The following is a 57,258-nucleotide window of genomic DNA, read 5'->3' on the forward strand; positions in this document are numbered from 1 at the left end:
TCACCTACGGGATGGCCGCCCTCAGCTTCGTCGTCCAGGGCCCGCTGGGACCGGTCATGGTCCTCGCCCCCGAGTTCGGCGTCCACCCCATGGACGTCCTCCACATCAGCCTCGACGTCCTCGGCCTCGTCCCCGGCTTCGGCGAGTTCGCGGACCTGGCGAACTGCGGCCTGTACGCGATCGAGGGCACCATCGAGCACTTCGCGCCCAGCGGCCGCGAGGGCATGTGGGTCGACGCGGCCCTCTCCTGCGCCTCCGCGATCCCGGTCCTCGGCTGGGGCGCCGCCCCGATCAAGGCCGCCCGGTGGGCCGAGAAGTACGGCCCGAAGGCCAAGGACCTCTTCGACAAGCTGGCGGACCTGTGGAAGAAGGCGCCCGCCTGCGGACGCAAGAACAGCTTCCCCGCCGGCACCGCCGTCCTGATGGGCGACGGCACCACCAGGCCCATCGAGCAGATCGAGGTGGGCGACCTCGTCACGGCGACCGACCCGCTCACCGGGACCACCGGCCCGCGCGTCGTCAAAGCCACCATCTACACGCCCGACGACCGCGAGTTCACCGACATCGAGCTGCGGGGCGCGTCGGCCGCCCCGCTGACCTCGACCGACCACCACCCGTACTGGGTGCAGAACCGCAAGCGCTGGACCGACGCCGCGGACCTCCGCGTCGGCGACGCCCTCCGCACCCCGGTCGGCACCACCGTCCAGGTCGGCAAGGTCACCCACTGGAAGGGCCTCGCGCCCGCCTACAACCTCACGGTCAACGACCTCCACACGTACTACGTCCTCGCCGGCCCGACCCCGGTCCTCGTCCACAACACCAACCCGCTGTGCCTCGAGGGGCAGCGCGAATACCCCATCTATGATCCTCAGACCGGAAACCTGATCACTGACATCGATCACGTGGACGGTGGAGTCCTGTGGGAGCTCAAGAGTGCGACGTACGCCGACGACGCTTGGCTCACGAAGCACATCAACGGAAAGCTCGAGAAGTACCTCAAGGCCCGCCGTCAGATGGACGGCTACGAGGAAGCTCCGATCGGGTTCCGGTTCGAGCAGCCGGTCGACCCGAGGTTCCGTGCCGCTCTCGAGGCCCGCATCGAGGAACTGAGGCGGGCACATCCCGATCTGGACCTCAGGCTGGAGATTCCCGAGTGAGCTACTACTTCGAGAGCGCGGGCGACACGCTCTGGAACCCGTCACTGCGGATCGGCAAGCTCTACGTTTCCATGGCCGAGGCCGTCGGCGAGATGCTGGGCGTGCCCACCGGGCTCTCACCGCGTGACGACGACAGTTGCCAAGTGGAGCGAGTGGTGTTCACAGCCTTCGCCGGCGCACTCCACGCCCACTACCTGTCCGCACGGCACCCGGTGCAACGAGAGCTGATCAAGGGGGTCCTCCTCACTTCACTCGTGCTGCAGGAGCGCCTGGGGGCTCCCCTCGATCAGGACTCGGCCGAGAACCGGGCGCTCAGGGAAGCCGCGAGCGCCCTCGCCCGCTCCATGTAAGGGCTGCGGACGCTTGCGGTCGGACGAACGGGCCGGTCGCGGGCGGCGAAAAACAGGGCCCGCTGGACATCGTCCAGCGGGCCCTGTTCGCGTCGGGCGAGCCTCCCCGTCGGCTCGGCGGCACCAGGACACACGAAAGGCCGTTCTCTCGATACGAGAGAACGGCCTCCGACCTGCGTTTCCGCATGGTCGGGACGACAGGATTTGAACCTGCGACCCCTTGACCCCCAGTCAAGTGCGCTACCAAGCTGCGCCACGTCCCGGTGCTCGCTGACCTGGGGTTTCCCCCTGGTGTGGCGTGCAGGAAGAACATTACCGCACGTCGGGGGGTGCGCCAGCACCGGTTTGCCGGGCGGGGCAGGATGGGGGTGTGGAGCGGAGCGACGGGCGGGACCGGGACGGCGAGGGGCGGGCGCGGAGCGCGCGGCCGCGTGACGGGCTGGGCAGGCCGCTGCCGTACGGGGCGGAGGGGGTGCCGCGGCAGCCCGAGGGGGTGGTGCGGGCCCCGGAGGAGACGGTGCGGGAGGCGCAGCGGCTGCTGGACGCCGGGATGCCGTTCCACGCCCACGAGGTGTTCGAGGACGCCTGGAAGACCGGGCCGGCGGAGGAGGCCGGGCTGTGGCGGGCGCTGGCGCAGCTCGCGGTGGGGCTCACCCATGCCGCCCGGGGCAACGCCACCGGCGGGGCCCGGCTGCTGCTGCGCGGTGCCGCGGGGCTGGCGGAAGCGGCTGAGGTGGCGGGGGCCGCCGAGGCGACGGGGGACGCTGAGGTGCCGGGGGGCCGGCGGCCGTACGGGCTGGATCTGGACGGGCTCGTCGGGTGGGCGCGGGAGTTGGCGACTCGGGTGGCCCCGGGCGTCGGGGTGGTGGATGCGGTGGCCGAGGCTCCGCGGTTGCGGGGCGGCGGGGGGCCGCCCCGGGGGCGCGGGCGTTAGTTCGTGGGCTGGAGCAGGTCCCAGCGGTTGCCGTAGAGGTCCTCGAAGACGACCACGGAGCCGTAGGGCTCGTGCCGCGGCTCCTCCAGGAAGTGGACGCCGGCGGCGGTCATCCGGGCGTGGTCGGTCGCGAAGTCGTCGGTGTGCAGGAAGAAGCCGACCCGGCCGCCGGTCTGGTCGCCGACGCGGGCGCGCTGCTCGTCGTTCTTGGCGCGGGCCAGCAGGAGGGCGGCCTCGGTGGCGCCACGCGGGCGGACCACCACCCAGCGGGAGCCGTCGGGGCGCGGGGTGTCCTCGACCAGCTCGAAGTTCAGCGCGCGGGTGTAGAAGTCGATGGCCTCGTCGTAGTCGAGGACGACGAGGGCCGTCAGGGCGATATGTGCGGACATGGGGTCAGTCTGTCGCAAGCAGGACGACTTCCAGGGTCCGGGGGCCGTGTACGCCCTCCACTCGGTCCAGTTCGATGTCACTCGTGGCGGATGGTCCGGAGATCCAGGTGAGCGGCCGGGTGGGGTCGAGGCGTTCCAGGGCCTGCGGGACGGAGTCGACGACCTGGGCGGGTGCCCGGACCACGCAGACGTGGTGGTCGGGGACGAGGGTCGACCGGCGGCGGCCCTGGCCGGGTCCGCCGTCGAGGACGATCGTGCCGGTCTCGGCGACCGCGAGGGCGCAGCCGGTGACGACGGTGTCGATCCGGTCGAGGTCGTGCAGGGTGGGCGCGGGGCGTTCGGGGACGCGGGTCGCGTCGGCGGCCGCCAGCCAGTGGGCCGGGAGGCCGTGCGGTACGAGCACCCGTGCCGTGCCGTGGGCCGCGAGCAGTCGCGCCAGCAGGGGTGCCAGGCCGGGTTCGTCGGTGCGGTGGACGAGGGCACGGTAGTCGGCGAGGTTCCGGGCGAGCAGGTCCGCGGTCCCGGCGGGGGTGCGGGTGCCGTGGACGCGGAGGTAGTCGCGGGGGACGTCGGCGGCGTAGGCGGGGCCGGGCGGGCCGGTCTCGCCCTGGGCGCGGCGGATGCGGGCGAGGATGCGTTCCCGGGTGCTCATGCGTCCCCTCCCCCGTGGTCGCGCCGGCGCCACCAGTCGCGGAAGGGTTCGGGCGGGATTTCCGGGAGCTCGCGGGTGTCGGTCCAGGCGCGGCCGGGGCCGGGCAGGCGGCGGGGGTGGAACCGGCGGGTGCGGGCCAGCAGGCGTTCCCCGGCGCGGAGGGCACCGGGGTGGTCGAGGGTCCAGCGGGCGGCGCGCAGGGCGGCGCGTTCGGCGGCGTGGCCGCGGGCAGGGCGGATGCGTACCCGTACACCGTCACGTGTGACATTGCCGCCCTGGACCACGCGCTCGCGCAGGTGCACCAGGACCTCGGGGATGTCGATGGCGACCGGGCAGACCTCGTAGCAGGCCCCGCACAGGGTGGAGGCGTAGGGCAGCGAGGCGTCGATCTCGCTTCCGGTGCCGCGGAGTTGGGGGCTGAGGATCGCGCCGATGGGGCCGGGGTAGACGGAGCCGTACGCGTGGCCGCCGGCCCGCTCGTACACGGGGCAGACGTTGAGGCAGGCCGAGCAGCGGATGCAGCGCAGCGCCTGGCGGCCCACGGGGTCGGCGAGGGTGTCGGTGCGGCCGTTGTCGAGCAGGACCAGGTGGAAGGCGCGGGGGCCGTCGTCGTCCGTGGTGCCGGTCCACATGGTGGTGTACGGGTTCATCCGCTCGGCGGTGGAGGAGCGGGGCAGGGTCTGGAGGAAGATCTCCAGGTCGCGGAAGGTGGGGACCACCTTCTCGATGCCGACCACCGAGATGAGGGTCTCGGGGAGGGTGAGGCACATCCGGCCGTTGCCCTCGGACTCGAAGACCACGAGGGTGCCGGTCTCGGCGACCATGAAGTTGGCGCCGGAGACGCCCACCTTGGCGCGGAGGAACTTCTCGCGCAGGTGCAGCCGTGCGGCCTCGGCGAGTTCGGCGGGGGCGTCGCCGAGGTCTTCGGGGGCCGGCCGGCCCCAACGGCCCATCTCCGCGCGGAAGACGTCCCGGATCTCGGCGCGGTTGCGGTGGATGGCGGGGACCAGGATGTGGGAGGGGCGGTCGTGGCCGAGCTGCACGATGAGTTCGGCGAGGTCGGTCTCGTAGGCGGCGATGCCGGCGGCCTCCAGGGCCTCGTTGAGGCCGGTCTCCTGGGTGGCCATCGACTTGACCTTCACGACTTCGCGTTCGCCGGTGGCGAGGACGAGGCCGGTGACGATGCGGTTGGCCTCGTCGGCGTCGGCAGCCCAGTGGACGGTGCCGCCGGCCGCGGTCACCGCCTCCTCCAGCTGGAGGAGGTAGTGGTCGAGGTGGCGGAGGGTGTGGTCCTTGACGGCCTTGCCGGCGGCGCGCAGCCGGTCCCAGTCGGCGAGTTCGGCGACGGCCCGGGCGCGTTTGTCGCGGATGGTGTGGGTGGCGTGCCGGAGGGTGGCGCGCAGGGTGGTGTTCCGGACCGCCTCGCGGGCGGCGTCGGGGAAGGCCGGCATGCCGAGGTACGTGGCGCCGCTCATCGGTGGTCCTCCCGGGTGCTCGCCAGGATCTCGGCCAGGTGCAGGGTGCGCAGCGGGGCGCCCTGGCGGCGCAGGGTGCCGCCGAGGTGGGCGAGGCAGGAGTTGTCCGCGCCGCAGAGGACGTCGGCGCCGGTGGAGAGGGCCGCGCGCACCTTGTCGGCGGCCATGGCGGCGGAGACGTCGGGGTTCTTGACGGCGAACGTGCCGCCGAAGCCGCAGCATTCCGCGGCGCCGGGCAGTTCCCGCAGGTCCAGGCCCTCCACCGCGGCGAGCAGCCGGCGGGGCCGGTCTCCGAGGCCGAGGCTCCGGAGGCCGTGGCAGGACGGGTGGTAGGTGACGGTGTACGGGTAGTACGCGCCGACGTCGACCGTGCCGAGTACGTCGACCAGGAACTCGGTCAGCTCGTACGTGCGGGGCGCCAGGTCCGCGGCCAGGCCGGCCAGTTCGGTGCCGCGGCCCTCCTCGGCGGCCCGGCGGCCGATCCGGGGGTAGTGCTCGCGGAGCATGGCGGCGCAGGATCCGGAGGGGGTGACGACGTGGTCGTAGCCGGCGAAGGCGTGCGCGGTGCGGCGGAGCAGGGGTTCGGTCTCGTGGCGGTAGCCGGTGTTGTACTGGGGCTGTCCGCAGCAGCTCTGCGCGGCCGGGAAGTCGACGTCGACGCCGAGCCGCTCCAGGAGCCGGACGACGGCGGTGCCGGTGCCGGGGTGGAGCGCGTCGTTGACGCAGGTGACGAAGAGGGCGACGCGCATGGGCCGGAGCATAGCGAGCGGGCGGGCGGCGGGCCGGGGTGTCCACGGGCCGGATGCGGGGGTGTCCGCGAGCGGAGGCCGCGCGGGGCCCGGCGGCAATCCGGTGAAGGCCGCGCGGGGCCCTGCGGGGATCCGGCGGCGGCCGCCCCGGGTGTCCGGGGCCGGGGGTGCATGGGGCAGACTCGGCCGGGTGAAGAAGTTCTCTGTGATTGGCATCGGGGCGGGCGACCCGGACCACCTGACCCTCCAGGCGGTCAAGGCGATCGGGGCGGCGGACGCGTTCCTCATCCTGGAGAAGGGTGAGGAGAAGGCGGACCTCACGGACCTGCGGCGGGAGATGCTCGCCGCGCACGCCCGGCCGGGGCACCGGCTGGTGGAGGGTCGGGACCCGGACCGGGACCGTACGCCGGCCGAGTACGCGCCGACCGTGGACGGCTGGCGCAGCGCGCGGGCCGGGATCTTCGAGCGGTTCATCGCGGAGGACCTCGCAGACGGCGAGACGGGGGCGTTCCTGGTGTGGGGCGACCCCTCGCTGTACGACTCCACGCTGGCGATCCTCGACGAGGTGCACGGGCACGGCCGGGTGGAGTTCGAGCACGAGGTGGTGCCCGGCATCAGCAGCGTGTCCGCGCTGCTGGCCCGGCACCGGACCAACCTGAACCGGGTGGGCCGGCCGGTGCAGATCACCACGGGGCGGCGGCTCGCGGAGGGCTGGCCCGAGGACGTGGACGACGTGGTGGTGATGCTGGACGCCCGGCACGCCTTCACGAAGTACCTCGACCAGGACCTGTTCATCTACTGGGGTGCGTACGTCGGGACGCCGGACGAGATCCTGGTGTCCGGGCCGCTCGCGGAGGTGTCCGGGCGGATCGAGGAGCTGCGGACCGAGGCGCGGGCACGCAAGGGCTGGATCATGGACACGTACCTGCTGCGCCGTCCCTGACGGCCCTTCTGACGTGTGACACTGCACGGTGACATTGCACAGGGCCCCCGAGGGCGCCACGGCGCGGGGGCCCTGTGCCGTTCCTCCCGCGCGTCAGCGGCCCAGGAACTCGCCGAGTCCGTCGGCGAGGCGCTCGTACTCCTCCGGGCGGTTGTAGATCTGGCCGCACAGCCGGATCCCGCCGCCGCCCTCGCGGGGCCAGATCAGCACGCGGATGCGCAGCCGGGCCGCGATCTCCTCCCGCAGGGCGCGGGCCTCCTCCACGGTCCCCGCGGTGCCGGCCGGGAGCAGCAGCGAGCGCATGGCCAGTCCCTCGGTGTACGGCAGCGGCCGCAGCCCGAGGCGTTCGGCGAGCAGGGCGCTGCCGTGGGCGGCCAGGGCCGTGTTGTGTGCCCGCACCTTGGCCGCGTCGAGGCGTTCGAGCAGGTCCAGGCCCTCGGGGGCGGCCAGCCAGGAGGTGTACTCGTCGGTGGCGCGCCACTCCACGGAGCGGGGGAAGCCGTGGTGGTCCTCCCAGGAGGGCACGAGCGGCCGGACGGCGGCACGGTGCTCGGGGGCGACGGCGAGGACGGCGCTGCCGGGCGGGGCGTAGGCCCACTTGTGGAGGTTGCCGAACCAGAAGTCGGCGCCGCCGGCGAGGGGGTCGGCGAGCATGCCGGGGGCGTGGGCGCCGTCGACGACGGTGGTCACGCCGCGTTCGGCCAGTTCCGCCAGCAGCCGGGGTCCGGCGACCAGGCGGGCGGTGGGCGAGCTGATGTGGTCCAGCACGGCGACCCGGGTGCGCGGGGTGAGCGCGGCCAGGACGGTCTCGCGGACGGCGTCCTCGTCGGGCAGCAGCGGGTCCAGGGCCACGGTCCGCAGCGGGGCGCGGCGGGCGGCCGCGGCGCTGACGGTGCCGTAGCCGTGGTCGGTGACCAGGATCTCGTCGCCCTCGGCGAGGTCGAGGGAGTTCATGACGATGTTGGCGCCCTCGGTGGCGTTGGCGACGAAGGCCAGGCCCTCGGGGTCCGCGCCGAGGTGGGCGGCGACGCGGGCGCGGGCGGCGGCGACGCGTTCGGGGGCGTTGATGAAGAAGGCGTCGGGGTCGGCGTCCTGCTCGGCGCGGAAGGCGGTCTGCGCCTCCTGCACGGGCAGCGGCACGGCTCCGAAGGAGCCGTGGTTGAGGTGGGACACCTCGGTCGAGAGCCGGAAGAGGGCGCGTCCTCCGGGGAATTCGGACGGGGACTGCGGCTCGGGCACGGGGCCTCCTGGGGTCGTCGCGGGGTGCGGTCCCCGCGCTCCCGTGATCATGCACGGCGGGCGGGCGGGGACGGAAGACCGTCCCCGCCCGCCCGTGCGCGCTGCCGCCCGGTTCTGCCGGGGCGGTGCCGCTCGTCGGGGCGGGCCCGTCGGCGGCGGCCGGCCGGGGCGGCGCCCGTCAGCGCCGCCCGCTCGTGGCCGCGTAGTACTGGAGGTCCTGCACCTGGACCACGTGCCTCGCCTCGTACGGCAGGGTCACGGAGGCCACGGTCTTCCCGCCGCGCGTGGCGGTGGCCGTGCTGGTGCCGGCCCGGAGCGGGAACAGCTCGGCGTGCCGGACGGCCGGGGCCCCGTAGCTCTTCGTCACGCCTCCGACGGTGGTGCGCACGGTGGCCGGTGCGGTGAGGAAGCTGACCACCTCGACCGTGTCGCGGGGCGGGGCGGTGCCCCGGCGCGGCGCCATCAGCAGCACCTGCTTGCCCGTGGGGTCGGCGCCCGCGAACTGCACCCGCGAGGTGAGGTACAGCGTGTCGCGGACGATCCGCGGCCAGGCGCCGGTCTTGAAGCGGACCAGGTAGTAGGAGGACAGGTCGAGGTAGGCGTGGCCGTTGTGCAGGGAGGGGGCGAACTGGCTGCCCTCGCTGTAGTCGTTCCACGTGGTGAGCTGGACCCAGTCGGCGCCGTCGGCGATGGCGTGGTTCCAGGTGGACCGGAGGGTGGCGGTGTTGCCCGCCTCGTCGTAGACGCCCTGGTTGGGGCGGGCGTCCTGGACGGAGACCGGCTGCATCCAGATCTTGCCCAGGCCGTGGGCGCGCTTCACGTCGCGGGTGGCGCTCTCCTGGCCGACGTAGCTGCGGCTGCCCCACTCGGAGAAGCCGTAGCTGATGGGCGCGAACTCCCCGGAGTGGGCGCCGTAGTCGAGGAAGAGCGGGACCAGGGCGGTCCTGATGCCGTGCCGGGAGCTCAGGGTGTCGATGACCTGCTTCCACCAGGCGGGGGTCTTGGCCTCGGCCTTGAAGGGCGAGACGACCAGCCGGCCGTCGGAGAGCCGGTGGGCGGCGGGCGACTTGGCCAGCTGGGCCAGGGAGTTGGCGAGGCCGGCGGGGTCCGGGTTGATGGACGTCATGTCCGGCATGAGCATGATGCGGAAGCCGGGGTCGACCGACTGGGCGGCGCGCAGCAGCATGGTGGTGCGCTCCCAGTTCTTGCCGGACAGGGAGAGCATGTCGACGGTGAAGCCGTCGAGGCCGGCGGCGCGGGCGGTGCGCACCTCCTGCTGGAGGTTGGCGAGTTCCCAGTTGCCCGGCTTGGGGGACACGGGGAGCGGGCGGTCGCGGAGCAGGCCGCCGTAGCGGGCGTGCTTGCCGCTCTCGCCGGCGGGGTTGAGGTAGTTGCGGGTGTAGTAGTCGTTGGCCGAGCCCGCGTTGTCGAGGGACAGCGGGTACGGGGTGAAGTAGTGCGCGAAGACGAGGCGCTTGCTCTTGCGCAGGGTGGCGGGCGAGGGCATGTCGAAGGGCAGCGCCGCGCTGGGCCGCCAGTCGTCGGCCGGCCGGCCGGTGGGCGGCTTGCTGGCGCCGCCCTTGTCGCCGGCGGGCGGGGTGGGGCGCGTCGCGTCGCCGGCTCCGCCGGATCCCGCACGGTCCGTCACCGAGGGTCCGACGGACCAGGGTTCACCGATCTGGGGTGCGGTGCTCTTCCTGCTCCCGCCGGCCCCGAAGGGGTCCCAGGCGATGCCGGTGGCCGTGAAGACGCCGACGATGAGGAAGCCGGAGATGAGGAGCGCGAGCAGGGGCCGCCGGGCGCGGAAACCGCGGCGTCGCCGGTGCGTTAAGGGTCTCTTGGACCGCTGGGCGCTCATCGTTCGTCCTCCAGGTGAATATGCCCCGGCCGGGACATGGACAGCAGTAGAGCCCATTCACGTCATCCGGACAACCGTTCTCCTCGGTGTCGGACCCCGGCACGTACGTCACACGCATCACTCCGCCTACGTCCGCGGCCGTTCCGGGCGGGGCCCGGCGGAGGGGTGGGCGGCCGGCTCGGCCGCCGCCCGGGAGGCATCTTCGCAGGGGCCGGTGTGAGGGCCGCGTAAGGAACAAGTGGGGGTGTGGCCTGCCGGTTTGGCGTGGGGCGGGGTTCTCCCGGCGGTCGTGTCCGGTGGTGCGCGGGGGGCCGGCGTGGTTGCGTGGGGGAAGGCGGGGTAGACGCGGCGTCGGACCGGAGTGCCGTGTGCCGGCGCGGCGGCGTGCCGTGCGCCACATCGGTGGCGTGGGGCGCGCCGACGGGTGCGTTCGGTGGCGGTACGGGTGTGCCGTGGCCGTACGGATGCGCCGGGGCGGTACGGGTGTGCCGGAGCCGTACCGGTGTGCCGGGGCGGTACCGGTGTGCCGGAGCGGTACGGGTGTGCCGCACGGGTACGGATGTGCAGGCGGGCCGTCGTGGCCGGGAACGAGGGAGGCGTGAGCGTGGCGGGAGCCGGACGAACGGGGACCGGGGGCGTGGGAGCGGCGCGGGCGGGAGCGTTCGCGGGCCGGCTGCGGGCCGGGGCCGCGGCCGCCGGCATGCGGGCCGGGGCGACGGCGTCGAACCTGTGGGACGCCACCGGGCCCCGGCGGCCCGGTACGCACAGCGGGCCGGTGGCCTGGCGCGGCGCCGTGGGCCGGTGGGACCGGACGCTGTTCGACGCGGTGGCCCGGCGGCACTGGCCGGGCGGCGACCTGGTGCTGCCCCGGCTGAGCCGGGCGGCCAACCACGGGCTGCTGTGGGCCGGAAGCGCGACGGGCCTGGCGCTGTTCGGCTCGGCGCGGTCACGGAAGGCCGCGCTGCGCGCCATGTGCTCGCTGGCGGTGGCCTCGGCGACCATCAACACGCTGGGCAAGTGGTCGGTGCGCAGGCCCCGTCCGCTGCTGGAGGGGGTGCCGGCGGTGCGGCAGCTGCGGACCCAGCCCGGGACCACGTCCTTCCCCTCCGGCCACGCCGCCTCCGCGGCCGCGTTCGCGACCGGGCTGACCCTGGAGGCGCCCGCCCTGGGCCTGGTGGCCGTGCCGCTGGCCGCGGCGGTGGCCGCGTCGCGCGTCTACACGGGGGTGCACTATCCGGCGGACGTGCTGGCGGGCGCGGCGCTCGGGGTGGGCGCCGGGCTGCTCGTACGCTCGCTCGCGCGCGAGGCGGACCTCGCGCGGACGGCGCCCGGTCCCGAGCGGGCGGCCGAGGCCCCGGCGCTGGACGGGGGCGAGGGGCTGACGGTCGTGGTGAACCGGGATTCGGGGACCGCGGCGGACCGGGAGGCCCTCGCCGCCGCGCTGCCGCGGGCCGAGATCGTGGTGTGCCCGGGGCCGGAGGTGGCCGGGGCGCTGGCGGAGGCGGCCGGGCGGTGCCGGGTGCTGGGCGTCTCCGGGGGTGACGGGACGATGGGCGCGGCGGCCGCGGCGGCGCTGGCGGCCGGGGTGCCGCTGGCGGTGTTCCCCGGGGGCACGCTCAACCACTTCGCCGCGGACCTGGGGATCGCGGGCGCCGAGGACACCTGCCGGGCGCTGGCCGCCGGGTCTGCGGTGCGGGTGGCGGTGGGGCGGTTCACGCCGGGTCCGGACGGGCAGGGCGGGCAGGGCGGCGCGGACGGGAAGTCCGGGTACTTCCTGAACACCTTCAGTCTGGGCGTGTACCCGGAGCTGGTGTGGCACCGCGAGCGCTGGTCGCCGCGGATCGGTTCCGGCCCGGCGGCGCTGCTGGCGGCCTGGCGGGTGCTGCGCGCGGAGCGGCCCGTGCGGCTGACGGTGGCGGGGCGGCCGCGGTCGGTGTGGCTGCTGTTCGCCGGCAACGGCACGTACCACGGCAGCGGTCCCACGCCGCGGCGGCGGGTGGGGCTGCACGAGGAGCTGCTGGACGTGCGGATCGTGCACGGCGGCGGGCGGCCGGGGCCCCGGCTGCTGGCGGCGCTGATGACCGGCCCGCTGACCCGCTCCCCCGTGCACACGGCCACCCGGCTGGAGCGGCTGCGGATCTCCGACATCCCGCCGGGCACCCTGCTGGCGTACGACGGCGAGTGGACGACGGCGCCCGCGGAGTGCGTGGTGGACAAGCTCCCGGGTGCGCTGACGGTCTACCGGCCGGAGTAGACCGCCGGCCGGGGCCGGCGGACCGTGGTGCCTCCCCGCTCAGTCGTGCATCGCGTGCGAGGCCTCGACGTGTGTCTCCGGCTCCAGCTGGAGGGTGGAGTGCGCGATGTCGAAGTGGTCGCCGAGACAGTCCTGGAGGCGGCCGAGGAGGTGTCCGTGGTCCTCGCTGCGCAGGACGGCCTCGGAGACGACGACGTGGGCGGTGAGCACCGGCATGCCGGAGGTGACGGTCCAGGCGTGCAGGTCGTGTACGGCGACCACGCCCGGCTCGGCCAGCAGGTGGCGGCGTACCTCGGCGATGTCCGTGTCCTGCGGGGTGGCCTCCAGCAGGACGTGGGTGGCGTCGCGGAGCAGCCCGTAGGCGCGGGGCACGATGAGCAGGCCGATGACGATGGAGGCGATCGGGTCGGCCGCCTGCCAGCCGGTGAGGAGGATCACCAGGCCGCCGACGATGACGGCGAGGGAGCCGAGGGCGTCGCCGAGGACCTCGAGGTAGGCGCCGCGGAGGTTGAGGCTCTTGTCCTTGGCATCGCGCAGCAGGTGGAGGCCGACGGCGTTGGCGGCGAGGCCGATGAGGGCGATGGCGAACATCAGGCCGCCCTTCACCTCGACGGGTTCGCTGAAGCGGCGGATCGCGGAGTAGAGCACCCAGACGAAGATGCCGAGCAGGAGGAGGGCGTTGAGCACCGCGGAGAAGATCTCGACGCGGTAGAAGCCGAAGGTGCGGGCGGGGGTGGGGGCGCGCTGGGCGAGGGTGACGGCGCCGAGGGCGAGGCCGACCCCGACGGCGTCGGTGAGGCTGTGCGCGGCGTCCGCGAGGAGCGCCAGGGAGCCGGACAGGAGCGAGCCGACGACCTGGACGACGGTGATGGCGATGCTGATGCCGATGGTCCACAGCAGGCGGGAGCGGTACGCGCCGCTGGGCGTCCCGGTGGCGGAGGGCACCCCGTGGTCGTGGCTCATGATCACCATCGGACCACGGCGGGGCGGCGCTGTCGCGGCGGCGGCGGGCAGGGGTACGCCGTTCCGGGGGCGGGGGCGGGGCGGGCGAGGGCCGGGGGTACGCGTACGTACGGCGCCCGGCAGCCCGGAAGCACGGCCTAGGCAGGCCTGAGGCGCGGCCTCGGCGGGCCGGAGGCCGTGCCGGCCCTCAGCGGGCCCGGAGCGCGGTGGCCAGTTGGGCGCGCGAGCGGACGTTGAGCTTCTGGTAGATGCGGGTGAGCCGGGCTTCGACGGTCTTCACGCTGAGGAACAGCTTGGCGGCCGCCTCCTGGTTGCTGGCGCCCTGGCCGACGAGGAGCGCGAGGGTGAGTTCCGCCTCGGTGAGCGCGGCGGCGACGGGCGTGTCGAGGGGGCCGCCGGGGGCGGGGCGCGGGGCCGGGGTCTCGCGGGCCAGCTCGGCCCAGGGCTTGGCGCCGGCGGTGGTGAAGACGTCCGCGGCCTCGGCGAGGGCGGTGCGGGCGGGTGCCTTGCGGCGGCGGCGCCGTTCGACGCGGGCGAGGGCGAGCAGCGTACGGCCGCGCTCGACCGGCAGCTCCAGCTCGGCGAAGCGCTGTGCGGTGTCCGTCAGCAGCCGTACGGCGGCCTCGGCGTCGCCGCCGGCGGACAGCAGCAGGCCCTGGGCGCGGTCGAGGGCGGCGATGACGGCGGGGCGGCCGAGGTCGACGGCGACGGCGCGCCAGGTGGCGACGAGGCCGGCGGCCTCGTCGAGGGCGTCGGCGGCGACCAGGGCCTCGGCGAGTTCGCCGTGCCAGCGCAGGATGGAGGGGTCGACCACCTGCTGGGCGGCCTCCAGGTCGGCGACGCGGCGGAGGGTGGCGACGGCCTTGGCGGTCTCGCCCATGGCGAGTTCGACGGTGCCGAGGGCGTAGAGGCTGCGGGAGAGGAAGACCTGGTCGCGCTCCTCCTCGGAGGCCTGGATGCCGCGGCGGGCGTACCCGGTGGCGCGGGCGAAGCTGCCGCCGGTGGCTTCGGCCATGGCGGCGACGTACCAGGCGGGGCCGGGTGAGAGGCCGGCCTCGATGGTGCAGGCGAGGGAGCGGCGGGCCCAGGCGAGGCCGGCGTCGCAGCGGCCGCGGCGGAGTTCGACCTCGGTGAGGCTGCGGAGCACCTCGAAGACGTCCTCGCAGGCGCCGGTGCGTTCCACGGCGGGGAGCAGGGCGAGGAGCTGCTGCCGGGCGTCGTCGAGCCAGTCGTCGAAGAGGGCGTGGCGTACGGCGAGGTAGCGGGGGGCGTTGCGCAGGCCGATGGGGACTTCGGGTGAGGGCAGGGCGAGGGCTTCGGCGAGGATCGTCTCGGCGCAGGGGTCTCCGAGGATGCGGCCCATGCGGGCGCGGACGGTGAGGGCCATGGCCTCGGCGACGGTGTCGCCGCCGCGGCGGGCGAGTTCCCCGGCTTCGGCGGCGGCGGCGCGGGAGCGGACGGGGTCGCCGTCGCTGAGGTTGAGCTTCCAGGCGACGCGGAGCTGGACGAGGGCCTGGAGTGCGGGGTCGCCGGCGGCGTCGAGTGCGGCGTGGGCGAAGGTCTCGTCGAGGTCGGCGAGGGCCTGGCCGGCGGCGTCGATGACGGCGAGGCGGGCGCGTACCCGGTCGGCGGGCGAGGCGTCGCGGGCCAGGACGGCGCGGGCGGCCCGGCGGGCGAGGTCGGCGCGGCCGGCGCAGCCGGCGTCCTCGGCGGCGGCGACGAGCCGGGCGAGTTCGGCACCGGGCCGGTCGGCGGGGGTGCGGTCTGCGGCGAGCATGCCGAGCTCGGCGGCCAGGGCGCGGTTGCCGCGGCGGCGGCAGGAGGCGGCTGCGTCGGAGACGGCGGCGGCGAGCTCCTCGTCGGGGGTGTCGACGGCGAGGGCGCGGTGCCGGGCGGCCTGTACGGGGTCGTCGTCGGCGGCGGCGAGGGCGGCGTGGCCGGCGGCGCGGTCGGGCCAGCCGGCGTCGGCGGCGAGGACGCTGGGCAGGGCGCCGGCGGTGAACTCGACGGTGCCGTCCTCCGCCACGGTGACGAGTCCGGCGTGTTCGGCGGCGGCGAGTTCGGCCTCGGCGTCCGGGCGGCCGGCCCGGCGGAGGAGGGCGGTGGTGGGGCGGGCGGCGAGGGCGGCGAGCAGCAGGGTGGGGCGGGCGGCGGCGGGTGCTTCGGCGAGGAGGCGGCGGGCGACCTCGCGGGCCTGCCCGGAGACGGGCAGGGTGTCGGCGTGGTGGACGGGTTCGCGGGACTCGGCGAGGGAGTGGCCGAGGGCGAGGGCCAGGCGGGGGTTGCCGCCGCTGGCGCGGTGGATGCGTCCGGCGAGGCGGGCGGGCAGGCCGTGGCTGACCAGGAGTTCGGCGACCTCGTCGGCGCCGAGGGGCGGGATGGCGGTGCCGCGGGTGCCGGGGCCGCAGAGGGCCTCGGCGACAGGGGCGCCGCCGCGGGCGCATTCGGCGACGAGGGTCCGTACCCGGGGCGGGGTGAGGCGGAGGGCGAACCGGAGCAGGTCGACGCTCTCCTCGTCGAGGAACTGGGCGTTGTCGACGACGACGAGGACGGGGGCGTTGGCGGCGAGGTTGCGCAGCACCTCGACGATGGCGAGGCGGAGGGCGATCCGGTCGCGGCCGGCCCGGGAGGCGTCGGTCTCGCGGCGCAGCAGGGCGACGGCGGTGCGCTGGGGTCCGGCGAGGCGGTCGAGCACGGCGGCGGGCACGGCGGTGAGCAGGGCGGCCACGGAGGCCTCGGGTATGTGCCGGTCGGCGGCCTCGGGGTCGAGGCGCAGGACGGTCTCGCCGCGCGAGCGCGCGGCCGCCGCCAGCGCGGTCAGGAGCGCGGTCTTGCCCGCTCCGGCCGCACCGGTGAGGGCCGCCCGGCCGTGGGTGTGCAGTGCGCGGTCGACCGCCGCGATGAGTTCCCCACGTCCGACCGGCGCGTCAGCGTTCCCCGTCGCCGCCACGCACAGCCTCCAGCCTCTCGGTCGTTTCCCTGTGCCTTTCCTGTGACCGCTGAGGATACGAGGTCGGTGGCCGGGCGGGACCGGAGTGTGACGCAGAAATCAGGCGGCGGTCCGGGCATGCCTCCGGACCTGCCGGTACGAGGCGTACCTGCAGGTCCGGGGCTGCTGGGTCCGGACCGGCCCGGTGGGGACGGGCGGGTCCGGGGGTGTCCGGTGTGGGGGTGCCGGACTTGTGGGGGTTTTTCCTTCCGCTGCGGTGGGGCTGGGGATGCAGCGGGCCGGTTCCCCCCGGACCCTCCTCTGGGTTCCCGGGGGGCCGCCGGGCCTCTTAGAAGGTCAGGCTCCAGGAGTCGATGTAGCCGGTGTCGACCGAGGCCACGTCCTGGACGCGGAGCTGCCAGGTGCCGTTGGCCGGGATGGCCGAGGCGTCGACGGTGAAGGTGGTGATCAGGTTGTCGGTGCCGTCGCTGGAGGAGTTCTGCAGGCGCTTGACGGTGCCGTTCGGGCCGACCAGGTCGACGACCAGGTCACCGCGGTAGGTGTGCTTGATGTCCACCGCGACCTTGAGGGTGGCGGGGGCGTTGCCGGTCAGGCCGGTGACGCTGATGGACGAGGAGACGGCGCCGCCGTTGTCCGGGATGTTCACGTCGGCGGTGTTGCTGAAGGTCGAGCCGCCGGGGGTGGTGCCGCCGGAGACCGCGGCCACGGTCTTGGCCGCGTCGGCGAGGCCGGCGCCGCAGCCGCCGGTGCAGGTGCCGGCCAGCGGGCGGGCGTTGGTCTTGATGGCCGACTCGATCTGGGCCGGGGTGAGGGCGGTGTTGGCCGACTTCAGCAGCGCGGCGAGGCCGGCGATGTGCGGGGCGGCCATGCTGGTGCCCTGGTAGGGCTCGTAGTTCTCGGTGCCCGGGGAGGTGGCGCCGGCGTTCAGCGTCGACCAGATGCCGTTCTCGGGCGTGGTGATGGTGCCCGGGGTGTCGGTGGCGCGACGGGTCTCGCCGCCGGGGGCGGCGATGTCGATGATCGAGCCGTAGTTGGAGTAGAACGACCGGTCGCCGGTGCGGTTGGCCGAGGCCACGTTGATCACGTTGTTGCAGCTGGCCGGCGAGAAGCCGCTGGCGTCGGCGTTGCTGTTGCCGGCGGCGACGACGACGGTGGTGCCGCGGTTCACGGCCGCGTTGATGGCGTTCTGGTACGTGGTGGTGCACGCGCCGGAGCCGCCGAGGCTCATGTTGATGACCTTGGCCGGGGTCGGGTTGGCCGGGACGCCCGCGACGGTGCCGCCGGAGGCCCAGGTGATGGCGTCGACGATGTCGGAGGTGGCGCCGCCGCACTTGCCGAGCACGCGGACGGGCTGGATCTTGGCGCCGTAGGCGATGCCGGCGACACCCTTGCCGTTGTTGGTGGCGGCGGCGATGGTGCCGGCCACGTGGGTGCCGTGCCAGGAGGAGTCGCTGGCCTTGGAGCCGGTGCCGCACTCGCCCGCGGCGCTCCAGTCGCCGGCGTCGGCCGGGTTGTTGTCGCGGCCGTTGCCGTCACGGGCGGCGGTGGAGCTGGTGATGAAGTCGTAGCCCGCGACCACGTTCGAGGCGAGGTCGGAGTGGGCGACGTAGCCGGTGTCGATGACCGCGACGGTCACGCCGGAGCCGGTGGTGGTGTCCCAGGCGGCGGGAACGTTCATGCCCGCGGTGGCCTCGAAGAGGTCCCACTGCTTGGTGTACTCGGTGTCGTTCGGGGTCGCCATCGCGTAGGCGCGGCCGTCGGGCTCGACGTACGCCACGTCCGGGTCGGCGCGGAACTGCGCCATGACGTCCGCGACGTCCTGCGGGGCGAGCTTGCCGCCGAGGTCGACGAGGGCGGCACCGGTGCCGAGGCGGCGCTCGAACGAGACGTCCTCGCCGGCCTTCGAGCCCTTGGCCTTGGCGTCGGCGGCGGCGTCCGTGTTGGAGCGGGACTCGGTCGCGCCGGACTTGTAGCCGACGATGAGGTTCTCGACCGGCGCGGTGGGGAGCGGGGCCGGGGTGGCGGTGGGGGCGGTGGCCGCCGCACGGGCCGCCGCCGGGTTCGCCAGCGCCACGGAGGTGGTGGCCGCGGTGCCGAGCAGCGTGGCGGATATCGCCACGACGGTGATGAGCCTGCGCCTGGATGCGTGCAAGGTGGGATCCCTTTCGCGGGCCGCCGGTTCCGGGCAGGCCGGATCGGCGGATGGTGCATGTGTGGGAGGTGGATGCAGTGGTGCGGTGCTGCGGGGGTCCTGGCCGCACGGTGCGCCCGGTGCCGGGGTGAGGCGGCGCGTCGTGCGGTGGTACCCGTGGAGCGGTGCGCGCGGCGCGCTGGGGGCCGTGGTGGGGCCGCGCGTCGTGCGGTGGTGCCGGTCGTGCCGGTGGTGCCGTGGTGCGGTGGTGCCTGCGCGGGCCGGGGCGCGCTGCTCACGCGTCCCGGGCTCCGCTGCTCACCTGGCTGCCGCCGCCGCGACGATGGGGCGGGGGCAACGTCGGCTGTCGTCGATCCACCGGGGGAACGGGTTCGCGCCATGTGGGGTGGCGGACTGACCGTCCGGCCGGTGAAGATCGCCGGTGGTCAGACAGTAGGCAAAATGCAGATGAACCCGATACGGGGAAAACCCTTGTCCGGCCCCTGCGCGTACCCCTCGGGGCCCCTCCCCGAGGTGACGGACGGATCCCCCAACACCCGCCCTGACATGCGATGTTGAGTCCCCGCACCCCCCAAGGGAAGGGACATTGGTCCGGTCCAATAGGACGAGGGTCAGGGCGCGCGGAGGGCTGAATTCAGGCCGGTCCGACCGAGCGCCAAGCGAGCCGCGAGAAGGGCCCGAAAAACAACACTCCGGACATACAGGTCGGCTCGCCATGCAACGGAACGAGTCAGCCGTACAGCACCGGATGGGGCACGCCGAACTGCCCTGGTGGGTCGTGTGGTGTGTGGGGCAGGTGCTTGAGGCGTCGTGGCAGGCTGGACCGGAGGCAGGCCCGGGCCTGGGGTGGCCGAAGGCCAGGGCGAAGCCCCAAAGCCCCAGGGGTGGGCCTGCCGCAGGGGCTGCAGGCCACGACGGGTCAAGCACCGAGGGGACCCACACACCACACGACCCACCCCCGAAGCAGGCTCCGGCGACCGGTAGCTCCCGAAGCACCCCGAAACTTCCCGAAGCCCCCCGGCCACGGATCCCTACCCCACCCCGGCCGCCACGTCCTCGATGACCGCCGTGACGGCCTCCGGTTCGCGGAGGGTCGGGAAGTGGTCCGAGCCCGCGAGGCGGACCAGCCGGCAGCCCGGGATGCGCGCGGCCATCTCCTCGTTGCAGCGCACGACCTCGGGCTGGTCCAGCTCCCCCAGCGCCAGCACGGACGGCGCCGTCACCTCGCCCAGCCGGTCGAAGACGGGCGCGTCGGGCACCTGGTGGGGGTGGTTCGTGAACCAGCCGCGGAGCGCGGCGCGCAGGGCCGCGGCGGCGTGCGGGTCGCCGTCGGTGCCCGCGCGGCCCCAGATCCCGAGGCCCAGCGCGACGATGCCCTCCGTGTCGCCGGCCGTGGCGAGCCGCTCCAGTTCCTGGACGAAGCCCGCCGGCTCCAGCCCCTCGTACCCCGTCACACCCGGCACGAACAGGGCGAGGCCGGCGACCCGGCCGGGGTCCGCCACCGCCAGGCTCAGCGCGGCGGAGCCGCCCATGCTGGAACCGGCGAGTACGGCCCTGCGGATCCCGAAGTGGTCCAGCACCGCGGCGAGATCGGCGACGAGGGAGTACCGGGCGGTGGGGGCCGGGGAGCGCCCGTAGCCGCGTACGTCGTAGCGGATCACGCGGTGGCGGGCGGCGAGGCCCGGCAGGACGCCGTCCCAGAGGGAGGAGTCACCCACCCCGGGGTGCAGCAGCACCAGCGGGGTGCCGCTGCCCCCGGTGTCCTCGGCCCACACCTCGTCCGTGCCGCTGACCTTCACCATGGTTTCCATGCCGCCAGTCTGTTGCGACGGGCGGCGGCCCGCCAGGCCGCCCCGCGGTACGGACCGGACGGCATGGCGCGAAAGCGGCCCCGGGAAGAGCCGTACCCGCCGTACCCGCCACACCCGCCGGACCCGCCGTACCCGCCGTACCCCCGTCCCCCGTCCCCCGTACCCCCGTACCCCCGTACCCCCCGTCAGGCCCCCTGGATGTGGAAGTTGAAGTCGGTGTGCCCGAGGGCCGTCATCAGCCGCAGCCAGACGGGCAGCAGCATCTCGGTGCCGCGGGCGGTCTCGATGCCGCCGAGGTCGATGATGCTGCGGTCGGGCCAGCCGAAGGAGCGCAGCAGCCCGGTGACGTCCTTCTTGGCGTCGGCGTCGTCGCCGGAGAGGAAGACGCTGTGGTCGCCCTGGATCCGCGACGGGTCGACCATGACCAGCGTGTGCATGGTGTTCAGCGTCTTCACCACGCGCGCGGCGGGGTGCGCGCGCTGGATGCGCTCGCCCAGGCTGTCCGTGTTGACGGGGTCGAGGGAGGGCGGGAAGCCCGCTGAGAAGTCGAGCGGGTTGGCGATGTCGACGAGGACCTTGCCGGCGAGGTTCGCGGCGCCGGCCGCGTCGAGCACGGCGAGGCTGACCGAGCCGCTGGTGGTGTTGAGGACGGTGTCCCCCTGGGCCGCCGCGTGGGCGAAGGTGGCCAGCCGCACCGCGCTGTTCTCGGCCCGCCACTGCGCGAAGGGGGCGAGGCCGTGCGCGTCGGGTGCGGTGCGGGCGAGGGTGGCCTCCGGGTCCCGGGTGCCGACGACCACGTCGTGGCCGAGGGAGACGAGGCGGGCGGCGATGGTCCGGCCGACGATCCCGGTGCCGAGGACTGCGTAGCGCATGTTCTTACCCCTTCAGGTTCCGGGGGCCCGGACGGACCGGCCCCGCCCGGGCGACCGTACCGTTGTACTGCGCGGACCGCTGGTCGTGGTCCGGGGTACGGACGTCCCGGGCGAGTTCCGGAGGTCCGGCCGCGACACGCGGGCTCCCGGAAGCGCCGTCGCCGCCTCCGGGAGCCCCGCGGTCCTGCCCGCGGCCGGCCCGGTCCTACGGGACCAGCCGGAGCAGACGGTTCGGGGAACCGCTGCCGGGGCTGGTGACCTTGCCGGTGGTGGCACCGTTCACCAGGGCCGTGGCGACCTGCGCCGGGGTGGCGGAGGTGTGCCCGGCGAGGTAGACGGCGGCGGCGCCCGCGACGTGCGGGGTGGCCATCGAGGTGCCGGAGATGGTGTTCGTCGCGGTGTCGCCGGTGTTCCAGCCGGCCGTGATCGAGACACCGGGGGCGAACAGGTCCAGTACGGAACCGTAGTTGGACCAGGAGGCCTTGGCGTCGGAGCTGTTGGTGGCGCCGACGGTGAGGGCCTCGGTGACCCGGGCGGGCGAGGAGTTGCGCGCGTTGACGCCTGAGTTGCCCGCCGCGACGGCGTAGGTGACGCCGTCCGCGATGGAGTTGCGCACCGCGTTGTCGAGCGCGGTGGAGGCGCCGCCGCCGAGCGAGAGGTTGGCGACGGCCGGGGCGCCGGCCTGGTGGTTCGCGGTGACCCAGTCGATGCCGGCGATGACCCCGGCGGTGGTGCCGGAGCCGTTGTCGTCCAGCACGCGGACGGCCACGACCTTCGCCTTCTTCGCCACGCCGTACGTGGTGCCGGCGATGGTGGTGGCCACGTGGGTGCCGTGGCCGTTGCCGTCCTGCGCGACGGAGTCGCCCTCGACGGCGTCGTAGCCGTTGACCGCCCGGCCGGCGAGCTCCTGGTGGGAGATGCGGACGCCGGTGTCGATGACGTAGGCGGTGACGCCGGAGCCCGCGCTGTCGGGGTACGTGTAGGTGCCGGACAGCGGCAGGTTCGGCTGGTCGATGCGGTCCAGGCCCCAGGGGGCGTTGGTCTGCGTGGCGTCGGCCCTGACGATGCGGTTCTGCTCGACGGAGGCGACCGCGGGGTCGGCGGCCAGCTTCCGGGCCTGGGCGGCGCCGAGGGTGACGGCGTACCCGTTCAGGGCCGCGCGGAAGGTCTTGTGGACCTGGCCGCCGTGCCGGGATATCAGCCGGTGGCCCCGGTCGGAGGCGGGGGTGAAGCCCGCGCCCTGCTTGAGGGTGACGATGTAGCTGCCGGGGACCGCGTCCGGCGAGCCGGCCCCGAGCACGGTGCCGGCGGCCGTGGGGGCGGCCTGCGCGGGCAGCGTGGTCAGGGTGCCCAGCAGGGCCGTGGCGGCGGCGGTCGTGACGGCCACGGCGATGCGGGTCTTGGTGCTGCGGGGGAGTGCCATTACGAGGGGTCCTCCTCATGGGCGGCGCGCGTCCGTGTGCGGGCGCGCGCTGGTGGGGGTGAGGTCGTGCGGGGTCGCACAGTCGGCCGCGATCCGGATGCCTCCGGTCGCGGCGTGATCGTCACCGTCGCCCATCGGGTGGGGCCGGACAAGGCGGTTGACGCCTTTTCACACCCAGGTCACACGACTGCCATCCCGCCGCGACAGTCCCCCTCTCCCCCGCCCCGCGAACGTGACGCACGCCACCAACTCCGTTGTGGGACGCGGGTGTTCAGGCCGGCACGCCGGAGCGAAGGGGAGCCCCTCGCCGCTCCGGAAGGGACCGGCCCACGGCCGGCGGGTCAGGTGCGCCGGGTCGACGCGGACGACGGCCTCTTCCAGGGCGCCGAACACGGCGGCGCCGCCCAGGGGGCGGAACTCGGGACTGATCACCCTGCCGGCGGCGACGGGTGCCTGCTCCCGGATCTCGCACAGGACGGCGTCCGGCAGGACGGCCGCTGCGGACCCCGGAGGACGCTGGTACCCGTCGCCGGACGCGGCGTTCTCGATGGCCGCGCGGGTGTGCGGTGGTGCCACCCCGCGCCGAGGAGCCGGGCGGCCCGGAGAGACCGAAGTCGTCGTCGATCCCGGGTCGGGCGGTACCGACCGGCAGCCAGTCGATGGCGGGGCCGTCGTGCACGCCGGCCGGAGGAAAGCCGAACCGCCTGCCCCAGCCCCGAGGCGCGGGCGAGTGCGGCTGCGCCGGAGCGGATCTCCGCCACGACCGCGCGGCACAGCCAACCGCGGCCCCGCCCTCGGCCCCGCCCGCGGCCTCCCCCTCGGCCCCGTCCGCGACCTCCGCCACGCACCTGATCGCGGCCATCGGCCGGGGCGCCGCCGCGCTCAGATCGTCACCCAGAGTGACAATGGGGCGGTCCGGGGCCGGGAAATCAGGGGGGCGGTGCCTACACCTGGCCCTTTGCGGTTCCTCGGGGACACTGGAAGAGGCTCGACACCGGAGGCCGCCATGAGCACACCGTCCCCGTTCCGCATAGCCGCCGTCCTCTCCCCCGAACACCGCGAGCGCCTGATGGCCCTGGCCCGCGAGGTGAACTTTCCCGCGGGCGCCCGGATCTTCGACGAGGGGACCCCGGCCGACCAGTTCTGGATCGTCCGGTCCGGCACGGTCACCCTGGAGATGAACGTCCCCGGCCGGCGCGCCGCCCAGATCGACAGTCTGGGACCGGGCGAGCTGGTGGGCTGGTCCTGGCTCTTCCCGCCGTACGTCTGGCAGCTCGGCGCCGAGGCGATGACCCCGGTCCGCACGCATGCCTTCGACGGGGTTGCCGTCCGCATGCTGATGGACGCGGACCCTACGTTCGGCTCGGCCATCGGCCACTGGGTCGGCCGGGTCCTGGCCCACCGCCTCCAGGTGGCGCGGGTGCGGCTGCTGGACCTGTACGCCCCGTACAGCGGCGCCCGCTAGGCCGGCGGGGGCCGCCGGCCGCCGTACGGCAGGATGGAGGGCATGACCGAGATCCGCACCCCCCGTCTGCTCCTGCGCCGCTGGCAGGAGGACGACCTCGTCCCCATGTCCGAGATCAACGCAGACCCCGAGGTCATGCGCTGGATCGCGGACGGATCGACGCGCGACCTGGAGCAGACGGCGGACTCGATCGAGCGGTGGGAGGAGGAGTGGGACGACGAGGGCTTCGGGCTGTTCGCCGTGGAGCTGCTCGGCTCCGGCGAGCTGATCGGGTTCACCGGGCTGTCGGTCCCGCACTTCCTGCCGGAGGTGCTGCCCGCCGTGGAGATCGGCTGGCGGCTGGGCCGGCCGTTCTGGGGCCGGGGGTACGCCTCCGAGGCCGCACACGCCGCTCTGGAGTTCGCCCTGCAGGACCGGGGCCTGGACCGGGTGGTCAGCATCTGCCGGCCCGGGAACGAGGCCTCGCAGAACGTGATGCGGAAGCTCGGTATGACATTGCGGCGTGAAACCGTACACCCCGCCTACGCCCATGCCCTGCGCGTGTACGAGATCGACCTCACCGAGTACGTGGGCTGACCTCGGGACGGTGGGCCGGCACCGGCCGGGCGCGCACGGAAAACGTTTCGCCCGGGGTCCTGGTCCGTGCGTAGGGTCGGCGCCATGGGCAAGCCTCTGATCGCGATCCTGTCCGGTGCCGGCATCTCCACGGACTCCGGGATCCCCGACTACCGGGGTCCCGACGGCCTGTGGCGCCGGGATCCGGGAGCGGAGCGACTGGTCACGTACGACAGCTACATGAGCGATCCGGACGTGCGCCGCAGGTCGTGGCGGATGCGGCAGGAGATCGGCGCGCTGGGGGCGGAGCCGAACGCGGCGCACCTGGCGATCGCCGAGCTGGAGCGCACCGGCACCGCGGTGCGGGTGCTCACCCAGAACGTCGACGGGCTGCACCAGCAGGCGGGTGTGTCCGAGCGAAAGGTCCTCGAACTCCACGGCACCGCACGGGCGGTGACCTGTACGCGGTGCCACGTGCGGTCCTCGATGGACGAGGCGCTGGAGCGGATCGGGGCGGGCGAGGAGGACCCGGCCTGCCGGTCCTGCGGCGGGATCCTCAAGGCGGCCACGGTGATGTTCGGGCAGGCGCTGGACCCGGTGGTGCTGGGGCAGGCGCTGGCGATCGCCAAGGGCTGCACGGTGTTCGTGGCGGTGGGCAGTTCGCTCCAGGTGCAGCCGGCCGCGTCCCTCGCGGGCGTGGCGGCGGAGCACGGGGCCCGGCTGCTGATCGTGAACGGCGAGCCGACGCCGTACGACCCGCTGGCCGACGAGGTGATCCGCGAGCCGATCGGGGAGGCGCTGCCGGAGCTGCTGCGCCGGCTGGTGGCCTGAGCCGCGGCCGGTCGCGGCGGGGGCCGGGGGCTGCCCGGCCGGGCGGCGTGGGCGCCGCGGCCGGTCCGGCCGGGGGCGGCGGGGGCGCACCGGTACGGTGCCCTGCCCACCGCCCCGCCGGGTTCAAGCTCCACCGCCCCGCCAGGTTCAGGCTCCACCGCCCCGCGGTTCAGGCCCCGCCGCGCCCGAAGGCGTCCAGGATCCCTTCGGCGGCCAGTGTGGCCGTCAGTTCCCCGTCCCTGACCCGGCGTTCGAGTTCGGGGGCGAGGGCGCGCACGGCCGGGTGGGCGCGCAGCCGGCCGAGCAGCTCGTCCTGGACCATCGCCCAGGCCCAGTCCACCTGCTGCGCGCTGCGCTTGGCGTCGAGCCGGCCGCCGGCGTCCAGCACCTTGCGGTGCTGTTCGAGGCGCTCCCAGAGCACGTCGAGGCCGGTGGACTCGCGGGCGCTGCAGCTGAGCACCGGCGGGGTCCAGGCGGCGTCGGCCGGGTGCATCAGCCGGAGTGCGCCGGCGAGTTCGCGGGCCGCGGCCTTCGCGTCGCGCTCGTGCGGGCCGTCCGCCTTGTTCACGGCGATCACGTCGGCGAGTTCCAGGACGCCCTTCTTGATGCCCTGGAGCTGGTCGCCGGTGCGGGCGAGGGTGAGCAGCAGGAAGGTGTCGACCATGTTGGCGACGGTGGTCTCGGACTGGCCCACGCCGACGGTCTCGACGAGGACCACGTCGTACCCGGCCGCCTCCATGACCACCATGGACTCGCGGGTGGCCTTGGCGACCCCGCCGAGCGTGCCCGCGCTCGGCGAGGGCCGGACGAAGGCGGCGGGGTCGACGGCGAGCCGCTCCATCCGCGTCTTGTCGCCGAGGATGGAGCCGCCGGTGCGGGTCGAGGACGGGTCGACGGCGAGCACCGCGACCCGGTGGCCCAGCCCGGTGAGCAGGGTGCCGAAGGCGTCGATGAAGGTCGACTTGCCGACACCCGGCACCCCGCTGATGCCGATCCGCCGGGCCCGGCCGGTGTGCGGCAGCAGCTCGGTGAGGAGCCGCTGGGCCAGCACCCGGTGGTCGGGCCGGGTGGACTCGACGAGGGTGACGGCGCGGGCGATGAACGCCCGCCTGCCGTCGAGCACGCCCTTGACGTAGGCGTCGAGGTCGATGGCCACGCGCCGCGCCTACAGCTCGTCGTGACCCAGTGCCGCGCCGAGCCGCGTCACCAGGTCGTACGCCGCGTCGGGGATGACGGTGCCGGGCGGGAAGACCGCGGCGGCGCCCATCTCCAGCAGCGTGGGGACGTCCTGAGGGGGGATCACCCCGCCGACGACGACCATGATGTCGTCGCGCCCCTCGGCGGCCAGCTCCTCGCGGAGCGCCGGTACGAGGGTCAGGTGGCCGGCGGCCAGGGACGAGACGCCCACGATGTGGACGTCCGCCTCGACCGCCTGCCGGGCCACCTCGGCCGGCGTCTGGAAGAGGGGGCCGACGTCGACGTCGAAGCCCAGGTCGGCGAAGGCGGTGGCGATCACCTTCTGGCCCCGGTCGTGTCCGTCCTGGCCCATCTTCGCGACGAGGATGCGGGGGCGGCGGCCCTCGGACTCCTCGAAGCGGTCGACCAGGGCGCGGGTGCGGTCCACGTGCGGCGACTCCCCTGCCTCGTTGCGGTACACGCCGGAGATCGTACGGATCTGGCTGGCGTGGCGGCCGTACACCTTCTCCAGTGCGTCGGAGATCTCGCCCACGGTGGCCTTGGCGCGGGCCGCGTCGACGGCCAGGGCCAGGAGGTTGGACTCCAGGCCGGGGCCGGACTCGCGGCCGGCGGCCTCGGTCAGTGCGGCGAGCGCGTCCTGGCAGGCCCGCTCGTCGCGCTCCTCGCGCAGCCGGCGCAGCTTGGCGATCTGCTGTGCGCGCACGGAGGAGTTGTCGACCTTGAGGACGTCGATCTGCTCGTCGTTCTCGACGCGGTACGTGTTGACGCCGATCACCGGCTGGCGTCCGGAGTCGATCCGGGCCTGGGTGCGGGCGGCGGCCTCCTCGACGCGCAGCTTGGGGATGCCGGCGTCGATGGCCTGGGCCATGCCGCCGGCCGCCTCGACCTCCTGGATGTGCTGCCAGGCGCGGCGCGCGAGGTCGTACGTGAGCTTCTCGACGTACGCGCTGCCGCCCCAGGGGTCGATGACCCGGCAGGTGCCCGACTCCTGCTGGAGCAGGAGCTGGGTGTTGCGGGCGATGCGCGCGGAGAAGTCGGTGGGCAGCGCGAGGGCCTCGTCGAGGGCGTTGGTGTGCAGCGACTGGGTGTGGCCCTGGGTGGCGGCCATGGCCTCGACCATGGTGCGGGTGACGTTGTTGAACACGTCCTGCGCGGTGAGGGACCAGCCGGAGGTCTGCGAATGGGTGCGCAGGGACAGCGACTTGGGGTTCTTCGGGTCGAACTGCCGGACCAGCTTGGCCCACAGGAGGCGGGCCGCGCGGAGCTTGGCGACCTCCATGAAGAAGTTCATGCCGATCGCCCAGAAGAACGACAGGCGGGGTGCGAAGGCGTCCACGTCGAGGCCGGCGCCGCGGCCGGCGCGCAGGTACTCGACGCCGTCGGCGAGGGTGTAGGCCAGCTCCAGGTCGGCCGTGGCCCCGGCTTCCTGGATGTGGTAGCCGGAGATGGAGATCGAGTTGTAGCGCGGCATCTTCTGCGAGGTGTACGCGAAGATGTCGGAGATGATCCGCATCGAGGGCCGGGGCGGGTAGATGTAGGTGTTGCGGACCATGAACTCCTTGAGGATGTCGTTCTGGATGGTCCCGGCCAGCTTCTCGGGCGGTACGCCCTGTTCCTCGGCGGCGACGATGTAGAGGGCGAGGATCGGCAGCACCGCGCCGTTCATCGTCATCGACACGGTCATCTTGTCCAGCGGGATGCCGTCGAAGAGCTGCCGCATGTCGTAGATGGAGTCGATGGCCACGCCCGCCATGCCGACGTCGCCGGTGACGCGCGGGTGGTCGCTGTCGTACCCGCGGTGGGTGGGCAGGTCGAAGGCGACGGAGAGGCCCTTCTGTCCGGCGGCGAGGTTGCGCCGGTAGAAGGCGTTGGACTCCTCGGCCGTGGAGAAGCCGGCGTACTGGCGGATGGTCCACGGCTGGTTGACGTACATCGTCGGGTAGGGGCCGCGCAGGTACGGGGCCGCGCCCGGGTAGGTGCCGAGGAAGTCCAGTCCCTCCAGGTCGCGTCCGGTGTACAGCGGCTTGACGCCGATGCCCTCCGGGGTCTCCCAGAGCAGGTCCGAGGCGCTGGAGCCGGTGGTCTCCTTGACGGCGGCCGACCACTGCTCCTCGGTGACCTCGGCGGGTGCGCCGTCGCCGAGCGGCACCTGCGAGAAGTCGGGGATCCGCATCATGCCGCAACTCCCAAGCGGTCGAGGATGGAGGACAGGACGGCCACGGCGTCGCAGCCCGCGAAGATCTGGGCGTCGACGTCCGCGTGCTCGCCGCGGCCCGCGAGGTGCACCTCGCGGGCGCCGGCGGCCTTGAGCGCGCCGGCGACCGCGGCGGCCTGCTCCTCGTAGAGGGCGTCGCTGGAGCACAGGACGGCGATCTCGGCGCCGGAGGCGGTGAAGGCGGCGCCGGCGGTCTCCGCGTCGACGGAGACCGGCTCGTGGACCGGCTCGATGCCGCCGGCCTGGAAGAGGTTGGCGGCGAAGGTGGCGCGGGCGGTGTGCGCGGCGGCCGGGCCGAGGGCGGCGATGAACACCTTCGGGCGGCTGCCGGTGGCGGCCAGGTGGGCGTCCGAGCGGGCGCGCAGGGCCTCGTACGCCTCGTCGCGGCGGACCCGCGGCAGCCCGCCGGAGAGCGGCCGGGGCGCGGGCTCGCGCTCGACGGGCTTCTCGGCGAGGTGCGGGAACTCGCTGACGCCGGTGACGGGTTCGCGCCGGGTGGCGAGCTTGCGGGTGCGGGCGGCCCAGGTGGCGGCGATGCGGTCGCCGAGCAGGCCGGAGGCGAGGGCGGCGGCCTGGCCGCCGGCGGCCTCCAGCTCCTGGAAGAACGCCCAGGAGGCCTCGGCGAGTTCGTCGGTGAGGCGCTCCACGTACCAGGAGCCGCCGGCCGGGTCGGCGACGCGGCCCAGGTGCGACTCCTCCAGCAGGATGGAGGAGGTGTTGCGGGCGATGCGGCGGGCGAAGGCGTCCGGGAGGCCCAGTTCGTGGTCGAACGGCAGCACGGTCACGGCGTCGGCGCCGCCGACGCCGGCGCCGAGGGTGGCGATCGTGGTGCGGAGCATGTTCACGTACGGGTCGCGGCGGGTCATCATCACCGGGGAGGTGACCGCGTGCTGGCGCTGGGCGCCGGCGTCGCCGGAGCGGGCGCCGCAGACCTCGGCGACGCGGGCCCACAGGCGGCGGGCGGCGCGCAGCTTGGCGATGGTGAGGAACTGGTCGGCGGTGGCGGCGTAGCGGAACTCCAGCTGGCGCAGGGCCGCTTCGGCCGGCAGTCCGGCTTCCGTGAGGTGGCGGAGGTAGGCGACGCCGGTGGCGAGGGAGGCGCCGAGTTCCTGGGCGGCGGAGGCGCCGGCCTCGTGGTACGGCAGGGCGTCCACGGTGAGGGCGCGCAGGCCGGGGTACTCCTCGTGGCAGCGCAGGGCGAGGGCCGCGGCGGCGGTGGGGTCGGGCGTTCCGCCGGTGCGGGCGGCCAGGCCGAGCGGGTCGGCGCCGAGGTTGCCGCGGGCGGCTTCGCGGGCGACGCCGCGGGTCTCGTACAGGGCGAGCAGCGCGGCGGCGGCGGCCGGGGTCTCGGCGCCGGCGTCCAGCACCACGGGGGCGAGGTCGAGGTAGACGCCGTCCAGGGCCGCGGGGAGCGCGGAGACCGGGAGGTGTTCGCCGCCGAGGGTGAGCCAGAGGGAGGTCACGCCGTTCTCGAGGTCGGCGAGAACGGCTTCGTTGGCGGGGCCGGGCTCGGGGCGGTCGTGGCGCTGGCGCACATCCCAGCCGCCGACGGGCCGGCCGCCGCGGACGAACGGCGCGAAGCCCGGGTACCCGGTGGCGGGTGCGGTGTCGCGGGGCGTGTAGAGGGGGCGGGCGGTGAGTCCGTCGTCCAGCGCGGTCGCCAGTGCCTGCTCGGCGGCGTCGCCGGACACGTCCTTGCCCGCCTTGCGCAGCACGCCTTCCACCAGGCGCTGCCACTCGTCGTGGGTGGCGTCCGGGAACTCGGCTGCGAGCGAGAGCCCGTCATCGGGCAGAACCGTCATGCCCTGGATGCTAGGGGAAAGGCACTCAGTGCCATGAGAGGCCGCGCGTGTGACCTTCCCCTCTCCGGAGGCCCTCCGGACCTGCTCCGACCTGCGGCGGGGGCCCAATTGACCGGTTCTGTTGGTTAATGGGCGTTAACTGCGCGGAGGTGGTGGGAAGAGGCGGGGGCAGCGGCCGGGGACGCGGGGGGAAGCGGCCGGGGGACGCGCGGGAGGCGGCCGGGAGACGCGGGGGGAAGCGGGCGCGTCGGGCGGGGGGCGGCCGGGTCCGGACACGGGTCCGCCCCGGCCGGCACGGGGCCGACCGGGGCGGGACGCGGGGTCCTCAGACTCAGGCGAGCGAGGCGATCGCCTGGTTGAAGGTGGCCGACGGGCGCATCACGGCCGCCGCCTTGGCCGGGTCGGGCTGGTAGTAGCCGCCGATCTCGGCCGGGGAGCCCTGGACCGAGTTCAGCTCCTCGACGATGGTCTGCTCGGCCTCGGTGAGGGTCTTCGCCAGCGGGGCGAAGGCCTCGGCGAGCTCGGCGTCCTCGGTCTGCCGGGCCAGCTCCTGGGCCCAGTAGGTGGCCAGGTAGAAGTGGCTGCCGCGGTTGTCGATGCCGCCGACGCGACGGGTCGGCGACTTGTCCTCGTTGAGGAAGGTGCCGGTGGCGCGGTCGAGGGTGTCGGCCAGGACCTGGGCGCGGGCGTTGCCCGTGGTGGTGGCCAGGTGCTCGAAGGAGGCCGCCAGGGCGAAGAACTCGCCGAGCGAGTCCCAGCGCAGGTAGTTCTCCTTGACCAGCTGCTGGACGTGCTTCGGGGCGGAGCCGCCGGCGCCCGTCTCGAAGAGGCCGCCGCCCGCCATCAGCGGGACGACCGACAGCATCTTGGCGCTGGTGCCCAGCTCCAGGATCGGGAAGAGGTCGGTCAGGTAGTCGCGCAGCACGTTGCCGGTGACGGAGATGGTGTTCTCGCCGCGGCGGATGCGCTCCAGGGAGAACTTGGTGGCCTCGACCGGGGACAGGACCTTGATGGTCAGGCCCTCGGTGTCGTGCTGCGGCAGGTACGCGTTGACCTTCTCGATCAGCTGCGCGTCGTGGGCGCGGGTCTCGTCCAGCCAGAACACGGCCGGGTCGCCGGTGGCGCGGGCGCGGGTGACGGCCAGCTTGACCCAGTCCTGGATCGGCAGGTCCTTGGTCTGGCAGGCGCGGAAGATGTCGCCCTCGGCGACCTCCTGCTCCAGGACGGTGTTGCCCTCGGCGTCGACGACGCGGACGGTGCCGGCCGCGGCGATCTCGAAGGTCTTGTCGTGGGAGCCGTACTCCTCGGCCTTCTGCGCCATCAGGCCGACGTTCGGGACGGAGCCCATGGTGGCCGGGTCGAAGGCGCCGTGCGCCTTGCAGTCCTCGATGACGGCCTGGTAGACGCCCGCGTAGGAGCTGTCCGGCAGGACGGCGATGGTGTCGGCCTCCTGGCCGTCCGGGCCCCACATGTGGCCGGAGGTGCGGATCATGGCCGGCATCGAGGCGTCGACGATGACGTCGGACGGCACGTGCAGGTTGGTGATGCCCTTGTCGGAGTCGACCATCGCGAGGGCCGGGCCCTCGGCGATCTCGGCGTCGAAGGAGGCCTTGATCTCGTCGCCCTGGGGCAGCGCGGCGAGGCCGCCGAGGATGGCGCCGAGGCCGTCGTTCGGGGAGAGGCCGGCGCCGGCGAGGACCTCGCCGTACTTGGCGAAGGTCTGCGGGAAGAACGCGCGGACCACGTGGCCGAAGACGATGGGGTCGGAGACCTTCATCATCGTGGCCTTGAGGTGTACGGAGAACAGCACGCCCTCCGCCTTGGCGCGGGCGACCTGCGCGGTCAGGAACTCGCGGAGGGCGGCGACGCGCATGACGGACGCGTCGACGACCTCGCCGGCGAGGACCGGGACCGACTCGCGCAGCACGGTCACGGCGCCGTCGGCGGCGACGTGCTCGATGCGCAGCCTGCCGTCGGCGGGGATGACCGCGGACTTCTCGGTGGAACGGAAGTCGTTCACGCCCATGGTGGCGACTTCGGTCTTGGAGTCGGCCGTCCAGGCACCCATGCGGTGCGGGTGGGTCTTGGCGTAGTTCTTGACCGAGCCGGGCGCGCGGCGGTCGGAGTTGCCCTCGCGCAGGACCGGGTTGACGGCGCTGCCCTTGACCTTGTCGTAGCGGGCGCGGATGTCGCGCTCCTCGTCGGTCTTCGGGTCGTCCGGGTAGTCCGGCAGCGCGTAGCCCTGGCCCTGGAGCTCCGCGATCGCGGCCTTGAGCTGCGGGATCGAGGCCGAGATGTTCGGCAGCTTGATGATGTTGGCCTCGGGGGTCTTCGCCAGCTCGCCGAGCTCGGCGAGCGCGTCGGCGATGCGCTGGCCCTCCTCGAGACGCTCGGGGAAGCTGGCGATGATCCGGCCCGCCAGGGAGATGTCGCGCGTCTCCACCGTCACACCGGCCGTCGAGGCGTACGCCTGGATCACCGGCAGGAACGAGTACGTCGCCAGGGCCGGGGCCTCGTCGGTGTGGGTGTAGATGATGGTCGAGTCAGTCACCAGGGTGCTCCGCTCCACGTCTGCGTTCTGCGTCTGCAACATTGCTTGACATCAAGATATCTCGTGATCGGGCCCCTCTCGACAGTGGCCCGGCCTGAGATCCGGTCGAGGATCCGGGCCGGCGGCCCACGCGAATCCCCCCTTGTCCCGATCAAGGGGCGAGACGGCACTGTTTTTAGGTCGACCGACCTATAAAGTCGTCGGCATGACGGACGACCGCGCGGAACGCGCCCCGGACCCCGACGTCGCCGCCGCCTCGGCGGCCGCGCCTGCGCACGCCTCTGCCGCCGCCCCCGCCGGGTGCGGGGATGACCTGCGGTACGACCCGCGGGGCCCGGTGCTGATCACCGGGGGCTACGGCACGGTCGGCGCCGCCCTCGCCGAGCGGGCCGCCGGCATCGCCCCGGTCCTCCTCACCGGCCGCACCCCGGAGCGCGGGGCGGAGCTGGCCGCGCGGCTCGGCGGTGAGGTCCGGGCCTGGGACCTCGCGGACCCGGCGCCCTTCCGTGCCGGGGTGCGGGCGGTGGTGGGCGCGGTCAACGACCCCGCGGACCGGGTGCTGGGCGCGGCCCTCGCCGGAGGCGTCCCGTACGTGGACATCACCCGCTGGACCGCCCGCCTCCAGCGCGCCGCGGCACTGGTCGCGCTGCGCCGGCCGGCCTCGCCCGTGCTGCTGTCGTCCGCGTGGATGGGCGGGGTCAGCAGCCTCGTGGCCGCGGCGCTCGCGGCGGAGCTGGGCGGCGCCACGGAGGTGGAGGTCGCGGTGCGGTGGGACCCGGCCGACCGGGCCGGGGCGGATTCGGTGGACTTCATGGACCGGCTCGGGGTGGACTTCGAGGTGGCCGAGGACGGTCGCCCCCGGCCGGCCGTGCCGCTCACGGAGGTCCGTACGGTGGCGGTCGGCGGCAGGCCGGTACGGGTGGCCCGGATCGACACCCCGGAGCAGTACACCCTCCCCCTGACGCTGGGCGCGGCCACCGCCGCCACCCGCATCGGCTTCGGCTCCGCGGCGGCGACCCGGGCCCTGCTCGCCGTACGCGGGACCGGGTTCTTCCGGTGGGGAGCCGGGCCGCGCTGGGCGCCGGTCCGCCGGGCGCTGCTGTACTCGCCGGGCGAGGGCGGCACGGCCCGGATGCGGGTGGACGTGCGCCACGGGGGCCGGACCCTTACGGCGACGCTCACGGACCCGCGCGGCCAGGCCCACCTCACCGCGGTCGGCGCCCTGCTGGGCCTGCGCCGGATCCTGGGCACGGACGGCGCACCGCCCCCGTCGGGGCTCGCCTTCCCCGAACAGCACCCGGACCCGGCGTCCGCCCTGGCCTCCCTGGCCGCGGAAGGCGTCGTGATCGAACGCGAGGACACCCCGTCATGACCTCGGACCCCACGCGCCCCGGCGCACCGGACCCCGCCCCGCCCCCGGCCGGTGCCGTGCAGCGGCGCCCCGGCGCCCCCGACGCCGCGGCGCTCCCGGCCGGCGCCGCGCAGCGGCCGCCCGCCGCCCCGCGGACGGCGAGCCCCGCGCCACACGCCGGGGTGGGGGGCGCGGTCCCGCACGCCGGGGCGGGTGGCCCGGCGCCGGACGACAGGGCAGGGGGCCCGGTGCCGGACGGCACGCCGCGCGCCGGCACGCCGGAGGGCGACCGCCCCGGCGCGGGCGGCCCGGCACGGCCGGCCGGTGCTCCGGCGTGCCCGGCGGGGGCTGCCGTCCGCGCGGCCCTTCCCGGTACGGACCGCCCGGGAAGGGCCGGTACGGACGGCCCGGCACGGAGCGCCGGCCGTCCGCGGACGGCCGGCCCCGGGCGGGCCACCGCCAAGGGCGCGCAGCGGCGGGCCGCCGTGCTGGACGCCGCCGAGGGGATCCTCTCCGCCTCGGGCGGATCCGAGCTGACCCTGCGCGCGGTGGCCGACGCGGCAGGCGTCCGCCTCGGCCACCTCCAGTACTACTTCCCGTCCCGTGCCGACCTCCTCGCGGCGCTGCTGGACCGCATCCTGACCGCGGCCCTGCACCGCGTCGCCGCCCTGGCAAGCCCGGCCGGGGCGGACGCGACGGATGCGACGGACCCGGCCGACGCGGCGGGTGCGGGGGGTGAGGTGGAGGCGACGGACGCGGCGGAGGGGGCCGGGGCCCCCATGCCCGCCGGGGCATCGGGCCCGGCGGGCACATCAGGCCCGGCCGCGGCAACTCGCCCCACCGGGGCATCAGGCCCCACCGGGGCAACGGGCTCGGCCCGGTCATCGGACGCGCCCCGGGCATCGGGCGCGGCCCGGCCGGTCGCGGACCCGGCCGCGGGGGCGGACGGCGGCGGCGTCGCCGTCGCACTGGACGCCGTGCTCGGCGATCACGGTGAGCTGCCCCTGGTGCGGCTGTTCACCGAGGTGTGGGCGATGGCCGCCCACGACGCGGCCGCCGCGGCCTCGGTCGCCGCCTTCTACGGGCGGTACGCGGGGCACGTGGCCGATTTCGTACGGGTCCACGCGCCCGCGGTGGGCGCCGAGGAGGCCCGGGCGCGGGCCGAGGTGTTCGTGATGGCGGTGGAAGGGGCGGCCCTGTTCCGCTCGGGCATCGCGGGCCGCCCCTCCCCCGCCGCCGAGGCGCTGCTCCGCCGCACCCTGCTGGGTCTGCTGACCGGTCCCGGGACGACGGGTGCACCGTTCGTGTGACGTTCCGCGCCCGTAGACTCGGGCTCATGTCCGGCACGTCCGACGCGACGCCCCCGCCCGGCCCGGCGCCCGGTCTCACCACCGGTGCGGTGGCCCGGCGCCTCGGCGTCTCCCCCACCACCCTGCGCTCCTGGGACCGCCGGTACGGGCTGGGCCCGGCCGCCCGGGAGGACGGCCGGCACCGCCGCTGGACCCCGGCCGACATCGCGATGCTGGCGGAGATGTGCCGGCTGACGGCCTCGGGGGTGCCCCCGGCCGAGGCGGCCCGGGCTGCGCGCACCGCCGCGGGCGCCGTCCACACGGGGCACGGCCGCCCCGTACCCCCGCCCGCCCGGCCGGGCGACGCGGCCCCGCCGGCACCCGGGCCGGCCCCCGGAGACCCGGCCGCGTCCGGCGGCCCGGCACCGGACGGCGGTACCCCCGCTCCCGGTGACGCAGCGCGGACCAGCCCGCCCGGCCCGTCCGGCGGTTGGGCGACACACGCCTCCGGGGCCGCCGACGGCTCCGCTGCGGACGGCACGACCACCCCCGGCAGCACCCCGCGGACCGACCGGCCCGAGCCCACGGGCGGTTCGGCCGCCGGGGCCGCCGGCCCTGCCTCGGGCACCCCTCCGGCGGCCGGCACGCCCGCTCCCGACACCGCTGCGGGGCCCCACCGGACCGTTCCGCAGGGCGGTCCGGTGGCGGGCGGATCCGGGCCCGCCGCCCCGACGGCGAGCACGACGCCGGGGGCAGGTCCGGCCGCTCCCGGCACCGCCGGAGGAGCCGGCCTGCCGCTCCCGCCGCACACTCCGGCGCCCGGCGCGCCCCCGCCCGCCGGAGCCACTCCCGCCGAGGAGGCCCGACGGCAGCTGCGGGGGCTGGCCCGGGCGGCCGTACGGCTCGACGGGCCCGCCCTCGACGCCCTGCTGGGCGACTTCGTGGAGCGGCACGGTCTGGTCGCCGCCTGGGAGGAGGTGATGGTGCCCGCCCTCCACGCGGTGGGGCGCAGGTGGGAGTCCTCCGGGGACCGTTACGTGGAAGTCGAGCACCTGCTGTCCTGGCACGTCTCGACCGCCCTGCGCCGCGCGCTGCCCGTGGGCGGGCCGGGCGTTCCGGCCGCCGTGCCCGGCGCCCCGCCCGTGCTGCTGGCCTGTGTGCCGGCCGAGCAGCACACGCTTCCCCTGGAGGCCCTCGCGGCGGGGCTCGCGGCGCGCGGGGTGCCGGTCCGGATGCTCGGCGCGGCCGTGCCGCCCGAGGCGCTGGACGCGGCGGTACGGCGTACCGGGCCCGCGGCGGTGGTGCTGTGGTCCCAGGCCAGGTCCACCGCGAGCCACGCGCTGGCCCGGCACGTCGCCGGCACCGCCTTCGGGGTACGGGGAGCCAGGACCCGCCCCCTGGTGGCGCTGGCCGGTCCCGGCTGGGCGGGGCGCGCCCCCGACCCCGGCCTGGCCCGCCCGGCCTCCCTGCACGAGGCCCTCGCCCTCCTCACCGCGCTCTATCCCTGACCCGGGCCCGGACTCCCGCGGCCGGCCCCCCGGTCAGACGTCCGCGGCCGGCAGGCAGGTGCGGAGCCGGTGCAGGCCGCGGCGGGCGTGGCTCTTGACCGTGCCGAGCGGCAGGCCCGTCCGGTGGGCGATCTGGGCCTGGGTCAGGTCGCCGAAGTAGGCGAGGGTCAGGACGGCCCGCTGGTCGTACGGCAGACGGGCCAGCTCGCGGGTCACCAGCAGCCGGTTCAGCACCTGCTCCGGCCCCTCGGCCAGGTCCTCGCTCGGCGGCAGGGCGGCGCCGGCCGCGGCGACCAGTTCGCGGCGCCGGGTGCGGGCGGCGAGGGCATCGGCGGTGGTGTGCCGGGCGATGCCCACCAGCCAGCCGGCGACGGGCCCGCGCTCCGGCCGGTACCCGGCGCGGCCGCGCCATGCGGCGAGGAACACCTGCTGGGTCACGTCCTCGGCCTCCCGGGCGTCGCCCAGGACGCGGGCCGCGAGGGCGTGTACGAGACCGCCCCAGCGCCGGTAGGCCTCGGCCAGGCACCGCTCGTCCCCGCCGCGCAGCCCGCGGCCGATGTCCTCGTCGGTGGGCGGGGGCCCGGCCGGGTCCGGGTCCACGGGCGGGACCGGGGCCACGGGCGGGACCGGGGCCACGGGCGGGACGATGGCCGGGGGCGCACCCGCACCCGCTTCGACGGCGTGATCGGCATGTAGCACGGCCATGGCGTGGGCGGCCTTCCTCCCGGGTGGAATCCGCCGGGGGACCAACCCTCCGGCGCCTCCAGGCTCCGGGCTGTGGCCCGCCCCCGACCAGCCGCAGCGATCGTGCAGCGTTTCGCAGTTCCGGCCGCGTCGGCGGGGGCCCGCCCCCGTCAGGCCGCCCCCGCCCCGGTCAGCCCTGGCCCGTCGGTCCGGGCCGGTCAGCCCGGACCCGTCGCCGCCGGACCCGCCGGTCCCGGCACCCGCCGCTAACGGCGCCCGTCCGTCCCGGCCCCGGTGAGCCCCGGCGCCCGTCAGTCCCGCCCCCGCGCCTCCCGGAAGCGGGCCAGGCCGTCCGCCAGGGTCACGATGGGCTCGGGGTAGCCGCGCTCCGCCCGGTCCGACGGGTCCAGCCGCCACGGCTCGTGGACCAGCGCCACCGGTACGTCGGCCAGTTCGGGCACCCAGCGGCGTACGTAGGCGCCGTACCGGTCGTACTTCTTGCCCTGGAGCACGGGGTTGAGCACCCGGTGGGGACGGGTGTCGGTGCCGGTGCCGGCCACCCACTGCCAGTTCAGCTGGTTCTCCGCGACGTCGCCGTCGGCGAGCAGGCCGAGGAAGTGCCGGGCGCCCTCCCGCCAGTCCAGGTAGAGGGTCTTGGTGAGGAAGGAGGCGGCGATCAGCCGTCCCCGATTGTGCATCCAGCCCTCGTGGGCGAGCTGCCGCATCGCCGCGTCCACGACGGGGTACCCGGTGCGGCCCTCCCGCCAGGCGGTGAGGTCCTCCTCCGCCCGCTTCCCGCTGCGCCAGCGGTCGTGGCGCGGCCGGTAGTCCGCCGTTGCGGTGTCCGGCCGGGCGGCCAGCACCTGGAGGTGGAAGTCCCGCCAGCACAGCTGCCGTACGAAGGCCTCGGCGCCGGCGCCGCCGCGCGCCCGCGCCCGGTGCACGGCCTCGGCGGGCGACACCGCGCCGAAGTGCAGGTACGGGGAGAGCCGGGAGGTGGCGTCGCCGGCGAGGTCGTCGTGCCGCTCCTCGTACTCGTCGGCGTGCCGCGACAGCCAGCCGATGAGGCGCTTGCGGCCCTCGCCCTCGCCCCCGGCGGCGAGCCCCTCGGACACGGAGGCCACGGCGGCGCGGACGGGTACGGGGTCGCCGTCCAGGCCGTCCGGCACCCGTACCGCCCGGGGCGCGGCGAGCGGTTCGCGGGGCCGGGTGACCTCCCAGCGGCGGTGGTACGGGGTGAACACGGCGAAGTGGTCGGAGCCCTGCGGCGTGACCTCGCCGGGCGGCAGCACGGTGGAGACGCCGTCGTGGACACGGAGCCGGCAGTCCTCGTCCGCCAGCACACGGCGCAGGTCCTCCTCCCGGCGCCGGGCGTAGGCGGTGTACCCGGCGGCCACGTGCACCTCGGCCGCGCCGGTCCGCCGCACCACCGCGAGCACCTCGGCCGCCGTGTCGCCGGTGCGGACCACGAGGCGGCCGCCGCGGCTGCGCAGCCCGGCGTCGAGGTCGGTCAGGCAGTCGGCGAGGAAGGCGAGCCGGTTGGGGGCGGCGAAGCCGGCCCGGTCCACCGCGGGGTCCCGTACGAAGAGCGGCACGACCTCGTCGGCGGAGCTCAGCGCGGCCCGCAGCGGCGGGTGGTCGTGGACCCGGAGGTCCGAGGTGAACAGCACGACCGAGACGCTCATGGCACCGCTTCCTGAGGACGGGCCCCCGCCGGACCTTCCGCCGCGCCCGGGGGCCGATGAACTGGCCACCCGTACTTCTTCCGGTCCCCGCCCCCCGGATGCACCCTCCGCGTCCCGGTCCACCCGTACGGAGACCCGCCCCGGCCCCGTCGCCCCGGGTCCACCCGCACGGAGCGCCGCCCAACGGAGGGCAGCCGCGGCCCTGCGGTGCACCAGACGCGGGCGAGGGTGAGGCGGACGGTGCGGGTGTCGCCGTCGAGGTCGTCGAGCAGTCCCGGGACGCCCGCGAGGGTGGCCCTGACGAGGTCCGCGTGCGGTACCGGCGCCAGCAGCCGGTGCGGCGGCGGCCCGGCCAGGGCCCGGCCGCCGGCCGGCACCGCGGTGAGCAGCACGGCGCGGTCCGGGTCCGCTTCCTGCACGGCGGATCCGTGCGGGCCGGTCCGGTGGGCCGGGTCAGCAGTCGGGGATGACGGTGCCGTTGTTGTCCTTGGCCACGTCGTTGCCCCACCGCGAGAGGTAGTACGCCGACACCCACTGGCCCGCCGGACCCACGTCCGGATCCGTCTTCAGCCACCAGTGGTTGAACGCACCCCCACTCGACACCTCCCGCCCCCACGCCTTGCAGAACACGTAGTTCGTCCCCGCGTACAGCGTGCCCGTACCGGCCGTGCTGGTCGGCGAGGCGTGGACCGGGGCGTTGGCGAAGGTGTCCACCCAGTAGGTGCCGGGCGGGTCGGTGGTGCCGCCGCCCTGGCCGTAGAGGCGGATGGCGCCGTAGTAGTCGGAGTGCGCGGACAGCGCGGCGACGCGGACGTACCCGCCGGAGTACGGGGCTTCGGCGATCCAGCCCTGGCCGAGGTAGACCGCGACGTGGTGGATGGTGGACGGGGATCCGCCGAAGAACACCAGGTCGCCGGGGAGCAGGGGCGCGGTGCCGTCGGCGCGGTGGTAGCGGGCCACGGCACGGGAGCTGGGCCACTGGGTGTGGGTCGTGCCGTTGATGACGTCGGTGCCGACCGCGAGGTAGTAGGCGTACCGGACCAGGCCGGAGCAGTCGAGGCCCTTGACGTTGCAGTCGTTCGGGGCGCCGTTGGCCGGGTCGCAGATGCCGTACGAGGGGCCGGGCCGGCTCCCGTGGCCGCCGCCCCAGGAGTACGGGGTGCCGATCTGGGCGCAGGCGGAGTCGACGGCGCGGACCGCCTCGGGGGCGGCGCCGCCGCTGAGCACGCCGCAGGCGGGGGCGGCCTGGGCGGGCTGGGTGCCGGGCGCGAAGAGGACGAGGGAGGCGAGGGAGGCGAGGGCGGCCGCGAGCGCGGCGATGCGGAGGAGTAAGGAGGCCCAGGCGGGCAGCGGGTTGACGCGCGTAGTTCCTCGGGACACGGATGCTCCGGTGGGGATACGCCGCGAACGGCGGGCACGGGTGGGGGGGGTCGACCGCTGCCCCCGACCCTGGCAGCGGTCCCGCATCCCCCGCAAGAGCGCCAACACCCCTTGTCCGGGGGCCGGTTGCCCTTGTCCCGCACGTGCCGGCGGCCACCCCGCCCGGAGCCGGTCCCCCGGGCCTCAGTCCTCCCGGTTCCCGAGCTCGCCGAGGGCACGGTCGAGCGCGCCCAGGAAGAAGTCCGCCGCGGGGGCGTCGATGCACAGCGGCGGCTTGATCTTGAGGATGTTGAGGTGGTCGCCGGTGGGCTGGACGACGACGCCGAGTTCGAGCATGCGGTCGCACAGCTCGGCGGTCTCCTCGGTGGCGGGCTCCAGGGTGTCGCGGTCGCGGACGAGTTCCAGACCGAGGTAGAGGCCCGAGCCGTGGACGGCGCCGATGGCGGGGTGGCGGCCGGCGAGGGCGCGCATCCCGTCCTTCAGGCGGGCCCCGGTCCGTACCGCGTTGCCCTGGAGGTCCTCGTCGCGCAGGGCGTCGAGGACGGTGAGGCCGGCGACGCTGGAGACGGGGCTGCCGCCGGTGGAGGAGAAGAAGTAGCCCTGGTCGCGGTAGCGGGCGGCCACCGCCTTCGAGGTGATCACGGCGCCGAGGGGGTGGCCGTTGCCCATGGCCTTGGCCACGCACACCACGTCCGGCACCACGCCCTGCTGTTCGAAGCCCCAGAACCAGTGGCCCAGGCGCCCGTAGCCGACCTGGATCTCGTCGGCGACGGCCAGTCCGCCGTGCCGGCGCACGGCCGCGTACACCTGCGCCAGGTAGCCGTCGGGGAGGGCGACGCCGCCCGCGTTGCCGTAGTACGTCTCGCTGAGGAAGGCGGCGGGCGCCCGGCCGGCGGCGGCCAGTCCGTCGATCACGCGGACCGCCTCGGGGGCGTACGCGGCCGAGGCGGCGCCGCGGTGGCGGCCGCGGTAGGGGTTGGGCGAGTCGACGGTGTGCACCCAGTCGGGGCGGCTGTCCAGGGCGTTGGGGTTGTCCTGGAGGGAGGTGGAGACGGCGTCGGAGGCGTAGGTCCAGCCGTGGTACGCCTCGCGCAGCGCGACGACGTCGGGCCGGCCGGCGGCTCCGGTGGCCAGCCGCAGCGCCAGGTCGACGGCCTCGGACCCGGAGTTGACGAGGAAGACGGTGTCGAGGGGGTCGGGCAGCAGCCCGGCGAGCCGTTCGGCGAACTCGACCACGGAGGCGTAGTGGAAGCGGGAGTTGGTGTTGAGGCGGCGGAGCTGGCGGGTGACGGCCCGCTCGACGCCGGGGTGGGCGTGGCCGAGCGGGGTGACGTTGTTGACCATGTCGAGGTAGGCGCGGCCGTCGGTGGACAGCAGGTGGTGCCGCCAGCCGCGCTCGATGCGCGGCGGCGCGTCGTAGTAGTGCTCCTGGACCTCGGCGAAGGCGGCGCCGCGCCGGGCCAGCAGGTCCCGGCCGCGGTCCGCCTCCGGGGCGAGCGGGTCCGGGCCGCCGTCCGGGTCCGGGGTGCCGTCCCGGTCCGGGCCGCCGTCCCGGGCCGGGGCGCCGGGGCCGAGCAGGGGTGCCGGGTCGGAGGTGAGGGCGAGCCAGCCGGCCGCGTACTCGGGCCGGACCAGGGCCGGGACCTCGGGGGCGCCGGTCCGGGTGAGGCTGAGGTGGAGCCGCGCACCGGCGGGGAGGGCGGCGAGGAGGTCCCCGGCGCGCACCTGTGAGCCCGGGGCGGGGGCGGGGCGGACCGCGCCGGGCAGCACCAGCCCCAGTACGTGGTCCCCGCAGGCGAGTTCGAGGCGGCCCGGTACGGCGCGGAGCGTCTCGGCGTCACAGGGTGCCCGGAGTACGGCGGGGCCGGCGAGCCACAGGTCGGTGCCGGTCGGCACCGTGGCGGGCGACTCCGCGGCGAGCACCGGGGTGCGGCTGAGCCGGGGCCGTCCGTACGCGGTGGCCACGGCGGGGGCGCCGGCGGCGAGCAGGGCGGCGGCGAGCCGGTCCTCGGTTCCCTCCTCCTGCCAGGCGCCGTGGTCCATGCCGTCGGCCTCCGCGGAGAGGTCGAGCAGGACGGCGCCGGAGGCGTCCGGGTGCTCCACGAGGCGGCCGGCCGGGCCGGGCATCGGGGTGTCCGCCAGCCCGAGGGCGGTCTTGAGCAGTCCGGCCATCACGGCCGACGGCAGGGCGGTGGCCTGCTCGAAGATGCGCCACTCGCGGTCGAGGGCGGCCAGCGCGTAGGCGTTGCCGGGGTCGACGGCGGCCTGCTGCCGGCCGCTCACGACGAGGACGGCGGCGCGCAGGACGACGAGGGGCCACAGCGCCGCGGCCTCCTCGGCGGACAGCGGGCGGACCTCGTGGAAGGCGCGGACGGCGGGCAGGACGTGGTGGGGCTCCATGCCGTCGTGGTGGAGCAGCGAGGAGAGGGTGACGGCGAGTTCGGCGACGGCCCAGCTGGTGGTCAGGTCGCCGAAGTCGATGATGCCGTCGGGGAGGGGTACGGGGTGCCCGGGGGCGCGGACGAGGTTGTCGTCGGTGAGGTCGAGGTGGACGGCCTGTCGCGGCAGCCGGCCGGCCACCTCGCGTACGTCGGCCCAGGCCTCCCGGGTGGCCTCCTCGACGGCCCGGCGCCGCTCCGCGTCCGGCACGTGGGGCGCGAGCAGGGCGACGACGCGGTCGGCGTACTGCGGGTCCCACTGGAGGACGCGGTCCAGGCCCGGGTGCCGGAAGGCGCGCAGCGCGGTGGAGACCCGGCCGGCGACCCGGCCCATGGCCGCGACGGTGCGCGGGGAGAGGTGGCGGCGGCCCGAGAGGGTGCCGCCCGGCAGGTGGCGCAGCAGCCGGGCGGTGACCGGGCCGTCGGGGGTGTCGAGGGTGGTGGTCCGCCGCTGTCCGTGGCCGTCGCGCAGGACGGTGGCCACCCGCAGGTCGGCGCGGGTGGCGGCGATCAGGTCGGCGGCGGTGTCCTGGGCGTCGAGTTCGGCGGCGCTGAAGGCGGCGTTGGCGGCCTTGAGGACGGCGAGCGGGGTGCCGTCGGGGTGGCGGAGCAGGAAGTTGGCGTCCTGCTGGCTGCCCAGGGACTCGGCCCGGGCGGTCACGCCGAAGCGGTCCGCGGCGGCGCGCTGTGCCTGACCGGCCGTCACCTGGGGTGCGGGCAGCGCCTCGTGGGCGAAGAAGTCGACGGTGGGGGTGGACGGGGCGTCCGGTGAGGTGGACGGGGCGTGCGTCATGCCGGGTTCCTGGACTGTCGCGGGGCGGGGCGGGGCACGGGCTGGGAGGGGGTGACGGGGGCCGGGGCGCGGGTGCGGTCAGTCGACGTCCCAGAGGAAGCGGTGGGTGTGGATCCCGAAGTACGGGAAGCTGTCCACCTGCGCGACGCCCTCGATCGGGCGTACGGCGTCGTTGACGAAGTCCAGGACGTCCTGCGGGCGGCGGCACACGAGCTCCGCGAAGAGGTCGTAGGTCCCGGCGGTCAGCACGGTGTAGACGATCTCGTCGTACCGCGCGAGTTCGTCCGCGACGGCGCGGGGGTCGCCGTCGACGCGGACCCCGAGCAGCGCCATGGCCTGGCGCCCCCTGGCCATGGGGTCGGTGACGCCGACGACCTGCACGACCTTGGTGTCGATCAGCCGCTGGAGCCGCTGCCGGGCGGCGGAGGGCGAGAGGCCCACCTTGGGACCCAGCTCGGCGTACGGGATCCGCCCGTCGGTCTGGAGTTCCCGCAGGATCGCGCGGTCGGTGTCGTCCACGGCGCCCACCTCCTCTGGTTCAGGACTGCGGGACCATCGAAACACGCGATCGATTCGGTGGCAAGGGGAGGCATCAGCGCTCGATTCGAGCGTCCGGTGCACCGATTCCGCATCCCCGCGCCCGGCGGATCAGGCCGGGGGCGGGCCGGCCGGGGCGCCCGCGCCGAGGAAGGAGAGCAGGTCGACGGGCGCCGTGCGGGCCCGTCCCAGCGCGTTCCGGTGCAGGTCCCGTACGGCGCGCACGGCGGCCCGGGTGACGGCGTCCACGCCGGCCTTGCGTTCGAACCAGTGCCAGTCGCCGTGCGCGTTCACCTCCAGGAAGACCGGTTCGCCGCGGTCGGAGAGGAAGTCGAAGGCGCCGTAGACCAGGCCCCAGGCGCCGGCCAGCGCGCGGGCGGCCGCGGCCACGGCGGGCGGGGCGGGGACGTGCCGCACGCCGACGGCCTCGGGGCGGTCCCAGATGTCCCGCGGGTCGTCCTTGGCGACCTCGAAGGCGTGCACCTCCTGCCCGGCGAGGTACACCCGCAGCTCGGTGTCGTGCGCGACGTACTCCTGGAGCACGAGGGGGGTGCCGGGCGGCAGGCCGGGCAGGCCGGCCGCGAGGGACCCGCGGTCCAGCACCCGGGGCAGGTACCAGGCGAGCCGGCCGGGCTCGGGCTCCACGACGTGCCGGTCCAGGACCTTCAGGACGTAGCGCGGGGCCGGGAGCAGGGCGGCGGCGGCCGCCGGGTCGGTGGTGACCAGGCTCCGCGGGGTGCGCAGGCCGAGGGCGCGGGCCCGGGCCCGCTGGGTCAGCTGGCCGGGGTCGGTGGTGCCGATGGCGGCCGGGGAGGCGAGGGCGATCTGCCGGGCGAGCGCGGTCCACGCGTCGCGGTGGACCATGCGCCCGCCGGGCGGGCCGCCGGCCGGCGCCGCGCGCAGCGAGAAGTGCCGCAGCCAGGTGACGGTCGGGGCGAGGCGCCGGCCGCCGAGCGTCAGCTCCCCGTCGGGTCCGACCACCGCCCCGACGCCGGCCAGGCCGTCCGCGTCGAGGCGGTGGACCGGTACGCCGATCCTGCGGAGCAGGGCGGCCACCTCGCCGGCCTCCCGGTCGCCGCGTCTGCTGAGCAGCAGGACGCAGCGCTCAGCCATGGGAGCCGGCCAGCAGCGACTCCGCCATCTCCAGCAGCCGCAGCGCCGTGTCGGAGCGCCGGCTGGGGCCGGTGGCGCGCAGCCTGGTCAGCAGTTCCAGGCCGATGGCGGCCTGGTCGGCGAGCAGGTCGAGCAGCTCCACGTCGGCCATTTCGCGCGCGCCGCCCGCCCCGCGGTCCAGCACCTCCAGGACGCCGATGCAGGCGTCCTCGCTGAACAGGGGTGCCGCCATGATGCTGTTGGGCACGTATCCGGTGGACTCGGCCGCCTCTCCGGAGAAGTGCTTGGAGTCGCGGAGGTCGTCGACGAGCATCGACTGCCCGGAGGCCGCCACCCACCCGGCGATGCCGGTGCCCGCGGGGAAGCGCGTGCCGATCAGGTGGTCGTCGCCCTCCCCCGCCACGGCCTCGAAGACCAGGTCCCCGGCCTCGGGGTCGACGAGGAAGATGGAGGAGGCGGCCGCGCCGAAGGCGTGGCGCGCGACCTCGACGATGGACTGGAGCAGGCGGCGCTCCGTGGGCGTCTCGGCGTCAGCTGGCAGTGTCATGCGCACCTCCAAGTCGACCGGCCATGTTCCCGGCGCAGAGGAACAGGACCGTCTTGAGCTGGAACGGGGTGAGCCAGGGGTGCTTGCCGAGGATCAGCGCGCACAGCCCCGAGATGTGCGGAGCGGCGAAGCTGTTGCCGGTCGACCGGATGGTGCCGCCGCCGGGCCAGGCCACGGGGACGCGCAGCCCGCGGGCGTGGAACTCCACGGGCGGCGAGGGGTTGTAGTAGTAGGTCATCGGGTCGTCCTCGTCGTGGCTCGCGACGGAGATCACGGAGGAGAAGGACCAGGGGTAGCTGGGCACCGGCCGGTTGTGCGCCGAGACGACGAGCGTGCAGCGGCGGAAGTAGGCGCGGTCCACCAGTTCGTGCAGTTCGGCCGTGAGGGCGGGCCGGGTCGTCGCCAGGCTCAGGTTGATCACGTCGAAGTTCCGGTCGATGGCCCAGGACAGGCCGGCGATCAGGGCCGGGCCGCTGCCCGTCTTGCCGTCGGTGAGCACCTGGACGGAGGTGAGGGAGACGCCGGGGGCCAGCGAGCGGATCACCCCCGCGCAGGCCGTGCCGTGGCCCGCGTGGTCCGTGGGGTCGCACTCCGCCATGTCCACCCCGCCGTCCGCGGTCTCGACGGCGGTCACCGCGTGGTCGACCGGGCCGACGAGCGGATGGCCGCCCTCGATGCCGCTGTCGACGACGCAGACGCGGACCCCGGAGCCGTCCGCCCCGCCCCAGGCCCAGTCCGGCGAGACCGCGGCCATCGGCACGGCCGCGAACTCCTCCAGCGTGCCCGCCCTGGTCATCGCCCCCCAGGCCGGCACCCCGGGGGTGTAGGCCTTCGCCGTCCGTCTCCACGGCGGGTCGGTCATCGGTGCTCCTCTCGCTCGGCCAGCCAGGCGCGCACCGTCCCGGCGGGCAGGACGGCCTCCTTCTCGGTCAGTACGGCCAGCGCCCGCCGCGCCGCCGCCCGGGCGCGTACGGGGTGCCCGGCGTCGTCCAGGGCCCGGGCGGCCTCGAACCACACGTCGCCGGTCAGGCACGGGTCGTCGGTGCGGTCCAGGGTGGCCAGCGCCCGGTCCACGGCCTCGACCGCCCCGCCGGGGTCCCCGGCCGCGGCCCGGACCCGGGCCAGCAGCGCGAGGCGGACGGCCTGGGCGCGGGTCTCGGGCGGGCGGCCGTCGTCGGGCTCGGCGAGTACGGCGGCGTCGGGCACCCGGCCCGCGGGGTCGGCCACGTGGGGCGCGGCGTCGGCCACCCGGCCGGCCCCTGCGGCGCCCTCGCCGGCCCGGAACCGCTCCCGGGCCGCGTACAGGCGCAGGGTGCCCGCGGTGGTGGTCTGGCCCAGGGCGCCGAGGCCGGCCGCGGCGGCGTCGTAGCGGCGGGCGGCCTCCGGGTGCGCCCCGGCCAGCGACTCGACCAGTCCCGCGGTCTGGTCGGCCGCGATGCCGCCGAGGGTCAGCCCCAGGTCGGCGGAGTGCCGGCGGGCCAGGGCCACGTCCGCGCGGGCCCGGTCCACGCGGCCCGACAGGGCGAGGTGCCGGGCCCGGGTCAGCAGGACGGGCACGAGCAGGCCGCGGTCGCCGTCGAAGCGCCGGGCCAGCTCCTCGCAGAGGGCGACGGCCCGGGTGAGGGGGGTGGGCGACCACTGGGTCAGCTCGCAGATCGACGCGAGGATGCGGTTCTCCTCGTACGCGTCGCCCAGCCCGCGGGCCCGGGCCAGGGCCTCGCGCATGGCGGACTCCGCGGCGCCGATCCGGCCCTCGGCGAAGCTGCGCAGGGAGGTCAGCTGGTGCAGCCGGCACCAGGTCAGGTCGTCGTCCGGCGCCGGGGCCGGGCCCGCGGGGTCCGCGTCGGCCGGGGCGCCGGAGCGGAGGGCGACCAGCTGCCGCAGCACGGCGCAGGTGTCCCGGGTCGCCGTGTCCCGTGCGCTCCTGCGCTCGGCCTCCGCGACGGCTTCGCGGGCGCTGTCCCACCGGCCCAGGGAGGCGTACGCGTCGGTGATGCGGACGGCGAGGATCCGGTGCTGGGGGTCACCGTCCGGGGTCAGCGCCCGGCCGCGCTCCATGAGCGAGACGGCGGCGGGCAGGTCGCGGCGGTGCAGCGCCCGGTAGCCGGTGGCCACGAGGGCGCGCGCCGCCCGGCCGGTCAGGGCGGGCAGCCGGGGGTCGCCCGGGTCCGCCTCGGAGAGCAGCCGGCAGGCGGACTCCAGGTGGTGGGCGAGGTCGCCCTCCGCGTCCGGGCCGGGGGCCGGCGCGCCGGGCGGCGGGGCCTCCAGCCGGTCGGCGAGGACGGTGTGCCAGGCGGCGCGCCGGGCCTTGGAGGTCATCTCGTACAGGGTGTCGCGGGCCAGCATGCGGGTGAACCGGTAGGCGCCGGGCGGCCCGTACGGGTGGACGACGCGGGAGGCGAGGAGGCGGGCCAGGGCGTCGTCCACGGCCTCCCGGGTCAGCGCGGGCGCGTCGGCGGCGAGGGCGCGTACGTCCTCGGCGGTGAAGGATCCGCCCACGCCGGCCGCGCGTTCCAGTACGGCGCGGTCGGTGGCCGGCAGCCGGTCCAGCCAGGCGGTGAGCAGCACCCGGATGGTGGTGGGGACGCCCTGGGCGACGGGGCGGTGACCGGCCAGGTTCTCCAGGAGGAGCTCGGCGAAGAGGGGATTCCCGTCACACTCGCGGACGACCCGCTCCAGCGCCCCGTCCTGGGCACGCACCTCCCCGCGCTCCGCGAGCAGCCCGACGAGCCGCCGCGTGTCCACCGGCCGCAGGGGCCCGAGCGGCAGGGTGCGGGGGCCGTCGGCGGACCATCCGGCCGGGGCGCCCCCGCCCGGGGTCCGGGGGCCTGCCGCAGGCCGCACCGGCGAACCGGTCCCGCCCGGGCTCCCGGGCACCACCGGCGCGGCGCCTGATCCCCCAGGCTCCCCACCGGCCCGGCCCGTCACCGGGCCCGCCTCCGCGGGCGGGCCCGCCCCGTCCGCGTGGGCCCGGGCTCCTTCCTGGCCCACGCCACGGGAACCTGCGGGGACCACGTCCGCGACGCTGCCCGCCCGGTCGGCGTGCGCGCGAAGTCCTTCCGCGTCGGCGCCGGCGTCGGCCGGGGCCGGTTCCGCGCGGGTGGCGCAGACGACCAGCAGCTCGGTGTCCCTCACGCCGAGGGCGAGTTCGCCGATCGTGTCGAGGAGGGTGGGCTGCGCCCACTGGCAGTCCTCCAGCACCAGGACGGTCGGGGCGCGCCGGCCCAGGGCCTCCAGCAGGCGCCGGAAGGCCCAGCCGATCTCGTCCACGCTCACCGGGAGGCCGCTCTCGGTGCGGACACCCAGGGCGACGGCCAGGGCGGCGACGGCGCGGTCGGCGCTGGGCCGGAGGGCGGACAGCGCGCCGACGGCCTGCTCCCAGCCACCGGGCAGGGACCGTACCGCCTCGGCCAGCGGCCGATACGCGAGCCCGGCCCCGTACGGCTGGCAGGTGCCGCGCAGCACCACGGTCTCCGCGGAGCAACGGCGTCCCGGATCCGCGTCGGCAGCGGCACCGGGGCCGGCAGGTCCAGCAGCCGCCGGCCCGGGTCCGACGCCCGCAGGCCCGGGGCCGGCAGGCCCGGGAGGCGCCACGCTGAAGGTCCCGGGTCGCGGCGCCGCGGGTCCGGGAGCCCCAGGCCCGACGCCGGCAGGCCCGGGGCCCGCCGGCCCGGGGCCCGCCGGCCCGGGAGCCGCTGGGGCAGGGCGCGCCTGGCCCGGGCCCGCCGTGGCGGGGCCCGGGGGGAGGAATTCGCGGAGGAGGCGGGACTTGCCGATGCCTGCGGGGCCGGTGACGGTGACGAGGCGGCTGCGGCGCTCGAAGCGTACCGCCGTGAACTCCGCCCGGAGCAGACCCAGTTCGGCGTCGCGACCGACCAGCGGCACCAGGTCCTGCCGGCCGGCGCCGTCGGGTGGCCCGAGCACCCGCCAGGCCGGCACGGGGTCCCGCTTGCCCTTGAGGGTGAGCGGCGCCACGGCCTCCAGGCGGACACCGTCGCCCACCAGCCGGGCGGTCTCGTCGCCGATGAGGATCTCGTGCGCCTCCGCGTGGGACTGGAGCCGGGCGGCGGTGTGCACGACGTCGCCCACCACACGGGCCGCGCCGCCGAGCGCCCCGGCCACCACGGCCTCGCCGGAGGCGATCCCGCAGTGGATGTCGAGCCGCACCTCGCCGCCGCCCAGGCCGGCCACGGCCTCCCGTACCGCGTACGCCGCCTGGACCGCGTGCAGGGCGTCGTCCTCGTGGCTGACGAACGCCCCGAACACGGCCATCACGGCGTCGCCGATGAACTTCTCGACCACGCCGCCGCGTTCGGTGACGGCCGTGGTGCACGCCGTGTAGTAGCGGTCCATGGTGCGCCGCAGCGCCTCGGGGTCCAGCGTCTCGGCGAGCACGGTGGAGCCGACCAGGTCGATGAAGACCGCAGTGACGATTCTGCGGCTGTCGGCCGCCGGGGCCGCCCCGCCGAGCGGCGTACCGCACTCCGGGCAGAACCGGGCCCCCGTCGGCACCGGCGTGCGGCAACTGCCGCACCGGGTCCCGCCGTTCACAGGAGCTTGAGGTCCTGACCCTCCACGTCCGCGGCCACCGCCTCCAGGCGTCCCTTGACCTTGTTGAGGACCTGGACCTCCGCCTCACTGAGCTCGGAGAGCACCGACCGCTGTTCGACGGCCAGCAGGTCCACCGGATGTCCGGCCTCGCGCAGCGCGTTCAGGGCATCGAAGGTCATGGCTACCGGCACCTCGTTCCCGTAGGGCGGCCAGTCGAACGTGACGCCGACCGGTCCGATCGAGCGGTCCGCGGCTGCCGCCCCGGTGAGGACGCCGAGGGACTCGGGGGCCTGCTGCGGCTCCCGTTCCTCCGCCGGCAGCGGCGGCCAGGTCCCCTGGACGAGAACGCCCTGGGCGTACAGTCGCGCAATCATTTCCGTGCGGTTGGAAGCGCCCGTCCTCCGGAGCATGTTGCACAAATGCGCAGCCACGGTGTGCGGGCTGATGCAGAGATCTCTGGCGATGTTCCGGTTCGACGATCCGGCCGCCACGAGAGAGGCGATCCGTATCTCGCGTCCGGTCAAATCCCTTGCCGCTAATGCGGTGTTCGAAGCGTGGACCTGCATGCGGAATTCGTCACCCACGCAGCCAGAGTAGCCGCGGGTCATGTTCCGGACAAGAAGGGGATATCCAAGAAATCGCGATGAAAGTTTTCGGTCACCGGTGGCCCCACTCTGTCCCTTTTGGCGCGATTCGCATGGCCGGTTTCCGCCCTCCCCCCGCGCGGACCGATCAGGACCGGCCGACCGCGCCCCAGGACGCCCGGCCCGGCCCCGGATCCATAGTCGATTGAGGGATATGAACCCGGCGGACGCCGGAGCAGCCTTCTGGGGTGCACCAACCGGTGATCCCCTCTTCGAAGGAGTGACGCATGTCCCACGAGCCCCTGGAAGCCCTGCGCCGCGCCGGTACCCCGGTCGACCTGCTGTCCGAGTCCGAGCGCGAGGTCTTCGCCGCCCTGAGCCCCGACGAGGTCGCCGTCCTGGGCTCGATCCAGGCGCGGCTGAGCGCCGTCTCGGCCGCCGTCGAGGGCCAGCGGGCCGACTCCAACACCAACGTCGTCTGCTGATCCGAGCCCGGCGTGCGCGTCCGGTCCGGCGGTCCCGGCCGCCGGACCGGACGCGGCAGCGGGCCGGCCGCCGTCTGCCCGGACACACAGCGGGAAGGTTGGGATGGAACGGGTCAGCAGATACCTGGTGCTGAGCGACCGTACGTACGCCGACGCCACGGGCGTCCGCGTGCGCCTGGCGTACAGCACCCGCACCGCCGGCGCCATGGCCGTCGACCTCGCCACGGCCCGTGCCCTGGAGGCCGGGGACCCCGCCGCGCTCACGCCCGCCTGGGCGTCCGCGCTGCGCGCCGCCGAGGTGCTCGTACCCGGCGGCGAGGACGAGCTGTCCGCCGTACTGGACCGCAACCGGCGGGCCTCAGCGGACCGGTCGGCGGTCCACATCGCCCTGCTGCCGACCTCCTACTGCAACATGGGCTGCGCCTACTGCGGGCAGGAGCACACCCGCGGCGGCCTGACGCACACCCACCGCAGCCGGGTCCGCGACCGGGTGCTGCGCGCCGTGAACGCGCCGGAGACGCGCAGCGTCCGCATCGACTGGTTCGGGGCCGAGCCGATGATGGGGTACGCGGTGATCCGCGACCTGGCACCCCGGTTCGTGGCGGCCGCGGCCGAGCGGGGAGCGGCGTACTCGTCCGTGCTCGTCACGAACGGCTCGCTGCTCACGCCGGCCAAGGCGGACACACTGATCCGGTCGTGCGGGGTCGACCATTTCGAGATCACCGTCGACGGGCCGCCGGAAATACACGACGCGCACCGGCCGCTGAAGAGCGGACGCGGTTCTTTCTGGAAAATCGTGCGCACCGTTCGTTCCGTCGTCGACACGCCTGAATTACAGTCTGCCCATTTCACGTTCCGCACGAATGTGGACGCGCACAACCAGGACTCCGTTCCGCGCTATATCGAGCTGATGGCAGAGCTCGGTTTCGCGCGCCCGAATGTGTCCTTCTCGATCGTTCCCGTCCACTCGTGGGGCAACGACGTGTCGGCGATCGAGGTGTCCCGGCAGGCGTTCGCCGCCCGCGAGGCGGAGTGGTTCCGGCTGCTGCTGCGGCACGGGCTGGCCGCCCGGCTGCTGCCGAACACCGCGAAGAAGGTGGTGTGCCCCGCGACGACCGTCTCCGCGGAGATCATCAGCAGTACGGGCAACATCTTCTCGTGCAGCGAGTATCCGCTCGTGCCGGACGCCGAGCGGACCCTCGCCCTGACGCACATCGACCGCGCGGGCCCCGAGCCCGTGCGGCCGCGGGGGCCGTTCGACGACTGGAACGACGAGATCGGCCGCGGCACGACCTGGTGCCGGGACTGCGTCTTCATGCCGACCTGCGGCGGGTCCTGCCCCAAGGCCTGGCAGGAGGGCCATCCGCCGTGCCCCGGCTACAAGTTCAACTTCCAGGAGCGGCTGGACCTGGTCGCGGCCCAGTGCGGGCTGAGCCCCGCGGCCGGTGAGCCCGCCGGGGCCCGGTGATGCCCGGGGCCCCCGGCCGGGACGCCCCGTCCCGCCGCCTCCTCCTCGGGGTCTGCGGCTCGGGGAACGTCCTGGCGCTGCCTCAGTACCTGATGGCGCTGCGCACCGGCCTCGGCGCCGCCGTCGAGATCCGGATGGTCATGACGCGGTCCGCGGCCGCGATCGTGCCGCCCGCGACCCTGCGGCTGCTGGCCGGGGAGGTGTACTGCGACGGCGAGGACGAACTGACGGTCGGTCATGTAGCCCTGGCCGACTGGGCGGACCGGTTCGTCGTCCTCCCGGCCACGGCCAACGTGCTCGGCCAGGCGGCGCACGGGCTCGCCTCCGGGCTGCTCAGCTCGGCCCTGCTGGCCCACCCGTACCCCGTGCTGTTCTTCCCGAGCATGAACGGCCGGATGTGGGAGCGGCCGCCGGTGCGCCGCAACGTGGACCGGCTGCGGGCGGACGGACACGCCGTGGTGGACCCGGTGCCGGCGGAGGCCTGGCAGATCTCCACCCGCGACGTGCGGAAGAACCTCGGCCTGCCACCGCCCGCGACGGTGGCGGCGGTGGTCGGCGAGTTCCTGCGGCTGCCCGTGGTCCCGCCCGGCGCGTGACCCCGCAGGGGCCGCGCGCGGCGCCCGGACCGGGCGGATTCCCCAGCACCAGACGGAGAAGGAGGAGACGTGGCGGCAGCCGGGCAGAGGTTCCGTACGGCACTCGCGAGCGGGCCGATGGCGGCGCGCGGCTTCCGGCTGCTGCTGGCCGGACAGCTCTCGTCCACGGTGGGCGACTACTGCTACGCCGTCGCCCTGCCGTGGCTGATCCTGTCGGGCGACGGCGGCCCGGTCCTGCTGGGCACGGTCCTGGCCTGCTACGGCATCCCCCGCGTCGTCACCATCCCGCTCGGCGGAGTGGTCGCCGACCGGTTCGGCGGCCGGCCGGTGATGCTGGCGGCCGACGTCGTACGGGCCGTGGCCGTCGGCATCCTCGCGGTGGTGGCGTCCACCGGGACACCGACCCTCGCCCAGCTGGCGCCCATCGCGGTGGTGCTGGGGGCGAGTTCGGGCATCTTCATCCCCGCCTCGTACACCCTGCTGCCCGCCCTGCTGACCAAGGAGGACCTCGGCCGGGGCAACGCCCTGTCCACCATGGTCAACCAGGTCGGCGGGCTCCTCGGACCGACGGCCGGCGGCGCCCTGGTCGCCGCCTTCGGCGCCGGCCCGGCGCTCGCGGTCGACGCCACGTCCTTCGCGGTGTCGGCGGTGGTGCTGGCCCGGATCCACACCCGCGCGGACGCGCCCCCCGAGCCCCCCGAGCCGTCCGAGACGTCCGACGGGGCGGCCGGCGGGGCGGCCGGCGGGGCGGCCGGCGGCCAGGGCGGCACCGCCGAGGGGAACGCGGCCCGGGGCCCGTCGTTCGGGGAACTCCTGCGCCACGGGCGGCTGTTGCACGTCATCCTGGTCGTCGCCCTGGTCTGCAACCTGGCCTTCAACGGCACCATCGAGGTCGCCCTGCCGGAGCTGGCCCGCCAGGGCATGGGCGCCACCGGCTACGGCGTACTGCTCACCTGCCTGAGCCTGGGCGGGCTGGCCGGCTCCGTGGTGGCGGCCCGCAGCCGGCCCGTGGAGTCGCCCGCCTACCTGTTCGCGGTGCTGGCCGTGGTGATGGGCGTGGCCCTGGCGGCCGTCCCGTACGCGGGCGGCCTGGCCGGCGCCGCGGTGTGCGTGTGCGTGTACGCGGTGGCCAGCGGCTGGCAGAACATCGTCGTCGTCACCATGCTCCAGGTGTGGACCCCGCCGGCGCTGATCGGCCGGGTGATGAGCCTGGTGATGCTGGCCGTCATGGGCACGTTCCCCATCTCGGTCGCCGTGGCCGGCTTCGGCGTCCGGCACCTCGGGGCGGCGCCGTTCTTCCCGGTGGCGGGCGCGGCCATCGCGCTGGCCGTCCTGTGCGCGCTCACCCAGAAGGCGTTCCGCACGCACCGCTCGGGCACCGAGTACGCGGCCCGGGCCCCGGCGGGCGGTACGGCCCCGGCCGCCGTGCCGGCCGGCAGCTCCCCCCGTCCACGGCACGAGAGCAGTCAGGAGTCGCAGCGATGAGCGTGTTCGTTCCGTTGGGCGTGCCGGGGGCCGCGCGGGGACGGGAGCGGGGGGCCGCCGAGGTCCCGTACCTGCTGGTGAACCCTCCCGTCACCGATCCGACCACCCCGTACCACTCCATCCCGTACCTGGTGGGCGCCGCGCGCGAGGCGGGGCACGGGGCGTACGGGTGCGTGGACGCCAACCTCGACGCCTTCGAGTACCTGGCCGACCCGGCCCGCTTCGGCGCGGCCCTCGCGGCCGCCCGGCGGACCCGCGCCGAGATCGAGGCCCGGTACGCCGCCGCGGGGGCCACGTACGCCGCGGGGTCACGGTCCGCCGACGCCGGGGGCCGGTCCGCCGCGCCGCGCCGGGACGACGAGATCCGCTACCGGCAGACGCTGGCCGCCGAGGGCCTGACCGACACCGCGGCCCGGGACGCGATCGGCGTCTTCCGGGACCCCGAGCTCTTCTACCACCCGCCGACCTACGCCCAGGCGGTCGCCGTCATGAGCCGGTGGTGGGAGCTGCTGGCGCTGGAGATGCCGCCCGGGGCGCCCGACGGGTTCTCGATGCGCGCCAAGTCCACCGTCAACCTGTGCAGTACGGCGGACCTGGCCGACCCGGCGGTGGCGGCGGCCGTCGCCCGCCCCTTCGAGGGCTACTTCGCCGAGGTGTTCACGCCACTGCTGCGCGAGCGGCCCTGGGCGCTGGTCGGCCTGTCGGTGAACTACACCAGCCAGCTGCCCGTCGCGCTGCGGATGGCCCGCCTGATCCGCACCGTGCTGCCCGACACGGTGATCGTCTTCGGCGGCACCGAGGTCGGCGACGTGGTCAAGTACGCGCCGGACGCGGCGGCGCCGTGGCGGGTCTTCCGGGACGCCGACCTGATCGTGCCCGGCGAGGGCGAGGCGGCGCTGGTCGGCATCCTGGACGCGCTGGCGGCCGGAGCGGTCCGGGGCGGCACCGGCTTCGACGGCGTGGGCGGGGTGATGACGCGGACCCGGCCGGACCCGGAGATCGCGTACGGCAGCGTGGCGGGGCTCGCCGGTCCCGCGTACGACGTGTGGGACTGGGAGCGGTACTGGTCGCCGGAGCCGGTCATCCTGTACAGCCCCACCCGCGGCTGCTACTGGAACAAGTGCACCTTCTGCGACTACGGCCTGAACACCGACCGGCCCACCTCCCCCTCGCGGGAGCGGCCCGTCCCCGCGGTGCTGGCCGACCTGCGCGAGGCCGGGCGGTACGGCAGGACGCTGTACTTCGCCGTCGACGCGATGTCCCCCCGGTACCTGCGCACCCTCGCCGCGGCCCTCGCCGACTCCTCCCTGGACCTGCGGTGGGCGGCGGAACTGCGGCTGGAACGCACCTTCCCCGAGCGCGCGGTCGGCGAGCTGCTCGCCGCCTCCGGCTGCGTCGCGGTCTCCTTCGGGTACGAGTCGGGCACGCAGCGGGTGCTCGACCTCATCGACAAGGGGGTGCGGATCGACCTGGTGCCGGACGTGCTGGCGGAGCTGGCGCGCAACGGCATCGCGGCGCAGATGATGGGGTTCACCGGCTTCCCCACCGAGTCGGAGGCGGAGGCGCTGGCGACGTACGAGTTCCTCCAGGACCACGACAAGCTGTGGACGACGGCGGGCATCGGGGTGTTCTCGCTGACGCCCGGCTCGATCGTCGCGAAGGACCCCGGCCGGTTCGGCATCGATCTGCTGCCGCCGTCGGCCTCCGACGACATCCGCCGGTACGTGCCCTGGCGCGACCGGGCGTCCGGGGAGGTGCACTGGCCCGAGCCGGAGGACCCGCGGATCCCGCGCGAGTACGTGGCGAGCACCCGCAAGGCGACCTTCGACCGGCCGTTCGTCGGGGGCATCGACTCGGCCCACAGCCTGCTCTACTACGCCCGGTACGGCCGGGGGCTGCTGCCGGACCCGCCGGCGGAGGGGCGGCGCCGGGAGGAGGAGCCGCGGGTCCGGCTGGTCGGGGAGCCGGTGCTGACCG

At 75.4% G+C, this 57,258-nt stretch carries 42 protein-coding genes, 1 tRNA gene and 3 pseudogenes (2 of these 46 running past the window's edge); 17 read left to right on the forward strand and 29 right to left on the reverse strand.

Annotated elements, in window-relative coordinates:
- Both ACIQUR_RS02690 and ACIQUR_RS02695 read left to right on the forward strand, forming a co-directional pair.
- On the forward strand, positions 1-1,157 hold the 3' end of the coding sequence (locus ACIQUR_RS02690; RefSeq protein ID WP_403657093.1) for a polymorphic toxin-type HINT domain-containing protein. The gene continues 2,884 nt to the left of window position 1, outside the view; only the last 1,157 of its 4,041 coding nucleotides appear in the window; its start codon lies beyond the left edge, outside the window; its stop codon occupies positions 1,155-1,157.
- Positions 1,154-1,507 (forward strand): DUF6086 family protein, encoded by a 354-nt coding sequence (locus ACIQUR_RS02695; RefSeq protein ID WP_403657096.1) that lies wholly within the window; start codon positions 1,154-1,156, stop codon positions 1,505-1,507. Before ACIQUR_RS02690 ends, ACIQUR_RS02695 begins: the two co-directional genes overlap by 4 nt.
- A gap of 186 nt (positions 1,508-1,693) precedes the next feature.
- Here ACIQUR_RS02695 and ACIQUR_RS02700 read toward each other — a convergent pair.
- Positions 1,694-1,770, reverse strand: a tRNA-Pro gene (locus ACIQUR_RS02700).
- A gap of 107 nt (positions 1,771-1,877) precedes the next feature.
- On the opposite strand from ACIQUR_RS02700, the gene ACIQUR_RS02705 reads away from it, so the two are divergent.
- Entirely contained in the window at positions 1,878-2,441 is a 564-nt protein-coding gene (locus tag ACIQUR_RS02705; protein ID WP_403657099.1) for a DUF309 domain-containing protein, read from the forward strand.
- Here the strand turns inward: ACIQUR_RS02705 and ACIQUR_RS02710 are convergent.
- The 4 genes from ACIQUR_RS02710 to ACIQUR_RS02725 are packed head-to-tail and all read right to left on the reverse strand — an operon-like array spanning position 2,438 to position 5,706.
- Positions 2,438-2,830: a VOC family protein gene (locus ACIQUR_RS02710; protein WP_403657102.1), complete on the reverse strand. Its 393-nt coding sequence runs from the start codon at positions 2,828-2,830 to the stop codon at positions 2,438-2,440. The genes ACIQUR_RS02705 and ACIQUR_RS02710 overlap by 4 nt on opposite strands.
- 4 nt (positions 2,831-2,834) lie before the next feature.
- Entirely contained in the window at positions 2,835-3,482 is a 648-nt protein-coding gene (locus ACIQUR_RS02715) for a lactate utilization protein C (protein WP_403657105.1), read from the reverse strand.
- Positions 3,479-4,957 carry a lactate utilization protein B gene (locus ACIQUR_RS02720; RefSeq protein ID WP_403657107.1) on the reverse strand — a complete coding sequence of 493 codons (1,479 nt, stop codon included), beginning with the start codon at positions 4,955-4,957 and terminating at the stop codon, positions 3,479-3,481. The genes ACIQUR_RS02715 and ACIQUR_RS02720 overlap by 4 nt, the downstream gene beginning before the upstream one ends.
- Positions 4,954-5,706, reverse strand: a complete 753-nt coding sequence (locus tag ACIQUR_RS02725; protein ID WP_403657110.1) for a (Fe-S)-binding protein — start codon at positions 5,704-5,706, stop codon at positions 4,954-4,956. The genes ACIQUR_RS02720 and ACIQUR_RS02725 overlap by 4 nt, the downstream gene beginning before the upstream one ends.
- 190 nt (positions 5,707-5,896) lie before the next feature.
- Between ACIQUR_RS02725 and cobF the strand changes: the two genes are divergently transcribed.
- On the forward strand, positions 5,897-6,649 hold the full coding sequence (cobF, locus tag ACIQUR_RS02730; RefSeq protein WP_403657113.1) for a precorrin-6A synthase (deacetylating): 753 nt from the start codon (positions 5,897-5,899) through the stop codon (positions 6,647-6,649).
- Positions 6,650-6,742: 93 nt separating this feature from the next.
- Here the strand turns inward: cobF and ACIQUR_RS02735 are convergent, their stop codons facing one another.
- Complete coding sequence (locus ACIQUR_RS02735) at positions 6,743-7,888, reverse strand: aminotransferase class V-fold PLP-dependent enzyme (RefSeq protein WP_403657116.1); 1,146 nt, start codon at positions 7,886-7,888, stop codon at positions 6,743-6,745.
- Between the two features lie 178 nt (positions 7,889-8,066).
- On the reverse strand, positions 8,067-9,746 hold the full coding sequence (locus ACIQUR_RS02740) for a glycoside hydrolase family 71 protein (RefSeq protein WP_403657119.1): 1,680 nt from the start codon (positions 9,744-9,746) through the stop codon (positions 8,067-8,069).
- Between the two features lie 700 nt (positions 9,747-10,446).
- Here ACIQUR_RS02740 and ACIQUR_RS02745 point away from each other — a divergent pair.
- Positions 10,447-12,000, forward strand: a complete 1,554-nt coding sequence (locus tag ACIQUR_RS02745; protein WP_403657982.1) for a bifunctional phosphatase PAP2/diacylglycerol kinase family protein — start codon at positions 10,447-10,449, stop codon at positions 11,998-12,000.
- Between the two features lie 39 nt (positions 12,001-12,039).
- Here ACIQUR_RS02745 and ACIQUR_RS02750 read toward each other — a convergent pair whose 3' ends face one another.
- The 6 genes from ACIQUR_RS02750 to ACIQUR_RS02775 all read right to left on the reverse strand — a co-directional run bounded on the left by ACIQUR_RS02750 (position 12,040) and on the right by ACIQUR_RS02775 (position 22,171).
- On the reverse strand, positions 12,040-12,972 hold the full coding sequence (locus ACIQUR_RS02750; protein WP_403657121.1) for a cation diffusion facilitator family transporter: 933 nt from the start codon (positions 12,970-12,972) through the stop codon (positions 12,040-12,042).
- Positions 12,973-13,150: 178 nt separating this feature from the next.
- Positions 13,151-15,913 (reverse strand): AAA family ATPase, encoded by a 2,763-nt coding sequence (locus tag ACIQUR_RS02755; protein ID WP_403657123.1) that lies wholly within the window; start codon positions 15,911-15,913, stop codon positions 13,151-13,153.
- Between the two features lie 328 nt (positions 15,914-16,241).
- Positions 16,242-18,032 carry a S8 family peptidase gene (locus tag ACIQUR_RS02760; RefSeq protein WP_403657985.1) on the reverse strand — a complete coding sequence of 597 codons (1,791 nt, stop codon included), beginning with the start codon at positions 18,030-18,032 and terminating at the stop codon, positions 16,242-16,244.
- A gap of 1,064 nt (positions 18,033-19,096) precedes the next feature.
- The gene (locus tag ACIQUR_RS02765) at positions 19,097-19,876 is read right to left on the reverse strand and encodes an alpha/beta fold hydrolase (protein ID WP_403657126.1); all 780 of its coding nucleotides are present in this window, start codon (positions 19,874-19,876) and stop codon (positions 19,097-19,099) included.
- 185 nt (positions 19,877-20,061) lie between these two features.
- Positions 20,062-20,748: an NADPH-dependent F420 reductase gene (locus ACIQUR_RS02770; protein ID WP_403657129.1), complete on the reverse strand. Its 687-nt coding sequence runs from the start codon at positions 20,746-20,748 to the stop codon at positions 20,062-20,064.
- A 205-nt stretch (positions 20,749-20,953) separates the two neighbouring features.
- Entirely contained in the window at positions 20,954-22,171 is a 1,218-nt protein-coding gene (locus ACIQUR_RS02775) for a S8 family peptidase (RefSeq protein WP_403657132.1), read from the reverse strand.
- A gap of 1,006 nt (positions 22,172-23,177) precedes the next feature.
- Here ACIQUR_RS02775 and ACIQUR_RS02780 point away from each other — a divergent pair.
- The 3 genes from ACIQUR_RS02780 (at position 23,178) to ACIQUR_RS02790 (ending at position 25,022) form a co-directional block, all read left to right on the forward strand.
- Positions 23,178-23,636 (forward strand): Crp/Fnr family transcriptional regulator, encoded by a 459-nt coding sequence (locus tag ACIQUR_RS02780; RefSeq protein ID WP_403657135.1) that lies wholly within the window; start codon positions 23,178-23,180, stop codon positions 23,634-23,636.
- A gap of 42 nt (positions 23,637-23,678) precedes the next feature.
- Positions 23,679-24,212: a GNAT family N-acetyltransferase gene (locus ACIQUR_RS02785; RefSeq protein ID WP_403657138.1), complete on the forward strand. Its 534-nt coding sequence runs from the start codon at positions 23,679-23,681 to the stop codon at positions 24,210-24,212.
- An 84-nt stretch (positions 24,213-24,296) separates the two neighbouring features.
- The gene (locus tag ACIQUR_RS02790) at positions 24,297-25,022 is read left to right on the forward strand and encodes an SIR2 family NAD-dependent protein deacylase (protein ID WP_403657141.1); all 726 of its coding nucleotides are present in this window, start codon (positions 24,297-24,299) and stop codon (positions 25,020-25,022) included.
- Positions 25,023-25,191: 169 nt separating this feature from the next.
- On the opposite strand, the gene meaB is transcribed toward ACIQUR_RS02790, so the two are convergent.
- The 4 genes from meaB to ACIQUR_RS02810 form a co-directional block, all read right to left on the reverse strand.
- Complete coding sequence (gene meaB, locus ACIQUR_RS02795) at positions 25,192-26,178, reverse strand: methylmalonyl Co-A mutase-associated GTPase MeaB (RefSeq protein ID WP_403657144.1); 987 nt, start codon at positions 26,176-26,178, stop codon at positions 25,192-25,194.
- A 9-nt stretch (positions 26,179-26,187) separates the two neighbouring features.
- Positions 26,188-28,392 carry a methylmalonyl-CoA mutase gene (gene scpA / locus ACIQUR_RS02800; protein WP_403657989.1) on the reverse strand — a complete coding sequence of 735 codons (2,205 nt, stop codon included), beginning with the start codon at positions 28,390-28,392 and terminating at the stop codon, positions 26,188-26,190.
- Entirely contained in the window at positions 28,392-30,236 is a 1,845-nt protein-coding gene (gene mutA / locus ACIQUR_RS02805; RefSeq protein ID WP_403657147.1) for a methylmalonyl-CoA mutase small subunit, read from the reverse strand. The genes scpA and mutA overlap by 1 nt, the downstream gene beginning before the upstream one ends.
- A gap of 331 nt (positions 30,237-30,567) precedes the next feature.
- On the reverse strand, positions 30,568-32,787 hold the full coding sequence (locus ACIQUR_RS02810) for an NADP-dependent isocitrate dehydrogenase (RefSeq protein ID WP_403657150.1): 2,220 nt from the start codon (positions 32,785-32,787) through the stop codon (positions 30,568-30,570).
- Between the two features lie 205 nt (positions 32,788-32,992).
- Between ACIQUR_RS02810 and ACIQUR_RS02815 the strand changes: the two genes are divergently transcribed.
- The 4 genes and pseudogenes from ACIQUR_RS02815 to ACIQUR_RS02830 all read left to right on the forward strand — a co-directional run.
- Complete coding sequence (locus ACIQUR_RS02815) at positions 32,993-34,159, forward strand: saccharopine dehydrogenase (protein ID WP_403657154.1); 1,167 nt, start codon at positions 32,993-32,995, stop codon at positions 34,157-34,159.
- Positions 34,156-35,448: a TetR family transcriptional regulator gene (locus ACIQUR_RS02820; protein ID WP_403657156.1), complete on the forward strand. Its 1,293-nt coding sequence runs from the start codon at positions 34,156-34,158 to the stop codon at positions 35,446-35,448. The genes ACIQUR_RS02815 and ACIQUR_RS02820 overlap by 4 nt, the downstream gene beginning before the upstream one ends.
- Positions 35,449-35,474: 26 nt before the next feature.
- Positions 35,475-35,861, forward strand: a pseudogene (locus tag ACIQUR_RS02825) (MerR family transcriptional regulator); the annotation flags it as partial.
- Positions 35,862-36,155: 294 nt separating this feature from the next.
- Positions 36,156-36,935, forward strand: a pseudogene (locus tag ACIQUR_RS02830) (B12-binding domain-containing protein); the annotation flags it as partial.
- Positions 36,936-36,968: 33 nt separating this feature from the next.
- Here the strand turns inward: ACIQUR_RS02830 and ACIQUR_RS02835 are convergent.
- The 12 genes and pseudogenes from ACIQUR_RS02835 to ACIQUR_RS02890 form a co-directional block, all read right to left on the reverse strand.
- Positions 36,969-37,640, reverse strand: coding sequence for a sigma-70 family RNA polymerase sigma factor (locus tag ACIQUR_RS02835; protein WP_403657158.1), 672 nt, complete (start codon positions 37,638-37,640; stop codon positions 36,969-36,971).
- 290 nt (positions 37,641-37,930) lie between these two features.
- On the reverse strand, positions 37,931-39,304 hold the full coding sequence (locus tag ACIQUR_RS02840; RefSeq protein WP_403657160.1) for a cryptochrome/photolyase family protein: 1,374 nt from the start codon (positions 39,302-39,304) through the stop codon (positions 37,931-37,933).
- Positions 39,301-39,723 carry an aminoglycoside adenylyltransferase domain-containing protein gene (locus ACIQUR_RS02845; RefSeq protein WP_403657163.1) on the reverse strand — a complete coding sequence of 141 codons (423 nt, stop codon included), beginning with the start codon at positions 39,721-39,723 and terminating at the stop codon, positions 39,301-39,303. The genes ACIQUR_RS02840 and ACIQUR_RS02845 overlap by 4 nt, the downstream gene beginning before the upstream one ends.
- 34 nt (positions 39,724-39,757) lie before the next feature.
- Positions 39,758-40,684 carry a C40 family peptidase gene (locus tag ACIQUR_RS02850; protein ID WP_403657165.1) on the reverse strand — a complete coding sequence of 309 codons (927 nt, stop codon included), beginning with the start codon at positions 40,682-40,684 and terminating at the stop codon, positions 39,758-39,760.
- 183 nt (positions 40,685-40,867) lie between these two features.
- Positions 40,868-43,915 carry an aminotransferase gene (locus ACIQUR_RS02855; protein WP_403657168.1) on the reverse strand — a complete coding sequence of 1,016 codons (3,048 nt, stop codon included), beginning with the start codon at positions 43,913-43,915 and terminating at the stop codon, positions 40,868-40,870.
- A gap of 78 nt (positions 43,916-43,993) precedes the next feature.
- Positions 43,994-44,434 (reverse strand): Lrp/AsnC family transcriptional regulator, encoded by a 441-nt coding sequence (locus ACIQUR_RS02860; protein ID WP_403657171.1) that lies wholly within the window; start codon positions 44,432-44,434, stop codon positions 43,994-43,996.
- A gap of 129 nt (positions 44,435-44,563) precedes the next feature.
- Complete coding sequence (locus tag ACIQUR_RS02865) at positions 44,564-45,565, reverse strand: hypothetical protein (protein ID WP_403657174.1); 1,002 nt, start codon at positions 45,563-45,565, stop codon at positions 44,564-44,566.
- Positions 45,558-46,112 (reverse strand): GAF domain-containing protein, encoded by a 555-nt coding sequence (locus tag ACIQUR_RS02870; RefSeq protein WP_403657177.1) that lies wholly within the window; start codon positions 46,110-46,112, stop codon positions 45,558-45,560. The genes ACIQUR_RS02865 and ACIQUR_RS02870 overlap by 8 nt, the downstream gene beginning before the upstream one ends.
- Positions 46,096-46,974, reverse strand: a complete 879-nt coding sequence (locus ACIQUR_RS02875; RefSeq protein ID WP_403657180.1) for a S8 family serine peptidase — start codon at positions 46,972-46,974, stop codon at positions 46,096-46,098. Before ACIQUR_RS02875 ends, ACIQUR_RS02870 begins: the two co-directional genes overlap by 17 nt.
- Positions 46,971-50,663: an AAA family ATPase gene (locus ACIQUR_RS02880; protein ID WP_403657183.1), complete on the reverse strand. Its 3,693-nt coding sequence runs from the start codon at positions 50,661-50,663 to the stop codon at positions 46,971-46,973. The genes ACIQUR_RS02875 and ACIQUR_RS02880 overlap by 4 nt, the downstream gene beginning before the upstream one ends.
- The gene (locus ACIQUR_RS02885; protein ID WP_403657992.1) at positions 50,660-51,037 is read right to left on the reverse strand and encodes an aroma-sacti cluster domain-containing protein; all 378 of its coding nucleotides are present in this window, start codon (positions 51,035-51,037) and stop codon (positions 50,660-50,662) included. The genes ACIQUR_RS02880 and ACIQUR_RS02885 overlap by 4 nt, the downstream gene beginning before the upstream one ends.
- 6 nt (positions 51,038-51,043) lie before the next feature.
- Positions 51,044-51,271: pseudogene (locus ACIQUR_RS02890) on the reverse strand (response regulator transcription factor); the annotation flags it as partial.
- 263 nt (positions 51,272-51,534) lie between these two features.
- Between ACIQUR_RS02890 and ACIQUR_RS02895 the strand changes: the two are divergent.
- The 5 genes from ACIQUR_RS02895 to ACIQUR_RS02915 form a co-directional block, all read left to right on the forward strand.
- The gene (locus ACIQUR_RS02895; protein ID WP_399941445.1) at positions 51,535-51,732 is read left to right on the forward strand and encodes an aroma-sacti cluster domain-containing protein; all 198 of its coding nucleotides are present in this window, start codon (positions 51,535-51,537) and stop codon (positions 51,730-51,732) included.
- A 103-nt stretch (positions 51,733-51,835) separates the two neighbouring features.
- Entirely contained in the window at positions 51,836-53,200 is a 1,365-nt protein-coding gene (locus tag ACIQUR_RS02900) for a radical SAM protein (protein WP_403657188.1), read from the forward strand.
- Positions 53,200-53,796, forward strand: a complete 597-nt coding sequence (locus tag ACIQUR_RS02905) for a flavoprotein (protein ID WP_403657191.1) — start codon at positions 53,200-53,202, stop codon at positions 53,794-53,796. The genes ACIQUR_RS02900 and ACIQUR_RS02905 overlap by 1 nt, the downstream gene beginning before the upstream one ends.
- A gap of 69 nt (positions 53,797-53,865) precedes the next feature.
- Positions 53,866-55,281: an MFS transporter gene (locus ACIQUR_RS02910; RefSeq protein ID WP_403657194.1), complete on the forward strand. Its 1,416-nt coding sequence runs from the start codon at positions 53,866-53,868 to the stop codon at positions 55,279-55,281.
- A protein-coding gene (locus ACIQUR_RS02915) for a B12-binding domain-containing radical SAM protein (protein WP_403657197.1) crosses the window boundary here: on the forward strand, positions 55,278-57,258 show its 5' portion. It continues 266 nt past the right edge of the window; only the first 1,981 of its 2,247 coding nucleotides appear in the window; the start codon lies at positions 55,278-55,280; its stop codon lies beyond the right edge, outside the window. Before ACIQUR_RS02910 ends, ACIQUR_RS02915 begins: the two co-directional genes overlap by 4 nt.

The organism is Streptomyces sp. NPDC101132 (assembly GCF_044759225.1).
In the GTDB taxonomy this organism is placed as follows: Bacteria; Actinomycetota; Actinomycetes; order Streptomycetales; family Streptomycetaceae; genus Streptomyces.

Coding starts and splice junctions, on each gene's coding strand:
- ACIQUR_RS02710 (WP_403657102.1), bottom strand. CDS start 2,830: ATGTCCGCACATATCGCCCTGACGGCCCTCGTCGTCCTCGACTACGAC.
- ACIQUR_RS02715 (WP_403657105.1), bottom strand. CDS start 3,482: ATGAGCACCCGGGAACGCATCCTCGCCCGCATCCGCCGCGCCCAGGGC.
- ACIQUR_RS02720 (WP_403657107.1), bottom strand. CDS start 4,957: ATGAGCGGCGCCACGTACCTCGGCATGCCGGCCTTCCCCGACGCCGCC.
- ACIQUR_RS02725 (WP_403657110.1), bottom strand. CDS start 5,706: ATGCGCGTCGCCCTCTTCGTCACCTGCGTCAACGACGCGCTCCACCCC.
- ACIQUR_RS02740 (WP_403657119.1), bottom strand. CDS start 9,746: ATGAGCGCCCAGCGGTCCAAGAGACCCTTAACGCACCGGCGACGCCGC.
- ACIQUR_RS02745 (WP_403657982.1), top strand. CDS start 10,447: ATGCGGGCCGGGGCGACGGCGTCGAACCTGTGGGACGCCACCGGGCCC.
- ACIQUR_RS02750 (WP_403657121.1), bottom strand. CDS start 12,972: ATGGTGATCATGAGCCACGACCACGGGGTGCCCTCCGCCACCGGGACG.
- ACIQUR_RS02765 (WP_403657126.1), bottom strand. CDS start 19,876: ATGGAAACCATGGTGAAGGTCAGCGGCACGGACGAGGTGTGGGCCGAG.
- ACIQUR_RS02770 (WP_403657129.1), bottom strand. CDS start 20,748: ATGCGCTACGCAGTCCTCGGCACCGGGATCGTCGGCCGGACCATCGCC.
- ACIQUR_RS02775 (WP_403657132.1), bottom strand. CDS start 22,171: ATGGCACTCCCCCGCAGCACCAAGACCCGCATCGCCGTGGCCGTCACG.
- ACIQUR_RS02780 (WP_403657135.1), top strand. CDS start 23,178: ATGAGCACACCGTCCCCGTTCCGCATAGCCGCCGTCCTCTCCCCCGAA.
- ACIQUR_RS02785 (WP_403657138.1), top strand. CDS start 23,679: ATGACCGAGATCCGCACCCCCCGTCTGCTCCTGCGCCGCTGGCAGGAG.
- ACIQUR_RS02790 (WP_403657141.1), top strand. CDS start 24,297: ATGGGCAAGCCTCTGATCGCGATCCTGTCCGGTGCCGGCATCTCCACG.
- scpA (WP_403657989.1), bottom strand. CDS start 28,392: ATGCGGATCCCCGACTTCTCGCAGGTGCCGCTCGGCGACGGCGCACCC.
- mutA (WP_403657147.1), bottom strand. CDS start 30,236: ATGACGGTTCTGCCCGATGACGGGCTCTCGCTCGCAGCCGAGTTCCCG.
- ACIQUR_RS02815 (WP_403657154.1), top strand. CDS start 32,993: ATGACGGACGACCGCGCGGAACGCGCCCCGGACCCCGACGTCGCCGCC.
- ACIQUR_RS02820 (WP_403657156.1), top strand. CDS start 34,156: ATGACCTCGGACCCCACGCGCCCCGGCGCACCGGACCCCGCCCCGCCC.
- ACIQUR_RS02835 (WP_403657158.1), bottom strand. CDS start 37,640: ATGGCCGTGCTACATGCCGATCACGCCGTCGAAGCGGGTGCGGGTGCG.
- ACIQUR_RS02840 (WP_403657160.1), bottom strand. CDS start 39,304: ATGAGCGTCTCGGTCGTGCTGTTCACCTCGGACCTCCGGGTCCACGAC.
- ACIQUR_RS02855 (WP_403657168.1), bottom strand. CDS start 43,915: ATGACGCACGCCCCGTCCACCTCACCGGACGCCCCGTCCACCCCCACC.
- ACIQUR_RS02865 (WP_403657174.1), bottom strand. CDS start 45,565: ATGGCTGAGCGCTGCGTCCTGCTGCTCAGCAGACGCGGCGACCGGGAG.
- ACIQUR_RS02870 (WP_403657177.1), bottom strand. CDS start 46,112: ATGACACTGCCAGCTGACGCCGAGACGCCCACGGAGCGCCGCCTGCTC.
- ACIQUR_RS02875 (WP_403657180.1), bottom strand. CDS start 46,974: ATGACCGACCCGCCGTGGAGACGGACGGCGAAGGCCTACACCCCCGGG.
- ACIQUR_RS02885 (WP_403657992.1), bottom strand. CDS start 51,037: ATGATTGCGCGACTGTACGCCCAGGGCGTTCTCGTCCAGGGGACCTGG.
- ACIQUR_RS02895 (WP_399941445.1), top strand. CDS start 51,535: ATGTCCCACGAGCCCCTGGAAGCCCTGCGCCGCGCCGGTACCCCGGTC.
- ACIQUR_RS02900 (WP_403657188.1), top strand. CDS start 51,836: ATGGAACGGGTCAGCAGATACCTGGTGCTGAGCGACCGTACGTACGCC.
- ACIQUR_RS02905 (WP_403657191.1), top strand. CDS start 53,200: ATGCCCGGGGCCCCCGGCCGGGACGCCCCGTCCCGCCGCCTCCTCCTC.